This is a genomic window from Duganella phyllosphaerae (assembly GCF_001758785.1).
Lineage (GTDB): Bacteria > Pseudomonadota > Gammaproteobacteria > Burkholderiales > Burkholderiaceae_D > Rugamonas > Rugamonas phyllosphaerae.
Window position 1 is genome coordinate 1 of the sequence record NZ_LROM01000102.1, and the last position, 57671, is coordinate 57671.

A 57671-nucleotide genomic window follows, 5' to 3' on the forward strand; every position below is an offset into this window, starting at 1 on the left:
CCGTTGCCAGCGGCAGCAGCGCCCCGGCGCGCAGCCAGGCGCGCCGTTTGGCGTCGGGCGGCATCAGAACTTCACCGTGTAGTCGAGGTAGAGGCTGCGGCCATCGGTGTCGTACGGCGCGTTGCGCGAGTAGATCAGGCCTCGGCTGGCCTGGAAGACCGCTTCATCCGGATACCTGCCCAGCACATTGTCCACGCCGAAGCGCAAGGTCTGTTTTGACGTGACCTTGTAGCTGGCGGCCAGGTCGAGGAAGTGCATGGCGCCAAAGCGCTGGAAGATGTCGCCGGTGGCGTTGCCGGTGCTGTCGGTCCAGGCGCCATAGTGGCGCACGCGCGCCAGCAGGCCCCAGGCGGCGGTGTCGTAGGTGGCGCTCACGGTGGCCTTCTGACGTGGCAGGCGGTCTTCGAAAATGGTGCGCTGGCTGTCGTTGGTGGCCACGCCGGTGCTGCCGCCATCGACCCGGGTCTTGTTGTAATTGAAAGCGGCAGTCAGATTGAGCTTGCCGTCGCCCACGCGGCGAAGGTAGTTGGCCACCACGTCCACCCCGCGCGTGGTGGTGTCGAAGTCGTTGGTGAAATAGTTGATCGACGTGTAGCGCAGCGGATTGGCCACCCCTGCCGGCACCGCGAACGACGCCGAGGTGCTGAAGCGGTCGGTGAGCTTGATGTGGTACACGTCGAGGGAGCCGGACAGGCCCACGGCGGTTTTCCAGGTTACGCCCAGCGAGGCATTTTTCGATTCTTCCGGCTTGAGCGGTTTGGCGCCCAGCGCCACCGCCAGCGGATCGTTGTTGGCCAGGCGCCCGCTGGTAAATACCAGCAGCGTCTTGGTGTCGAGGCCCTGGCCGGTGCTGTTGGTGTTCAGCTGTGCCGGCGTGGGCGCGCGAAAGCCGGTCGAATACGAACCGCGCACGGCCACATCGGGCGTGACCGCAAAGCGCGCCGACAGCTTGCCGTTGACGGTGCTGCCGAATGCCGAAAAGTCTTCGTAGCGCACGGCTGCGCCCACGGTGAACTGCGCGGTGAGCGGCGCTTCCACGTCCAGGTAGGCGGCGTAGCTGTCCTGGTCCCATTTGCCGGCCTGGCGGTCGCTGAAGCCCGGCGCGCCGTTGGCGTTGGCATCGAGGCCGGCGGCAGCGCCCGGGCCTACCGCGTACGAGGCGGCGTCGCCGGCGCGCACCTTGTAGGTCTCGTTGCGCAACTCGGCGCCCATGGCCACGTTGACCGGCTGCGCCAGTGCGGCCACGTTCCATTCGTAATTGAGGCTGGCGTTGACCAGCTTTTCCTGCTGCGTCAGGCGGCCCAGGTAGAACGCGGTGGGGCTGGCGGGACCGAGCGACGCGTTGAGCGAGTGATGCAGGCCGTAGTCGATGGCGTTGCTGCCGTACGAGGCACTGACATCCCAGCCCAGCGCCGGGTTGAAGCGGCCACGCGCGCCGGCCAGCACCTGGAAGTCGTGCTGCCGGTTCGTGTACTGCGGGCTGAAACCGAGCGGGTACACGTTGCGCACGTCCCAGCCGGGAAAGATGGCGGCAGGCTTGTACACCGAGGTGCTGGTGTCGGGATTGCGCCAGTTGAAGTCCGAGGTGCCGTCGCTGTGCGAGTACAGGCCATAGCTGTACAGCTGGACGTCGCCACCCGGCTCGAAGGTGGCGTTGTAGCCGGCGCGCTGGCTTTGCAGCTCGGGCTGGCCCCAGCGCTGCACCGGGTTCGGCACATTGAGTTCCGGGTGCGCGGCCTGGAAGGCGATGGCGTCGGGCCGCTGGCGCGTGCGCGAGGTGGGGTCGGATTTGGCCGCTTCGGCAAACAGCACTATGCGCCCGCCGTCGCCCACTGCGAAGCCGTGTTTGGCGCGCAGCTCGTACGATTTGCCATCGCCCTCGCTGTACTGGCCGTAGCGGGCCGTCAGTTCGGTGCCGATGGTATCGTCGAGGATGATGTTGATCACGCCGGCGATGGCGTCGGAACCATACTGCGCCGAGGCGCCATCGCGCAGCACCTCGATGCGCTTGATGGCGCTGGTCGGTATTTGCGCCAGGTCCGGCGCCTGGGCGCCGCGCGCGCCCAGCAGCGCGCTGCGGTGGAAGCGGCGGCCGTTGACCAGCACCAGCGTCTGGTCCGGCGACAGGCCACGCAAGGTGGCGGGGCGCACGAACACCTGGCCATCGGCCATCGGCAGGCGCTGCACCACGTACGACGGCACCAGCTGCGCCAGCACGTCGTTGAGGTCATCGGACGCCACCGCCGCAATCTCTTCGCGGGTAAACACGTCCACCGGCGCCAGCGTGTCGAACTGGGTGCGGTTGCTGCTGCGGGTGCCGGTGACGATCACGGCCTGGGTGGCATCGGCGTCGGCGGCGGCATTGGCTGCGGTAATGCCCGGGTTGGCGTTTTGGGCATGGGCGCTGAACAGGGCCTGGCTGGCGCACAGCGCAACGGCGCTGGCGATCTGATTGCGTCGGAAGGTCATCTGGAGGTGCCGCTAGTTAAAGTGGCGACAGATTAGCGGCGCAGTGTGTCATGGGTATTACATTGCAAGCTACATTGCTGGTGCTGGCCCTTCTCAAAAATATTTCATGCTGAAAGCTGCCAGGATGGCAAACATTGCCGCAAACCAGCGACAATAGCGGCTTGCCTTCAGTTCGCTAGCGGAGTTCGCCCCGATGTTCGGTTTCCTCAAGTCCCCCACCCTGTCACCGCGGCTGTTGCAGCTCAAGGCGTCGCCGTTGTTCGACACGCTCACGCCGCTCGAACTGCAATCGATCGACGGCCTGATCCACGAGCGCCGCTACCTGGCCGATGAGATCATCTTCGACGAGGGCGAGGAAGGCCAGGCGCTGTACCTGGTGATCTCGGGGCGGGTGCTGATTAGCCGGCTGCACCACGGCGGCCGTGAACTGGTGGCCGAGCTGGAACCGGGCGACTTCTTCGGCGACCTGGCGCTGCTCGACAACGCCCCGCGCAACGCCCAGACCCGCGCCATCGACAACTGCGAGCTGGCCGTATTCTTCCGTGGCGACTTTTTAGGGCTGATGGAAACCGACGCCGTCATCGGCTACAAGATCGCGCTGGCGCTGGCGCGCCACCTGGGCGGGCGCCTGCGCGAATGGATGGTGGGCGCCTCGCGCACCGAGGTGTTATGAGCGTGCTGGCCACCCATCAGCGCGCCGGTCCGGTGGTGTGGATCGGCATCGTCGCCGCCACCTGCACGCTGCTGTTCCTGCTGCAGCAGATGCTGTTCCTGGCGATCCCCTTCCTGCTCGGCATCGTGCTGTACTACATTTTGCTGCCACCGATGCGCAAGCTGCTGCGCATGGGCTTTGGCCACAGCATGGCCGCCCTGCTGGTCGGACTGATGTTCGTGGTGGTGGTGGGGCTGGTGGTGTTCCTGGTCATGTTGTGGCGCTCGGCGCCGTCGGAGTCGTGGCAGCACACCTTGTCGGTGTACCTGGCCGGCGGCATCGATTTCGTGCGCCATACCACGCAGGCGCTCGAGCAGCAATTCCCGTTCCTCAAGCAGGTCAAGTTCGCGCGCAACATCAATAACCGCCTGGCGTCGTTTACCGGCGGCTTCGTGCAGAAGCACCTGACCGACATCCTGGTCTCGGTGGCGGCGTGGCTGCCGTCGCTGCTGCTGGCGCCATTCTTGACGTTCTTCTTCCTGCGCGACGGTGCGCGCTTCAAGAAATTTTTGGCGCGCGCGGTACCGAACGCGTTTTTTGAGCGCACCCTGTTCCTGCTGCACGAGGTGCACCAGACCGCGTACCGCTACTTCCAGGGCCTGCTCAAGCTCACCATCCTCGACACCGCCGTGCTGGCGCTCGGGCTGTGGGCGATCGGCGTGTCATCGCCGCTGCTGCTGGGCTTCATGGCGGCAGTGCTGGCGTGGGTGCCGTACGTGGGCTCCATCGTCGGCTGCATGCTGGTGGTGATGGTCGCCTCCACCGACGCCCCCAACGATCCGATGGTGGCCTACCTGGCGATCGGCGTGTTCATTTTCGTGCGCCTACTCGACGACTTCGTATTCATGCCGCTGACCCTTGGCCGCAGCCTGCACATGCACCCGTTGATCACGGTGCTGATGATCTTCATCGGCGGGTCGGTGGCCGGCGTGGCGGGCCTGATGCTGGTGCTGCCGCTGCTGGGCGTGGTGATGGTCGTCGGCGAAACCCTGGGCCGCCTGATCACCGACCCGCGCCTGCGCGCGCGCCACCGCAACGCCATCCATCTACGCACGCGGCAGGCCAGCGTGGACCTGGTCAACTAGCTGTCATACCCACAGCCGGTACATCCAGAACGATTCATCTTCGATAAAGCGCCGGGCGAATTCGCCGGGGGCGAAGCCGGTGATGCGTTTGACGGTGCGGTTCATGTGGGCCTGGTCGGCAAAGCCTTCAGCGAGCGCCAGCCCGGCCCAGTCGAATGGCTGGCCTGCTTCGTAACGCTCGCGCGCCGCAAAGAACAATCCTTCGGTGCGGGTGAGCGCCTGCCATTCGCGCAGCGAGCGGCCACTGAACGACTTGATGCGGCGCTCCACGTGGCGCGGGCTGTGCTGGTTACGCCAGCCGTGCGCGTGCCAGGCCAGGCGCTCGACCCAGTGGCGGCCCACCTGGCGCAGCGACGGCGCGGCCGATGCACGCCCTTGTAACGCCTGCCAGCGCGGCGCGAGGTGCCGCTCCAGCACCGCCAGCAGATCCTGGTCGCGGCTGGCCAGCAAGGCGTCCCACAGCGGTAAAAACTGCGCGCCGAGCACCTGTGCCGCTGGCACGAAACGGTTCTGGATCGTCGCCATCTCCACCTCGAACAGGGCTTGCGCGGCATCTGCGGTGAAGCACGCGATATAGCCACGTCCGGTGCCCGGCGACCAGCTCACCGTGGGCGCCGACCAGGTGCCAGAGATAACCACCTGCGCCCCGAACGGCTGCCAGCCGTCCTGCGTGACCTGCCCCACCTCCACGCCATCGAACCACGACAGCGTTACCATCGGCGAGGCGGGAAAATGCGTGAGGCGCTGGGCCCGGTCCAGGTTGAGGCGGGTATCGCGGGCAATCAGCGCAACCAGGGCGCCTTGCAAGGACGGCGGCCCCAGGCGCAATGCCGAAGCGTCAACCGTATCGGCCGGGTCGGCAGCGCAGCTTGCGCGCGGCGCCCGCGCCAGCGGGTCGGGGCAATCGGAACAGGTGTCGTAGGTCTTCATGGCTTGCCAGTATAACCAGCTGCCGGGGGCCGCGGCATGTCGGTTCGGTTCAAGACGCCGCGCCGCTGGTGGCGCAGGATCGGCACCATGACCACGCCAACCACCAGCGCCTGCCCCTTCCACGCCGATCGCGCCGGCGTTCCATTAGCTCCGGCCGCGCAGCCGGCATTACAGCCAGCATTACAGCCAGCGGGCAGTTGGCCACCCGGGCCGCCATCGGGCATCACCGGCTGGGGCCTGCTGCGGCGCATGTCGAAAGACCTGCTCGCAACCTTGGCGGACTGGCGCGCCACCTACGGCAACCTGGTACACCTGCGCATCTGGCCCGAGCACCAGGTCATCGTCACCGATCCGCACCTGGTGCGCGAGCTGCTGCTCACCCACCACGACAAGCTGGTGCGCTGGGAACGCGGCATTGCAGTAATGTCCCAATTACACGGCAACAGCGTGCTGACGGCGGAAGGGCCGGCCTGGCAAAGCAGACGGCGCGCCTTGCAGCCGAGCTTTTCTCCCAAAGGGGTACAAGCTTACGTGCCGCCGATCGCCGCCGCCACGCACACCGCGCTGGCGCAGTGGCCGGCCGAAGACGGCGACTGGCCGATCGAAAGCGCCATGACCTCGCTGGCGATGGACGTCATCATGGGTTTTCTGTTTTCCAGCCCGGCCGATGCCGACGCGCGCCGCATCGAGGAGGCCGTGCACTGCATGAGCGTGGCAGCCAATGCCGAATTCTATTGGCCGGCAAGCGCGCCGGACTGGGTGCCGTGGAAACGCGCCAAGCGCGCAGCGAAACAGGTACTGGACCAACTGATCAAGCGCCAGATCGACACCCGGCTGGCACTGGACCGCGCGGCCTGGCCCGACGATCTGCTGAGCAAGCTGCTGGCCCTGCATGCAGCGGATCCCGCCGCCTGGCCGCGCCAGGCCGTGCGCGACGAATGCATGACCGCCTTCCTGGCCGGCCACGAGACCACGGCCGCCACCCTGACCTGGTGGGCCTGGTGCATGGCCGCCAATCCTGCCGCCCAGCAGACCGCGCAACAGGAAGTGGCGGCAGTGCTGCAAGGCCGCACCCCGACGGCGGCCGACCTGCCGGCGCTGGCCGGCATCACGCGCACGCTGCAGGAAACCCTGCGCCTGTACCCGGCCGCTCCCGTGCTGCTGAGCCGGCGCGCAGTGGCACCGCTCACGCTCGGCGGCTGGCAACTACCGGCTGGCACCATGTTCATGGTCCCGGTCCAGCTGATGCAGCAAGATCCGGCCTGGTTCGCCGATCCCCTCGCCTTCCAGCCCGAACGCTTCGCCGCTGCAACCGACAACGCCCCGCGTGGCGCCTACATGCCACTGGGCGCCGGTCCGCGTGTCTGCCTGGGCCAGCACCTGGCCATGACCGAGATGACGGTGATTGCGACGATGCTGCTGCAGCGTTTTGAGCTGGCGGTACCGGATGGGATGGTGATACCAGAACCAGCGCTTCATGTCACGCTGAGGCCGACGCATTCTTTGCATTTAAAGCTAAGGCAGCGGCAAAGGTTTTAGCATCATGCTAGCCATTTGTCGTAGCTGGTTCATGTATCACGGTTGAGCTATTTCAGCCGAGGTCATCGCGAGCATTGCATTGCCCAGCTTGCAACTGCGCCCGTTCTGCTGCTTGTTGCAACCTGGCTTCCAGCACCGCACGTGGCGGTAGGGTCGTCAAATACTCGGCAACGTGAATGCCAGACTTGTCCAATTCCAGCAGTTCAATTTGCTCTGATTTCTTGCCTGTACAAAGAATGATACCCAAGGGCGAATCTTCCCCAGGTTCCCGCTCGAATTTGTCGAGCCAGCGCAAGTAAAGCTCCATCTGTCCCTTGTAAGCAGCCTTAAAGTCGCCGACCTTGAGTTCCACAGCAACCAAGCGGCGCAGCTTGCGGTTGTAAAACAGCAAATCAAGGTGGAAATCATCATCGTCAATCTGGATACGCTTTTGCCGAGCAACGAAAGTGAACCCGGCGCCCAATTCCAGCAGAAACGATTCCATTTCGCGGATGATGGCGGTCTCCAGGTCGCTTTCCTGCCAAGTATCTTGCAAACCGAGGAAATCCAGGATGTAAGGATCGCGCATGATCGACGTGGGCGAAATCGGCTGATTGTTGCGCATGGCGGCTAGCTCTACTGCAATCAGTGCATCGGGCTTCCTGGACAATGCCGTGCGCTCGTACAGCATGGAATCAATACGTACCCGTAAGGTCCGTACGCTCCAGCGCTCAATACTGGCCATTTGTGTGTAGTAGTCACGCTGCATCGGCTCTTTAAGAGCCAGCAACATGACAAAATGGGACCAGCTCAATTGTCGCGACAGTGTCGCGACAATTGGCTCCTCCGGATAAGTGATCGCGAATTTAACCATTCTGCGCAGATTCTTCTCGCCAAATCCGCGACCATATTGAAGCGTCAACTGCTTGGCAAGGGAAGATAAAATCTCCTCGCCATATTCCGCTCGCCTGCCGGCCAACAGCTCAGCATGTATCCGCTGACCGATATGCCAGAACAGCAGTGTAAGCTCCGCATTGACGGCTACGACAGAACGTTGGCGCGATGTCTCGATCAGCGTTTGTATATCGCCCAGCAAGGCCGGCGGATCAAGGGGTACAGGGAAACTCATGGCCATCTCCGTCGTTCAAACGGATTAGACAGCACTTCGTAAGCAAGGTTCTGTCCTTACCCTCGTTTGGCATGACGACGCATAAAAAAACCCGGTCAGCGAACTGAACCGGGCTTTCCGTGATGCGGGTAAGAATTACGCGGTCATCGCGTGCTTCTCGGCCGATTCTTCCACAACTTCCATGTCCGAACGGATCAGGTGGTCGAAGGCCGACAGGGCCGCTTTGGCGCCTTCGCCGGTGGCGATGATGATCTGCTTGTACGGCACCGTGGTGACGTCGCCGGCAGCGAATACGCCGGGGATCGAGGTCTGGCCACGCGCATCGACTTCGATCTCGCCGTGGCGCGACAAGGCCACCGTGCCCTTGAGCCATTCGGTGTTCGGCACCAGGCCAATCTGGACAAATACACCTTCCAGGTCGATCTTCTTCGCTTCGCCCGACACGCGGTCGTTGTACGACAGACCGTTGACGATCTTGCCGTCGCCGTGCACTTCGGTGGTTTGCGCCGAGACGATCACCGTCACGTTCGGCAGGCTGCGCAGCTTGCGTTGCAGCACCGCGTCGGCGCGCAGTTCTGCGCCGTATTCGATCAGCGTGACGTGCTTGACCAGGCCGGCCAGGTCGATCGCCGCTTCCACGCCCGAGTTGCCGCCGCCGATGACTGCAACACGCTTGCCCTTGAACAGCGGACCGTCGCAGTGCGGGCAGTACGCCACGCCCTTGTTGCGGTATTCCTTCTCGCCGGGCACGTTGATTTCCCTCCAGCGTGCGCCAGTGGCCAGGATCACGGTTTTGGCTTTCAGCACGGCACCGCTGGCGGTCTGCACTTCGATCAGCTTGGCGCCCGGCACCAATTTTGCGGCGCGCTGGGTGTTCATGATGTCGACGTCGTAGGCCTTGACGTGCTGTTCGAGCGCCATGGCAAATTTAGGGCCGTCGGTTTCCTTGACCGAGATAAAGTTCTCGATGGCCATGGTATCGAGGGTCTGGCCGCCGAAGCGCTCGGCCAATACACCGGTGTTGATGCCTTTGCGGGCAGCGTAGATTGCTGCAGCTGCGCCGGCAGGACCGCCGCCGACGATCAGCACGTCGAACACGTCTTTCTTGCTCAAGGCCGCTGCCTGGCGCACGCCGGCATTGGTGTCGAGCTTGGCGAGGATTTCCTCGACATTGGTGCGGCCCTGGCCGAAGTGCTGGCCGTTGAGGAACATCATCGGCACGGCCATGATCTGGCGCTCTTCGACTTCTTTCGGGAACACGCCGCCGTCAATCGTGGTGACCTTGATGCGCGGGTTGATCACCGACATGGCGTTCAGTGCCTGCACCACTTCCGGGCAGTTGTGGCACGAGAGCGAAATAAAGGTTTCGAACTCGAAGTCGCCGTCGAGGTTGCGGATTTGTTCGATGACAGCGTCATCGAACTTGATGGTGTGGCCGCCCACTTGCAGCAGCGCCAGCACCAGGGAAGTGAATTCGTGGCCCATCGGCACACCGGCGAAACGCACGCCGATGTCGGAGCCGGCACGGTTGATACTGAACGACGGGGCGCGTACACCAGCGTCGCTGCGCTCGACCAGCGTGATCTTGTCGCTCAACAGGATGATTTCCTGGAGCAGTTCTTTCATCTCGCGGGCTTTGGCGCTGTCATCGAGAGATGCGACCAGCTCAAGCGGATACACCACTTTTTCCAGGTAGGATTTCAGTTGGGTTTTGAGGGTTGCGTCTAACATGATTCTTTTTCCTTTTACAAATATTTAGGCGTATGCCGGGCCGGACGCCCGGGCCGGCATCGCGGTAACTACTTGTTTGCTGCGGTGTCGCTCAAGAGTTGACTCTTGATTTAGATCTTGCCGACCAGGTCCAGCGATGGGGTCAGCGTAGCGGCACCTTCGGTCCACTTGGCTGGGCACACTTCACCTGGGTGCTCTGCAACGTACTTGGCTGCTTTGACTTTGCGCAGCAGTTCCGATGCATCGCGGCCGATACCGTTGTCGTGCACTTCCATGATCTTGATCTGGCCTTCTGGGTTGATCACGAAGGTGCCACGCAGTGCCAGGCCTTCTTCTTCGATCATCACTTCGAAGTTACGCGACAGCTTGCCGGTTGGGTCGCCGATCAGTGGGTAGTTCACTTTCTTGATCGCGTCCGAGGTGTCGTGCCATGCTTTGTGAGCGAAGTGGGTGTCGGTCGATACGCCGTACACGTTCACGCCCAGGGCGGCGAATTCAGGCTGTTTGTCGGCCAAGTCTTCCAGTTCGGTTGGGCACACGAAGGTGAAGTCGGCTGGGTAGAACATCAGGACGGCCCACTTGCCCTTCAGGGATTCGTCGCTGACGTCGATAAATTTACCGTCAACATAAGCGGTGGCATTGAATGGCTTGATTTGGGTATTGATCAGGGACATAGTCGTTTCCTCGTTGGGTTGTGAATCATTGAGACGCCAGTGTATCGCCTTTTCGGCGATTTGCAAAATTGATTGTTCCAATAGAATCGATTTGTTTTGACTATGGATGGCGTAACAACGCGTCAAACTCTGCCGCAGGGATGGGCCTGGCAAACAGGTAGCCCTGGCCGTAGTCGCAGCCGGCGCGCGCCAGCAGGTCGCGCTGCTCGGGCGTTTCCACGCCCTCGGCAATCACCTTCAGGCCCAGCTTGTGCGCCATGACGATGATCGCTTCCGACAGGGCCATGTCGCTCGACTCCGGCGCCAGGTTGCGCGTAAACGACCGGTCGATCTTCAGGTAATCGATATCGAACTTCTTCAGGTACGACAGCGAGGAGTAACCGGTGCCGAAGTCGTCGAGCGCGACCTGGATGCCGGCATCGCGCAATTGCAGCAGCTTGTCGCTGACGGTGGCCGTGGCGTCGAGCAGCAAGCCCTCGGTGATTTCCACCACCAGCGCCTGCCCCGGCAAACCCAGCTCGCGCAAGTGGCGCAGCCAGTCTTCATAGCCAACGCCATCGCCGCCGTCGTGCTGGAACTCCAGCGGCGACTGGTTGATGCTGATCTGGAACGCCGGATCGACTTCGGCGCGCCAGCGCTGGGCCCAGTCGGCAGCCTCGTGGAAGACCCATTGGCCGATCTCCAGGATCAGGCCGCTCGACTCGGCCAGCGGGATGAATTCGCACGGGCTGACCATGCCGCGCTGCGGATGCTGCCAGCGTACCAGCGCCTCGGCCTTGTGGATGCGGCCGGTCGCCAGGTGGACGATCGGCTGGAAATACAGCGCCAGCTGGTCGCCCTTGAGTGCGCCGCGCAGGTCGTTGGTCAGGCGCATGCGGTTCAGCGCGGCCACCTGCAATGCCGGCGTGAAATAGGCGTAGCGGTTGCGGCCGGCATTCTTGGCCGCGTACATGGCCTGGTCGGCGTGCTTGAGCAGGTCGTCGATGTCGAGCGCATCGTCCGGGTACAGGGTGATGCCGATGCTGGCCGACACGAACGCCTGCTCCTGGCCCAGCGCAAACGGCGCGCGCAGGCTGTCGATGATTTGCTGGGCGATGTGGGCCACCCGGTCGGTGCTGTCGAGCTCGGTGAGCACCACCGTGAATTCATCGCCGCCCAGGCGCGCCACCGTGTCCGACTTGCGCACGCAGTCGCCGATGCGGCGCGCGGCGTCCACCAGCAGGATGTCGCCGTGCTGGTGGCCCAGCGTGTCGTTCACTTCCTTGAAGTGGTCGAGGTCGATGAACAGGATGGCCAGCCGCGAACGGTCGCGCTGGGCGCGAACGACGTCGGTCTTGAGGCGGTCGAGCAGCATGCGGCGGTTGGGCAATTGCGTCAGCGGGTCGAAGTTGGCCTGTTGCCAGATCAGCGCTTCGCGCTGCTTGTCGGCCGTCACATCCTCGATCATGCACAGGTGGTGCGGGTGGCCGCCGGCATCGGCAGCCGTATCGATGGCGGTGATCGACATGTCGATCCAGGCCAGCACACCGTCGGGCCGGAACACCCTTATCGTGGATTTGAAGGCGCCGATGCGTCCGGCCGTCAGTTGCCCCATCTGCGATTTGCACTCGGCAATGTCGTCGGGGTGGGTCAGGTCGAGCCACTTCTGGCTGCGCAGCTCGGCCAGCGGCCGCCCCAGGATCTCGAGGTAGCGGGCGTTGACGTCGCGGTAGGCATAGGTGCCCGAATCGACCAGCGCCATGCCCAGCGGCGAGGCTTCGAACATGGTGCGAAAGCGCTGTTCGCCCTGGCGAATGGCCGCGTTCGAGCGGCGCCGTTCGCGCGCCAGCAAACTGAAGTGCACTGCGCCCGCCACCACCAGCAGCACCACCGCCACACCCAACACGCGGTACAGCCATAGCGTCGTCTTGCGGTTGTCGGGGTCGTACAAAAAGCCATCGAATTTCACGTCGGGCGGCAGCACGCCCAGGCTGGCATACGCGTCGGCGATATGGCGCCAGCGCTCGGGGTTCATGTAGCCGATCTCGACCAGCACTGGTTGTACCAGCGCCACCATCTGGCGCGCCTCGTACAACAGGTGTTCGCGGTCGTTGCGGCGCGAATACTTGTTGAGAATCAGGTCGACGGTTTCTTCATGGTGACTCATCGCCCATTGCCAGCCACGCAGACTGGCGGCACGGAACGCCCGCGCCCGCGCCGGGTTGGTGGCCAGTTCGCGCTCGCTGGTAAACAGGTTGTCGCCGTAGAAATCGATGCCCGCCGCGCGCGGCGAGTGCAGGTCGTAGGCAAAGCCGGCGCGGTCGAAGGCGTCCGGTTCGTTGGTGGTGTACACGCCCATGGCGGCCACCTTGCCGTCGATCAGCTCGTGTGGATCGAAGCTGGGCGCCAGCCGCTCGTAGCTGTCGGCCGGCACGCCCTGCCTGACCAGGTAGGCCAGCAGTTCGTCGGCGTTGCCCATGCCGCTGGCCTGGCTGCCCAGCATCACGCGCTGGCCGCGCAGCCGCTGCAGGTCGGGCGGCTGGCCCGGTACTTGCGGTGTGGCCAGCGCAAACGCGGAATGCTGGAAAATCACGCCCAGCACCACCACCGGTTGCCCCGACAGGCGCGCCAGCAACAGGCTGCTGCTGCCCACGCCATATTCCGCCTTGCCAGACACCACGTCGCGCTCGGCCTGGCTGCTGTCGGCCGCGTCCAGGATGCGCACGTCGAGCCCGGCCTCGCGGTAATAGCCCTGCTCGAGCGCCGCGTAATAGCCGGCAAACTGGAACTGGTGGGTATGCTTGAGCTGGAGCGTGACGCGCTCCAGCGCCGTTGCCGGCGCGCCGGCCAGCGCCAGCAACAGCAATGCCGCCAGCCGCAGGTAAAGAGAGCTCAACAAACGTAATCCAACCGGCGTCCCCTAGTAGGCAATCGATACCGGCGCCGGGGCGTTGGCATTGTTGCCGTTGCCAAGCTGGCCGTCGGTGTTCAGGCCCCAGGTCCACAGGCTCAGGTTGTTGCCGTCGGTTTGCAGGGCGGCGCTGTGATTGGCGCCGGCGGCCACGGCTTTCCAGGTTCTCAGGCTACCCACCTGCAACGGCATCAGGCTGCCGGCCACGGTCTGGCCCAGCTGGCCCTCGACACCCCGGCCCCAGGTCCACAGCGTGCCATCGTTGCGCACGCCGATGGAGTGGCTGACACCGCCCGCCACCTGGGTCCAGCGCGCGCTGGCGTCGCTGATCTGGGTGGGCGACGATTGCAAATTGGTGCTGTTGTTGCCGACCTGGCCGCTCTCGCCGGCGCCCCAGGCAAACAGCACGCCGTCGTCGTTGCGGATCGCCAGCGAGTGGCGGCTGCCGGCGGCGACCGCCGACCAGTTGGCGGTGCCGACCTGGGTGGGCACGCCCACCTTGGCGCCGGTGGTGCCGTTACCCAGCTGGCCATAGGTGTTGTCGCCCCAGGTCCACAAGCTCTGGTCGCTGCGCTTGATGGCAATGGTATGGGCGTCGCCCGCCGCCACCGCCAGCCAGCTGTCGGTGCCGAGGCGGGTAGGTACCAGCAGGTCGACGGTCTTGCCATCGCCCAGCTGGCTGGCGTAGTTGTTACCCCATACCCACAGCGAGACGACCGCCGGGCCGGTGGTGGCGGCGGTCGTGCTCAAGGCCACCACGTGCGACTTGCCCACGGCGACATAAGTCCAGTTCTTGGCCACGCCCACCTGGGTCGGTACCGTGCGCGGCAACTGGTCGCCCTGGCCCAGCTGGCCGAACAGGTTGTTACCCCACGACCACAGGGTGCCATCGGTGCGAATGGCCACGGCAAAACTGTCGCCCACGGCCACCTGCTTCCAGATGGTGCTGTTGCCAGCCACCGTCACCGGGGTATTGCGCTGCGTATTGGTGCCGTCGCCGAGCTGGCCCTGGATGTTCAGGCCCCAGCTGTAGAGCTTGCCATCAGTCTTGAGGGCGATGGTCTGGTTGCCGCCGGCCGCCACCTGGGTCCACGGCGCGATCGAGGTGACGTCGACGGAGCCGGACACGGACGCCACAGTGCCGGCCGCAGGCTGGGTGGCGATCACGCTCTCGGTGCCGATCGACCGGCCGCTGACGATGCCGGCGCTGGTCACCTGCACCACGGTCGAACCACCGGACTTGGTGGTCCAGGTCAGACCGGTGAGCGCCTTGGTGCTGCCGTCGGTATAGGTGCCGGTGGCGGTGTAGGTTTGCGTGGCGCCGCCCACGATCAGCGTGGTCGATGGCGCGGTGATGGCAATGCTGCGCAAGGTGACCGCCACTGGCGTGGTGGGAGTGGTGGTGCCGCTGTCACCCCCGCCGCCGCCACCGCAGGCAGACAGCAGCACGGCGAACAGGGCAAACAACGGCGCCAGCCACAGCGCGGGGAAGGTGAAGTTTTTCATGTTAGTCCTGGGAAAGGTTTGCACCAGTGTAGCCCGTACCAGGGGGGTGGCATCAACCGAGCAGGACGCTTTTCACTGCGTAATTGGGCTATTGGCGCAATTACGCAACACATAAAAAAACAGGCACCGGTAAGGGTGCCTGCTTTCGATTTACTTCGGTTTGGCTAGTTACTTGCGCCCGCGTGGCGCCGGTGCTGGTCCGCGCGCCGGCTTGCCGCCCTTGGCTGGCGGCGGGGCGGCCTTCTTGACCTTGATGGTGTCGAGAATCGACGCGCGCACCTTGGTTTCCACGGTCTGGCGCGCAGTAAGCGAGCCGGTCAGCGCATTGGCGCGCTGGCCCGGTTGCTGTGGCGCACCGCCTGCCACGATGCCGGACTTGGCGCCACGGGCGCCCTTGGCGGTGCCGGGTATCGGCAGCGCCGATGCCGGGCCACGGCGGCCATCGGTATTCGGCTTGCTGTTGGCTTCGCCCGCCGACCAGGCCGGAATCAGGTGCTTCTCGCCATTGCCGATCAGGTCGGCGCGACCGAGCGCGACCAGCGCTTCGCGCAGGATCGGCCAGTTCTCCGGGTCCTGGTAGCGCAGGAAGGCCTTGTGGGTGCGGCGGATCTTGCCGCTGCGGGCCGTCTCGACCACTTCCGAGTCTTCCGTCACCTTGCGCAGCGGATTCTTGCGCGAGTGGTACATGGTGGTGGCCATGGCCATCGGCGTCGGCATGAAGGTCTGTACCTGGTCGAGCTTGAAGTTGTTCTTCTTCAGCCACAGCGCCAGGTTCAGCATGTCGAGGTCAGTCGTGCCCGGGTGAGCGGCGATGAAGTACGGGATCAGGTATTGCTTCTTGCCGGCTTCCAGCGAGAAGCGCTCGAACATTTCCTTGAACTCGTCGTAGGCGCCGATGCCCGGCTTCATCATCTTCGACAGCGTGTTTTCTTCCGTGTGCTCGGGCGCGATCTTGAGCAGGCCACCGACGTGGTGCGTGACCAGTTCTTTCACGTATTCCGGCGAACGCACGGCGATGTCGTAGCGCAGGCCCGAGCTGATCAGGATTTTCTTTACGCCCGGAATCGCGCGCGCCTTGCGGTACAGCGAGATCAGCTTGCTGTGGTCGGTGCCGAGATTGACGCAGATCGACGGGTACACGCACGACAGGCGGCGGCAGGTTTCCTCGATCTTCGGATCCTTGCAGGCCAGCCGGTACATATTGGCGGTCGGGCCGCCAAGGTCGGAAATGGTGCCGGTAAAGCCCTTGGTCTTGTCGCGGATGTGCTCGATCTCGCGCAGGATCGACGGCTCCGAACGGCTCTGGATGATGCGGCCTTCGTGCTCGGTGATCGAGCAGAAGGTGCAGCCGCCGAAGCAGCCGCGCATGATGTTGACCGAGAAGCGGATCATTTCCCAGGCCGGGATGCGGGCCTTGCCGTAGAACGGGTGCGGGGCGCGCGCATAGTTCATGTCGTACACGCCGTCCATCTCGTCCATGCGCAGCGGCAGCGGCGGCGGATTGATCCATACGTCGCGCTCGCCGTGGGCCTGCACCATGGCGCGGGCGTTGCCGGGGTTCGATTCCAGGTGGAACACGCGCGAGGCGTGCGCATACATCACGGGATCGGCGGCAACAGTCTCGAACGAGGGCAACCGCACCACGGTCTTGGTGTGCTTTTCCTTTTCCATGGCCAGGCGGTCTTCGCGGCTCATGAAGCGGATGGTCTTGACCACGCCGCCGGCGGGCGCGGCCGCAGGGGCCGGCGCTGGCGCGGCTTCCACCACCGCCTTCGGCTCGACCATGGCTTCGTTCACTTCCGCGCCATCGGCCTTCGGCGCGTTCTCGGTCGCGCACGACGACGTGTTCTGTTGCACCATCATGTATGGGTCGATCGGCGGATCGATCTTGCCTGGCGTATCCATGCGGGTGCTGTTGTGCACGCCCCACTCTTCGCTCGGCAGCCAGCCGCCCGGCACCAGGAAAGCGGTGCCGCGCAGGTCGCGGATGGTCTTGATGTCTTCGCCGGCGGCCATGCGGTGGGTCAGGTCCACCAGCGCGCGCTCGGCGTTGCCGAAGATCAGGATGTCGGCCTTGGAGTCGGTCAGCACCGAGCGGCGCACCTTGTCGGACCAGTAATCGTAGTGGGCGATGCGGCGCAGCGATGCTTCGATCGAACCGATCACCACCGGCGTACCCGGATACGCTTCGCGCGAGCGCTGGGCGTACACGGTGACCGCGCGGTCGGGGCGTTTATTCGGTTCGCCGTTGGCGGTGTAGGCGTCGTCGGAGCGGATCTTGCGGTCGGCCGTATAGCGGTTGACCATCGAGTCCATATTGCCGGCGGTAACGCCAAAGTACAGGCGCGGCTTGCCGAGCGCGCGGAAGGCGTCGGCCGAGTGCCAGTCGGGCTGGGCGATGATACCCACCCGGAAGCCTTGCGCTTCGAGCAGGCGGCCCACCAGGGCCATGCCGAAGCTCGGATGGTCGATGTAGGCGTCGCCGGTGATCAGGATGACGTCGCACTCATCCCAGCCGAGCGCGTCCATCTCCGCGCGGGACATCGGCAGGAAAGGCGCAACGGCAGCGCGGGCAGACCGCTTGGGAACGGTCGCAAATAAATTGGTAGGGGAGATCATATCGGACGGCATTGTACCGGAAATGCCTGTCCCCCGCTCACCGCGCCATGAAAAATTCTTTTACTATTCAATCACTTGTAGAGAAACATGCACCGTTATCTCTACATCAATAATCAAATCCCCATGTTCGACAGGATGCGTCCCAGCTCGCGCAGGGCCGGCTCCAGGGTCGGATGCTGGGCCGCGAACCTGGCCGAAATTTCCTGGGTACGCTCGGCCAGGCCGTACGTGGTGCTCTCTTCCACGTTCGGCACCGGGTTGATGGCGGCCGGCACCGTGGCCACGCCAGCGACCGCCGGCGACGCAGCTGCCATGCCCAGGCCCTGGCGGCGCGCCAGCAGCGACTGGATGTCGCCATCGAGGCGCAGCAGCAGGCTTTTCAGTTCTTCGTCCACGGGGCCGGCCACGGCCAGCTTGCCTTGCAGGTCTTGCAGCGATGCTTTGAGATGGTTGTCCATGTCTATATCCTTGTTATTCAATCGGCAAACTTGGTGGCTTGATACAGTTCTTCCACCTGGGTTCTTGCCCACGGCGTGCGGCGCAGGAACTTCAGGCTGGACTTGATGCTCGGATCGCTGATAAAGCAGTTGATGTCGATCTTGCGACCCAGCTGGTCCCAACCATAATGCTCCTGCAAGCGCGTGACCATCGCCTCGAGCGTGACGCCGTGTAAATCGTTACTCATAATTATTCCAAAAAACTTGGGGCTGGGACGATTCTGACATAGATCGCGCCCAGCCCCGGTACGGTCGATAACCTTGGTTACTTCTCGGTCAGACCACGCCGTTCGAGCAGCGGCTCCACCTTCGGATCATGCCCGCGGAACTCGCGGAACATCTGCATCGCATCCATGGTGCCGCCCTTGGACAGCAGCATCTTGCGGAAGTAGTCGCCGTTCTTGCGCAGCATGCCGCCGTTTTCGTTGAACCACAACACCGTTTCGGCATCGAGACGTTCGGCCCACAGGTAGCCATAGTAGCCGGCCGAATAGCCGCCCGAGAACACGTGCGAGAAGTACGTGGTGCGGTAGCGCGGGGGCACCGGCGCGTAATCGACACCGGCCGCTTTCAGCGACGCCGCCTCGAAGCCCAGCACGTCGGTCGGGATTTGCGATACGCCCAGCTGGTGCCATTTCTGGTCCAGCATGGCCGCGCCCAGGTACTCGGTGGTGCGGAAGCCTTCGTTGAATTTCTTCGACGCGATCACCTTGTCGAGCAACTCCTGCGGCATCGGCGCACCGGTCTGGTAGTGCTTGGCGTAGTTGGCCAGCACCTTCGGCTCGGTGGACCACATCTCGTTGACCTGCGACGGGAATTCGACGAAGTCGCGCGGCACGCTGGTGCCCGAGAACCGTGGGTACTTGACGTTGGAGAACATGCCGTGCAGCGCATGGCCGAATTCGTGGAACAGCGTGCGCAGTTCGTCGTACGTCAGCAGGGTCGGCTCGCCGTCGGCAGGCTTGGGAATGTTGAGGTGATTGGCCACCACCGGGTGCGTGCCCATCAGCGACGACTGCGACACGTAGGCATTCATCCAGGCGCCGCCGCGCTTGTTGCCGCGCGCGTAAAAGTCGGCGATGAAGATGGCCAGCTGCTTGCCGTCGGCGTCGAACACGTCGAAGGTGCGCACGTCCGGGTTGTACACCGGCAGATCCTTGCGTTCCTTGAACGTCAGGCCGTAGACCTGGTTGGCGGCAAAAAACACGCCGTTGACCAGCACGCTGTTGAGCTCGAAGTACGGTTTGAGCTGGTTCTGGTCGAAGTTGAAGCGCTCGGCGCGCACCTTGTCGCTGTAGAACGACCAGTCGTGCGCGGCCAGCTCGAAGCTATTACCCTTGCCGCCGTTTTCTTTATCGATCACCTGCTGGATCTCGGCGCCTTCCTTCCTGGCGTTGGCCACGGCCGGGCGGGCAAACGCCGACAGCAGATCGTTGACAGCTTCCGGCGTGCGCGCGGTCTGGTCTTCCAGCGAGTACGCGGCAAAGCTCGGGTAGCCGAGCAGCGCGGCTTTTTCGGCGCGCAGCTTGGCCAGTTGCAGCACCACGGCGGTGTTGTCGAACTTGCCGCCGTGGCTGCCGCGGGCCAGCGACGCGGCCATCAGGCGCTCGCGCACGGCGCGGTTGGTCAGCACGGCCAGGTTGGCCTGGCCGGTGGTGTTGACCACGGGAATGGCGAACTTGCCTCCCAAGCCGCGTGCGGCTGCCACCTTGGCGGCCGCGTCGATGGCCTTGTCGGTCATGCCGGCGAGCTCCTCGCGGGTATCGACGATCAGGGCCGAGGCGTTGGCTTCTTCCAGCACGTTCTGCGCGAACGTGGTTTGCAGCTCGGCCAGTTGCGAGTTCATGGCCTTGAGCTTGTCCTTGTCGGCGGCGGACAGCCTGGCGCCGGCACGGACGAAGTCGGTGTGGTAACGCTCGAGCAGGTACTTCGATTCGGCGTCCAGTTTCAGGGTGTCGCGCCGGTCGTACAGCGACTTGATGCGGGCGTACAGTTCAGGATTGAGGCGGATGGCGTCGCCGTGCGCGGAGCGCTTGGGCGAGAGGTCGCGTTCCAGCGCCTTGAAGGTGTCGTTGGTGTTGGCGCCGGACAGGTTGCCGAACACGCTCGACACGCGCGCCAGCAGGCGACCCGATTTTTCCATGGCCACGATGGTGTTGTCGAACGTGGCGGGCGCCTTGTTGTTGGCGATTTTCTCGATCTCGGCCGCTTGCTGGCGCATGCCTTCGGCAAACGCCGGCGCGTAGTCCGTGTCCTTGATCTTGTCGAATTGCGGATAGCCGTATTGCAGCGGGCTGACCTTGGCGAACGGATTGCTCGCCGCAAGCATCGATGCCGGTTCCGGTATAGCGGCGTTGGCAACACTGCAGATGGCAGCGATGCTGGCGGCGATGATCAGGTTATGTCGAATCATGGTGTCCCTTCGATACAAAAAAATATTACCCCGCACCGCGCCGGGGTCGGACCCCGCACGGGGTCCGACCCCATCGATTGGTGGGGTAATGGTCAAATTACTTGCCGGTCAAACCACGGCGCTCCAGCAACGGCTCGATGATCGGATCGCGGCCACGGAAGTTGCGGAACAGGTTCATGGCGTCGTCGGTGCCGCCGCGCGAGAGCAGCTTGCTGCGGAACCAGTCGCCGTTTTCGCGTTTCAGGCCGCCCTTCTCCTTGAACCATTCGACGGTGTCAGCATCGAGCTTTTCCGACCACAGGTAGGCGTAGTAACCGGCCGAATAGCCGCCCGAGAAGCTGTGCGAAAAGTACGTGGTGCGGTAGCGCGGCGGCACCGGCGCAAAATCGACGCCCATGTCCTTGAGCGACTTCGCTTCAAAGGCCAGCACGTCGGTCGGGATTTGCGCCGGCGTCAGCTGGTGCCAGCGCTGGTCCAGCAGCGAGGCCGACAGGTATTCGGTGGTCTTGAAGCCCTGGTTGAATTTCTTCGAGGCGATCACCTTGTCGAGCAGTTCCTTCGGCATCGGCGCGCCGGTCTTGTAGTGCTTGGCGTAGTTGGCCAGCACTTCCGGCCAGATCGCCCACATCTCGTTGACCTGCGACGGATACTCGACGAAGTCGCGCGGCACGCTGGTGCCCGAGAAGCGCGGGTATTTTACGTTGGAGAACATGCCGTGCAGCGCGTGGCCGAACTCGTGGAAGGCGGTGGTCACTTCGTCGTAGGTCAGCAGGGTCGGTTCGCCGGCTGGCGGTTTCGGAATGTTGAGGTGGTTGGCCACCACCGACTTGGTGCCCAGCAGCGACGACTGCGAAATGTATTCGTTCATCCAGGCGCCGCCCTGCTTGTTGCCGCGTGCGTACATGTCGGCCAGGAAGATTGCCAGTTGCTTGCCATCGGCATCGAACACGTCGAACACGCGCACGTCCGGGTTGTACACCGGCAGGTCCTTGCGCTCCTTGAAGGTGATGCCGTAGAGCTTGGTCGCGGCAAAGAACACGCCGTTGATCAGCACGTTGTCGAGTTCGAAGTACGGCTTGAGCTGGCTCTCGTCGAAGGCGAAGCGCTGGGCGCGCACCTTGTCGGTGTAATAGGCCCAGTCGCCGGCGCTGATCTTGAAGTTCTGCTTGTCGGCATCGACCACGGCTTGCAGGTCGGCTGCTTCCTTCCTGGCGTTGTTGACCGCTGGCGTGGCCAGTTCGGTCAGCAGCTTGTTGACGGCAGCGGTGTCGTGCGCGGTCTGGTCTTCCAGCGAGTAGGCGGCGAAGTTTTCGTAGCCGAGCAAGGTGGCTTTTTCGGCGCGCGCCTTGGCAATTTGCAGCACCAGCTGGCGGTTGTCGAACTGGCTGCCGTGGCTGCCGCGCTCGAGCGAGACGGCCATCAGCTTCTCGCGCACCTTGCGCTTGGTCAGCACGGCCAGCGGCGGCTGGCCGGTGGTGTTGACCAGTGCGACGACGAACTTGCCGTCCTTGCCCTGCGCCTTGGCCGCTGCAGCGGCAGCGTCGATCTCGGCCGCGCTCATGCCGTCGAGTTCTTCGCGGGTATCGACCACCAGCGCCGAGGCGTTGATTTCCTTGAGCACGTTCTGGGTGAAATTGGTTTGCAGCGTGGCCAGCTTGCCGTTGAGCTCCTTGAGCTTTTCCTTGTCGGCAGCGGACAGCTTGGCGCCGGCGCGCACGAAGTCGGTGTTGTAGCGCTCGAGCAAATGCTTCGATTCGGCATCGAGTTTCAAGGTATCGCGCTTGTCATACAGCGCTTTGACGCGTGCATACAGTTTTGGATTCAGGTAGATGGCGTCCTGGTGGGCGGCCAGCTTGGGCGACATTTCGCTGTCGATCGCGTCGAGCTTGTCGTTGGTATTGGCGCCTTGCAAGTTGCCGAACGTGGTTTGCACGCGGGTAAGCAGCGCACCCGATTTTTCCATCGCCACGATGGTGTTGTCGAACGTGGCGGGCGCCTTGTTGTTGGCGATCGCGGTGATTTCCTTCAGGTGAATCTTCATGCCCTCGGCATACGCCGGCAGGAAGTGCTCATCCTTGATCTTGTCGAAGGCCGGGTACTGGAACGGCAAGGTGCTGGCGGTGGCAAGCGGATTGCCTGCCAGTGGCGCGGTAGCAGGAGCAGCTGCCAGGACGGGTTGCGCAAAGGCGATGCCAAGCGCGGCGGCAACAAGCAACAGGTGAGGACGGGCCATGTCGGTTTCTTTCATTAAACGCCAAGGGAATGCCGGCACGGTGGGGATCGCCCACCAATGCGCAGCGCACAAGCGTTCGATCATAGCAGGGCGGCAAGGAGAACGTCACGGTCAAAAATTGCTGCAGTGCAGTTGATCGGAACGCGAAGCAAATTCCCGAATAAAGATTAGCGCATGAAAAGTTTTTTCAAACAAAGCTGACGCGCTGACGCAACACGGATGTGAAAAAGTCGGCGTGGGTAGCGCTCCCATGCGGCGACTTGGCAGACGGCTCCGAAATTGAATTTAGTTTTGGGTATGGCTCGTGGTTTCTTCGTATCGGCCCTTGCACTTGGTGACGAGGAGGACATTGCGACAAACAATATTCACTTCCATTCTCCTTATTAATTTATTCCGGCAACGCCGACATAGCACAGAGGAGCGCAGTGCACAGGGCTCAACAGTTGAGGTACCTCATGCGTGTGTTATTGACCATCGGATCTTTAAAAATCACCATGAATTGCTACTTCTCTGATTTTGCTTAGGAGGTTACGCCGTGAATGATTTACTCGAAGACATAAAACCCAGCGGTTATTTCTGCAAACACCGCCGACATGGCCAGGCAATATTGGATCACCTGGTGATCGTCGCAATGACAGCAGTGGCTGCGCTCGCGCTCTACACAGTAACGACACAAGTCGTCCCTCATCAGCCATCCGACCTGAGACACGGCGCCGTTAGCCCCATGGGCGACAAGACGACATGCAGGCCTGATGAATTGCTGTCGTCAATACCAGCCGCCACCCCGAGTTGCACCAACTGAGCGAACAGCTCGGCATTCCCGTGCGCCTGCATGGCGCTGTTCTCAACCCTCACCAGGAGTAAGACATGTTTGGATTTCTGAAAAAAGCCAAGTCTGCCAACACGGCGCCCGCGCTGCCGCCGCTCACCGCTCTCCAGCTGCGACCGCGCATCAAGCATGTCAACTACATCAAGACCCTGCGCGAGGCGGGCGTGCCGCCGGACCAGATTCCCGACCATGCGCCGCTGTGCGGCGACCTGCTCGTCACTTATGCTTTCGATTTGCCCGACAGCTTCATCATGGCCACGGCCCCGCTGCTCAAGAGTGCCGGCATCGCGCGTGAAGACGCGCCGCGGCTGGCGCGCGAGAACCTGGGCAGCACCTTGCCAAGGGTGTCGTTCCAGACCAGCGACGGTTACGGGATGGCCATGACCGGTGGCGAGCTGGAGGCGTCGCTGCTGGTGCTCAACGGATTGTGGAAAGTGGTGCAGGAAGATATCAGCGGCGAATTGCTGGTGACCGTGCCGCGCCGTAACCGCCTGCTGATGTGCGACAGCGCCCATGGCCACGCGGTCGATGCGCTGCGCGCGCAGACGCTGAAATTTTCGCGCGAAACCCAGGACCAGCATTGCCTGTCCAACCAGGTCATGGTGCGGCGTGACGGTTCATGGTCGCTGTTCGATGCTCATTAGGGTGGACGGCCGGTTGTCGAAATTTTCGATAGTAGGGCGCAAATTTTTCCGCTTTGGTTTTCAATCACATTCGAACATACTTCGTTTCAGCAGCGCAGAACACAGCGCAGTCCAGCAAACTAACCCATCGAATTTATTGAATATCTTAGGAGAATATACTATGCCAACCGCCATCGCCCAACCAGGTCAAACGCTGCTGAATCCAACCAACCACGCCCTGATCATGATCGATCACCAGTCGCAGATGGCGTTTGCCACCAAGTCGATCGACATGGTTCAGTTGCGCAACAACGTGGCGCTGGTGGCCAAGGCGGCCAAGGAATTCAAGGTGCCGACGATCCTGACCACGGTGGCGGAAAAATCGTTCTCCGGTCCGATCTTCAACGAAATCAAGGCAGTGTTCCCCGATGAAGTGGCGATCGACCGCACCAGCATGAACACCTGGGAAGACCCGCGCATCGCCGACCGCGTCAACGCCATCGGCAAATCGAAAATCGTGCTGGCCGGTCTGTGGACCTCGGTGTGCATCGTCGGCCCGGCACTGTCGGCGCTGGACCAGGGTTTCGACGTGTACGTGATCACCGATGCGTCGGGCGACGTCTCCGACGAAGCGCACGAGCGCGCTGTCGAACGCATGGTGCAGCTCGGTGCCCGTCCGATGACGTCGCTGCAGTACCTGCTGGAACTGCAACGCGACTGGGCTCGCGGCGAGACCTACGACGAAACCGTCAAAACCTCGATCGCCAACGGCGGCGCGTACGGCCTGGGCCTGATCTACGCCAAGACCATGTTCAACGCCTCCGAAGGCCACTGATCGGGTGAGCCGGCCGCCGCACTCAGGAGCGCATCTGCGCCTCGATGCGGCGGTCCGGCAGAAACCAGACCCCGGCGCAGATGATGTACAACGCGTAGGCCGCGTACACATGCACGTAGGCCAGCGGAATGGCCAGCAGGTACAGCACCACCGATACCGCGCCCTTGTATTCCTTGCCAACCGCGTTGGCAAGGATATGGTCGCTGGGATTGCAGGAAATCAGGCATTTTTCAAGGATGTAGTAGGCCACCGCCGCAAACGACAGCACCACGCCATACAGCGCGACCGGCAACGGCGCCATCACGTTCTCGCCCACCCAGGTAGTGGTAAACGGAATCAGCGACAGCCAGAACAGCAAATGCAGATTGGCCCACAACACCTTGCCGTTGACGCGCGCCGAGGCGTGGAGCATGTGGTGGTGGTTGTTCCAATAAATTCCCACGTACACAAAACTGAGCACGTAGCCGAGGAACACCGGCGTCAGTTCCACCAACGCCGCCAGGCTGGCCCCGTGCGGCACCTTCAGCTCGAGCACCATGATGGTGATGATGATGGCGATCACGCCATCGCTGAACGCTTCCAGTCGATTCTTGCCCATGTATTTACCTTTAAGCCACGATGCCGCATTCTAGCGCCGAAAGTAGCGGGCGATCCTCTGTGTAAAGGCAGAGCTTTTGCCTCGATGAGCGATCGGCAAGGTTATTGCTGTCTATCGGGCGCCAGGGTCATGCCACGCCCCTGCTGCTTGGCCTGGTACATGGCGCCATCGGCGCGTTGCAGCATGGCTTCGATGGTGTCGGCGTCGGACAGGCGCATGGCGATACCAGCGCTGTACGATAACTCGAAACCGAGCTTGCTGGGCGCGTGCTGGCGCAGCCAGTCGCGCAGGCGCTGGTCATAGGCCTGCACTGCTGCGATATCGGCGCGGTTGAGCAACACGCAGAATTCCTCGCCGCCATAGCGACAACACAGGTCGCCGGCGCGGCTGACGGCGAGCATGGCCTTGGAAAATTTTTGCAGCGCCAGGTCGCCCACGGCATGGCCACGGGTGTCGTTGATCTGCTTGAAATAATCGAGGTCGAGCATCAGTACGCCCATCGGCTGGCGGTAGCGCACGCTCATGGCGCGGTCGATGCCGGCCTGCTCCAGCCAGGCGCGGCGGTTGAGGGCGCCGGTGAGTCCATCGACGGTGGCCAGGCGCTCGAGCTCACGGGCGGTCTCGTCGCGGTGGGCCAGCAGCACCGCCGCCAGCGACAACATCACCGTGATGTTGGACACCAGCGAAAACACCATGTTGACCATGTGCGGCGCAAAAAAATGGGGAAACTGCTCGGTATAGAACGCGCCCAGCACGCCACGCCAGCCGGTCACGATCATCTGCGCCAGCAGCGAAATCACCAGCAGCCAGCGCCAGCGGCCCACGCGCACTTGCGGGCGCCGGCACAGCGACACCACTACCATGGCGATCTGCAGCGCCAGCAGACCATTGGCCCAGCCCACCCGGAACGGATAATTGTTATAGCCGATGCAGTACCCTACCGTGAGCAGCGCCGCCACGGCCACCGACGCGCGCACCCGGGCCACGCGGCCGCACCACAAATCGAAGGCGGCCGCGTTAAAGACCATGCCGCCGGCGATGGCGGCCATCGACAAGGTGGACAGGGTGCGGTCGAGCAGGCTGAACGGGGTGACCACGCAAGCGATCAACAACAGGTTCCAGCCGGCCGTGTGCAAGCCCATCCCGGCCTGGGCATAGCGGGCGGCCCGGTTCACCTGCCCCATAAAATAGGGCAATGCGATCGCCATGATTGTCAAATTGAGTGTCATGGCGACGAGCAATGAAGAGATGTCTAACTGCATCGAGTCGGGCGGAGAAGGGGGCTGGGTGCGGGATTCGGCCCGCAGTATACCGTACCCAGGCGGCCTGAAGATCGTCGCGTGGACAATTACAACGTTTCGCCCTATGCTGGAAACTTGAACTTTTGTGACATGAGGGCAACATCGATGGAAAATTTCGCGGAACAGCTGGAAACCCTGACGCGCCAGGAACAGGAACTGCAATTTACCGCTTTCACCAGCGATACCGCGCTGGCGCTGGGCCTGAAAGTGATCGAGATCGTGCGCCAGCGCGGCAAGGTCGTCACCGTCAACATCACGGTCAACGGCAAGGTGGTGTTCCACCACGCCATGCAGGGCGCGGCAGCCGACCAGGCCGACTGGATCCGCAGGAAAAACAACGTGGTGGAACGGTTCGGCCGCTCGTCCTTCTTTGTCGGCATCGACCACAAGCACCGTGGCGTGGCCTTCGATGAAATCAAGTACCTGCCACCGCAGGATTACGCCGCCCACGGCGGCGCGTTCCCGATCGTGATCAAGAACGTGGGCCTGATCGGCACGGTCACGGTCTCCGGCCTGCGCCAGGCCGACGACCACGCGATCGCCGTCGAAGCGCTGCGCGCAGTCCTGGCGTAGTTCGGACCTGAGTTCGGGGTCAGTGCCGACATTCGGACACGAGCTCAAGGATTAAAGGCAGAGGTCGTGTCCAAATGTCGGCACTGACCCTAATGCCGCTGCTAATGCCGCAAATGTCGGCACTGACCCTAATGCCGCTGCTGACCCTAATGCCGCTAATGCCGCTAATGCCGTTAAGTTAAGCGGAAAGTCTTAATTTTGTTAGTCTGAAACGTCGTCCCCGCGCAGGCGGGGATCGTTGGCAATTCGACGAATTTCACAGAACTTGGATACCCGCCTTCGCAGCGGTCCGCCGATGCGGTATGACGGGTACGCAGAGCTTGACTTAACGGCATTAGGCACTGACCCCGAAGTTTTTTAGTAGTGCGGGGGCGGTTCGTGCGGCAGTTGGCCGCCGCCGTTTTGCGGTTGGGTGCGCACGTGCTGGATCAGGGCGGCGCATAGCTGTTCGAGCTTGTCGAGCTGCTGTTGTTGCTCGTAAATGCGCTCACCCAGCGATTCCACCAGGTGCTCCTGGTGGGCGATCTTGGTCTCGAGGTCGATGAAGCGGTCTTCGGTATTGCTCACGGCGGTACTCCAGTCTGGGAAGCGGGCATTCTACAGGCAACCGCTACGCGGCTGGCGGCGGCTTGGGGGTCGATAACAGTTCCTTCATGCGCGCCAGCCGTTCCTTCGGCGTGATCACTTCCGACTCCTGCGGCGCGGCCGTGCCTTCGTCGAGCGCCATTTCCTTGATGAACCGCGACGGGTCGCAGTGCACCTGCTCGCCGGCGCGCTTGCGCTTTTTGCACCAGGTAATTTGCAGCGTGCGCTGGGCGCGAGTGATGCCCACGTACATCAGGCGCCGTTCTTCCTGCACCCGCGCGGCAATCGTTTCGGCCGGCGCGTCCGGGTCGCCCTTGTGCGGCAGGATGCCCTCTTCCACACCGACCAGGAACACGTGCGGATATTCCAAGCCCTTGGAGGCGTGCAGGGTGGACATGCGCACTGCGTCCGGGTCTTCGTCCTGCCCTTCGAGCATCGACATCAGCGCGACCATCTGCGTCAGTTCCAGCACGTTCTTTTCTTCGCCGTCGCGGTCCTTGCCACCGCGGCCGCGTTCCTTGAGCCAGTTGACGAATTCCATCACGTTCTGCCACTTCGACTGCGCGGCGCGCTCGTCGAACATGTCGTACAGGAAGGACTCGTAGTTGATTGCCTCGAGCATGTCGTCGAGCACTTGCGCGGCGTTGTCGCCGCTGCCGCTCGGGCCCGGGCGGCTGGCGCGCGCTTCGAGATTGTTGATGAAGTTGCAGAAGTCGCGCAAGGGTTTCAATTGCTTATCGGCCAGCAAGCCCTCGATGCCGCCCTTGAACACGGCTTCGAACAGCGAACACTGCCACTGGCCCGAGAACGTGCCCAGGGTTTCCAGCGTGGTCTGGCCCACGCCCCGACGCGGCGTGGTCACGGCGCGGATGAAGGCCGGGTCATCGTCGGTATTGGCCAGCAGGCGCAGGTAGCTGATGATGTCCTTGATTTCAGCCTTGTCGAAAAAGCTCTGGCCGCCCGAGATCGTGTACGGAATGCGCTCCTTGCGCAGCGCCTGCTCGATCACGCGCGCCTGGTGATTGCCGCGGTACAAAATCGCGTAGTCGGACCACTTGTTTTTGCGCTGGAAATGGTCGGCCGAAATCATCATGGTGATCTGGTCGGCTTCCTGGTCGTCGTTGGCCATGCCCAGCACGTTGATCGGCTCACCCAGGCCGTGCTCGGACCATAACGATTTTTCGAACAGCTTCGGGTTGTTGCCGATCACCGAGTTGGCTGCCTGCAAGATGCGCGTGGTGGAGCGGTAATTCTGCTCGAGCTTGATCACCTCCAGGTCCGGGAAATCGGTCTGCAGGGTTTTCAGGTTTTCCACCGACGCCCCGCGCCAGGCGTAAATGGCCTGGTCGTCGTCGCCCACGGCGGTAAACATCGGCTTCTTGTTGATGCCGGTGACCAGCAACTTGACCAGCTCGTACTGGCAGGTGTTGGTGTCCTGGTATTCGTCCATCAACAGGTAGCGCAGGCGGCGCTGCCACTTGTCACGGATCGGTTCGTTGTTGCGGAACAGTTCCACCGGCAGCCGGATCAGATCGTCGAAATCGACCGCCTGGTACGCCGACAGCGTGGCGACGTAACTGGCATAAATGCGCGCCGACTGCGCCTCGTCTTCGTCCTTGGCGTTTTGCAGCGCCGCCATCGGCTCGATCAGGCCATTCTTCCACAGCGAGATATCGGTCTGGATGCGGCGCACGATCTGCTTGTCGGTGGTAATGGCCAGGTCCTGCACCAGCGAGCCGCAGTCGTCGCTGTCCATGATGGAAAAGCGGTCTTTCAGTCCCACGCCGTTGGCTTCCTGGCGCAGGATTTTCACGCCCAGCGAGTGGAAGGTCGAGACCGTCAGCTGCTTGGCCTGCTTGGGCTGCTTGAGCAGCTTGGCGATGCGCTCCTGCATCTCGAGCGCGGCCTTGTTGGTAAAAGTCAGCGCGGCGATGGTGCGCGGGTCGTAGCCGCGGTCCTCGATCAGGTGGGCGATTTTCTGGGTGATCACCCGGGTCTTGCCCGAACCGGCGCCGGCCAGCACCAGGCAGGGGCCGTCCAGATAGGCAACGGCCGCACTTTGCGGGACGTTGAGACCGAATGAGGGTTTGGACATGAACGCTAACAGGAGGGGACGGAAGAGCCGCCTATTGTAGCAGCGCCTGCCTCTGACGATCGGCAGAGCGGTTGAAATTGCCGATTGCGTTACCATCTGGGCCTGAACGCGCACTGGCGCCAACTGCTACAGGCTTAGCCATGAAATTTGAACACCTTATCGAAATCAACGACCCGCTCAACCCGCTGCTCGACGCCTTGACGATCGAACAGCTGTGGAGCGGCCTGGTGCTGCGCGCCGAAGCGCCCAAGCTGTTCGTGCCGCAACTGGACGAAGCCATCATCGACGAGCGTACCGACGACAGTTTCCGCCGCCGCCTGCGCTACGGCCAGCTGGTGATCGAAGACCGCGTGCGCCTGGAGCCAATGCAGCGCGTGGTGTACGACGTGCCGGCGCAAAACGAGATCACCGCGTCCACGCTCACCATGAGCATCGAGCAGCCGACTGCGGACACGCTGTACGTGCGCTTCCAGTACGACGACGGTCACGACGCCGAAACCGATGCGGCCAACGCCATGTACGACGAGTTCAAGCGCTCGGCGTACAAGGAAGCAGATATCGATACCGTCGGCATGATCCGCGAGCTGGCGACCCAAGGCCGCCTCGGCGCCACGCTCAATTAAGAGCGCCGAACGGAACCTCCAGAGCCGCGTTGCGGCGCCTTGCCGTACAGTCGTGCTGTCTTCGGCGCTGCACCATGCTCTGAAGGCCCGTTAGGCCCTCTGGATCACGGCGCCGGCGTGCAGTCCACGCACGGATCGTCGTGCTTGGGCTCATTGGCCAGCTCGTGCGCCAGGTGGCGCAGCGCCGTGCGCACACCCTCTTCCACCACCGGATGGTAAAACGGCATGTCCAGCATCGCTGACACGCTCAGGCCCGCCTGGGCGGCCCAGGCCAGCAAGTGGCCGATGTGTTCGCCGCGCGGAGCGATCATCTCGGCGCCCAGGAAGCGGCCGCTGCGGTACTCCGCGTACACGCGCAATAAACCCTTGTTCTGCAACATTACCCGGCTGCGGCCCTGGTTCTCGAACGACACCTGCGCCACGGCAAAGCGCCCCGGGTGCGATTCGCACAATTCTTTGTAGCTGGCGCCGGCCGTGGCGATCTGCGGATCGGTAAACGCGATGCCCAGCGGCGTGCGGCGCAGGCCCGGACGCACGTCCGGGTAGCGCGCCGCGTTGTCGCCGGCGATGCGGCCCTGGTCGGCCGCCTCGGGCAGCAGCGGGCGCTCGTCGTCGGCGTCGCCGCCGATGAAAATCGCGCTGTCGCCGCACTGCATGGTGTACTTGTTAAACACCGGCACGCCGTGGTGGTCGCGCACCAGGCCCGTGTGCTCCAGGCCCAGCTGGTCGAGGTTGGGTTTGCGGCCGATGGCCGACAGCAGGAAGTCGAAGTGTTCGGTACGGCTTTCACCGTTCTTGTGCTCGCTGGTGACGGTGACCTGTTCGCCGTGCTGCTCCACCTTGACGACCTTGGTATCGAAGCGCAGGTCGAGCTCATCCTTGAGCACCTTGCGCGCCACGGTCAGCACTTCCGGGTCGCCCAATTGCGCCACGCTGCCGCCGCGCCCGAAAATCGTCACGCGCACGCCCAGCCGGTGCAGCGCCTGGCCCAGTTCCAGGCCAATCACGCCGGCGCCGGCAATGGCGATCGACGTCGGCAGGTCGTCCCAGTAAAACACGTCGTCACTGGTGATCACGCGCGAACCGGCGCGCCACTCCTCGGGCACGATCGGGCTCGAGCCGGTGGCGATGACCACCCGCTCGGTCTCGACGATGGTGTGCTCGTCGACCTGCAGCCTGGTCGGGCTGAGGAAACGGGCGTAGCCATGCAGCTTGTCCTCGGCCGGATAGTCGTCCACCGCTTCGGTGACGAAACCGACAAACCGGTCGCGCTCGCTGCGTACGCGCGCCATCACGGCGCGGCCGTCAATCTTCAATTCGCCCGCCTGCACGCCAAACGGCGCCGCCTCGCGCACTGCATGAGCGGCGTCGGCAGCCGAGATCAATAATTTGCTGGGCATGCAACCCACCCGGGCGCACGTGGTGCCGAACTGGTTACCTTCGATGAGCACGGTTTTCTTGCCGCCGCTGGACGCGGCGCGGTAGGCGGTCATGCCAGCGGTACCGCCGCCGATCACTGCAACTTCTGTCTTGATAGTTTTCATTATGTGGTTTGCCTTGGGGCTGTTCCGATTGAAACACGGAAAGTTTGCTTCATGGAAAAATCAATTAGTATTGCTTATCGTTTTAAAATTTTATAAGTACAGCTTATGGGCAACCTCGATTATCGTGCATTGGCCGTCCTGGACGCTGTCGTCAGCCAGGGTAGCTTTGAAAAAGCCGCCTTGGCGCTGGGCATCAGCCAGTCGGCCGTGTCGCAACGCATCAAGGCGCTGGAAGACGCGGCCGGTCGGCTGCTGGTCGTGCGCGGCCAGCCAGCCGTGGCCACCGGCCTCGGCCAGCGGCTGGTGTCGCACCACCGCAACGTCAAACTGATGGAAGCGGCGCTCGATATCGATCTCGGCAACAAGATTAGCATGCCAGAGGTGGGATTGGCGGTCGATGCGGCCAGCCTGGCCACCTGGTTGCCGCTCGGTTTGCAGCCGTTGCTGTCGCCGCCCCGTTGCCAGCTCAACATCGAACAGGCCGATCGTGCCAGGGCCCTGCATCTGGTGCGGGAAGGTAGCGTATTTGGCGCCGTTGCGGAGGCAGGCGCCGACGACCAGCCGGTGGGCGGCGGCGCTGCCCCCAGCGTCACGCCGCTGGGCGTGATGCGCTACGTGTGCGTGGCCACGCCGGTATTTGCCGGCCACTGGTTCGGCGACGGCTTCGGACTCGAAGCAGCCCAACTGGCGCCAGCCATGACTTTCGATGCCGACATGACCGCAGGCTTCCTGCGCGACGTGCTCGATTTGAAGGGCCCGTACCCGCACCACACCATGCCGCCCTCGGCCGCCAGCCTCGAATGCATTTACGGCAGCCTGGCCTACGGCCTGATGCCGCTGCCGCAAGTGGCGCGCGCGCTGGCCGAGGACCGACTGGTGGACCTGGCGCCGGGCCGCCACGTGGACGTGATGCTCAACTGGCATGCGTGGAAGCTCGACACACCGTTTACCCGCATTCTGAGCGAGCATTTAGTGGCCACGGCGCGGCGGGTGCTGCTGCAAGCTTAAATATCGAGCGGATCGACTTCCAGCGACCACTTCACCCGGCTGGTCTTCATCTCGCGCAGCATTTTCATCCACTCCTTCAAAAATGCCTGCAACTGCGGGCGTGACGGCGATTCGATCAGCAGCTGCGCGCGGTCGACGTTGTGCACGCGCGTCATCGTCATCGGGATCGGGTCGTTGATGGTGATGTTGGGGTGGGCCAGGCAATCGCGCGCGATGGTCAGAAATTCCAGCGCGGTGGCCAGTTCGCGCGCTTCAGCGCGCAGCAGCGCCTGGAACAGGTACGGTGGCAGCGCCGCCTGTTCGCGCTCTTCCAGCAGCGCGGTGGCGAAATGGTCGTAGTCATGGTTGACCACCGCGCCATACAACGGGTGCTGCGGATAGCGGGTCTGGATCAGCACCTCGCTCTCGCTGCCGCCCTCGGTGCGGCCGGCGCGCCCGGCCCGTCCCGCCACCTGCATCAGCTGCGCGAACAGCCGTTCGCTGGCGCGGTAATCCTGCGAGAACAAGGCGGTGTCCGGGTTGAGGATGCCGACCAGTGTCAGTTTTTTGAAGTCGTGGCCCTTGGCCACCATCTGCGTGCCGATCAGGATATCGACCTCGCCCCGGTGCACGGTGTCGAATGCTTCCTGCGCGCTGCCCTTCTTGCGGGTGGAGTCGGCGTCGATGCGCAGCACCCGCGCCTCCGGGAACAGCGCCTGCAAGCCCTCTTCCACGCGCTGGGTGCCGCGCCCCAGCGGTTGCAGGTCGACGTTGCCGCAGGTGGGGCAGTGGCGCGGGATGCGCAGCTCCAGGCTGCAATGGTGGCAGCGCAGCCGGTGCTCGGGCCGGTGCAGCACCATGAACGACGTGCAGCGCGTGCACTCGCTGATCCAGCCGCACGACTCGCAGCAGATCACCGGCGCATAGCCGCGGCGGTTGAGGAACAACAGCGACTGTTCGCCGCGCTCCATGCGCAGCTTGAGCGCGGCGATCAGCTGCGACGTCAGGCCGTCTTTCGGCTTGTCGCGCTCCATGTCCAGCAGTTTTACCTGGGGCAGCACGGCGTTTTTCACGGCCCGCTCGCGCAGCTCGAGCTTGCGGTAGCGGCCCGACTGCGCGTGGTGCCAGCTTTCCAGCGACGGCGTGGCCGAGCCCAGCACGATCGGGATCTGCAACTGCCACGCGCGCCACACGGCCAGGTCGCGCGCCGAGTAACGCAAGCCTTCCTGCTGCTTGTACGACGGGTCGTGCTCCTCGTCGATGACGATCAGTTTTAAATTGGGCAGCGAGGCCAGGATCGCCAGCCGGGTACCGAGCACGATGCGCGCGCGGCCCTGGTGGGCAGCGAGCCAGTGCAGCATGCGTTCGCCCTCCGACAGGCTGCTGTGCAGCGTGGCCAGCATCACGCCCGGGAACCGCGCGCGGATATTGCCTTCCAGCTGGGGCGTGAGGTTGATCTCGGGGACCAGGATCAGGATTTGCGCATCCGGCTCGCGCGTGAGCACCTGGTCGCAAGACTGCAGATACACCTCGGTCTTGCCGCTGCCGGTCACGCCGTACAGCAGCGTGGGCGTAAAACCGCTGGCGCCGCCGATGGCGTCGGCCGCGGCTTGCTGCTGGGCGTTGAGCGGCGGCGGATTGGCGGGCGTGGCGTCGTGCGGCGCCTCGTTCTTGGCCAGCTTCCTGATCGCGCGGTCGAGCGCCACCGTGGTGCCCACGCGCAGGTTCTTGGGCAGGCCCGGCAGCGCCACCTCGCCGAGCGGGCGCTGGTAGTAGTCGGCGGCAAAGCCAGCCAGCGCCAGCCATTGCGGCGACAACGGCGAGAGCTGGCTGCGCACCGCCAGCGCATCCTTGAGCTTGGCTTCTGGCACATCGGTCTCGTCGAGCACTTCCACGATCAGCCCGGTCACCTCGCGGGAACCGAATTGCACCAGCGCCAATTGCCCGACCAGCGGCCGCGCCTCGGGCTCGCAATGCCAGCGATAGTCGAAAACTGTGTTGAGCGGCGTATCGAGCGCGATGCGCAAAATGCAATGTGGAAAGAGTGCAGTCATGGAGCCGGATTTTATGTGGATAACTTTGTGGACAAGGGAATCTTAACCTACAGAAAGTGGTGACATCACCCATGCAAGCGTGCGAAAACAGGTGAGATCGCTAATTTATTTCCCTTTAAAATCAATCACTTGTAAAATCCGTCATAGAGAGGACTTTAAAACCACTATTTATGCGCCGCTGTGCATAAGTAAAGTAATTAGCACGGAAAGCGCAGCATAAACACGCCCGGCTAGTGAGATTAGCCCCAACCATGCGCTAAGTCGCGGTTTACTAAGGCCTTTTATTTTTTATCCACAGTTTATGTGGATAACTTTGTGGAGAATGGCAAAATAACGTGGTCAGCGATTGTGTGCAACCTGAGCTATATGGTCAACCATGCCTTTCATGACACATATTTTCTGGTTATAAATCAATGACTTGCAATCGACTCCCCAGAGAGGCAAATGGCGGTGCCCGTTATTTTTGCAGTGAAAAAAATTGTGCATAAGTCGGTTTGCTTGCTCGGATGCACCAAGCAAAAAGGGCACGTCCCCAGAGGAAACGTGCCCTTCCCGGGAGAGAACCGTTAGCTGGCGCGCTGGGCCCGGCTATAGCTGTGCACAGCTTCCACCATCACCGACACGCTTTCCGGCGGGGTGAATTGTGAAATACCATGGCCGAGGTTGAAGACGTGGCCATGGCCGTTCTGCGGCTTGCCGAAGGCATCGAGCACTTTGTGCACTTCGGCAACAATCTGCTCCGGGTTGGCGAACAGGATGGCCGGGTCGAGGTTGCCCTGCAACGCTACCTTGTGGCCCACCGCAGCGCGCGCACGGGTGAGGTTGGCGGTCCAGTCCAGGCCCAGGGCATCGGCGCCGATGTCGGCGATCTGCTCGATCCAGTGGCCGCCACCCTTGGTGAAGACGATGGCCGGAATCTTGACGCCGTCCTTTTCGCGCTGAAGCAAGGACACTACCTGGCGCATGTAATCGAGCGAGAAAGTCTGGTAGGCACCGTCAGCCAATGCGCCGCCCCACGAATCGAAGATCATCACGGCCTGGGCGCCGGCGTCGATCTGGGCGTTCAGATAGGCCGCCACCGCCCGGGCGTTGGTGGACAGGATGTGGTGCATCAGGTCCGGACGGCTGTAGAGCATCTTTTTAATGGTGTGGAACTCGCGCGAGCCCTGGCCTTCGACCATGTAGCACGCCAGCGTCCACGGGCTGCCCGAGAAGCCGATCAGCGGCACCCGGCCATTCAATTCGGTGCGGATCTGCGTAACGGCCTTGAACACGTAGTCGAGCGAGTCGAGTTCCGGCGCGCGCAGCGCCAGCACTTCGGCCTCGGTCTTGAGCGGACGCTCGAACTTCGGGCCCTCGCCTTCCACGAAGTACAGTCCCAGGCCCATCGCATCCGGCACGGTCAGGATGTCCGAGAACAGGATCGCCGCGTCCAGCGGGAACCGGTCCAGGGGCTGCAACGTCACTTCGGTGGCATAGTCGGGATTGGTGGCCAGGCCCATGAACGAGCCGGCCTTCTGGCGCGTGGCGCGGTATTCCGGCAGGTAGCGCCCCGCCTGGCGCATCAGCCACACGGGGGTGTGGTCCGTCGGCTGGCGCAGCAGCGCGCGCAGGAAAGTATCGTTCTGGAGCGGGGCGAATTGTGGCATGGAGGTCATCAAATGGCGGCGAAAGGATTATTATCGCACTCCGGGTGCGCTTTCGCTGGAAGCTTGCCTCTTTGTTCACCCTTTTTGGAGAAGCCATGACCACCATCGCCCCCGTCGCACCCCATGGAACCTGGACCTCGACGATTACCGCCGAACGCGTGGCGGCCGGCGCCACGCCCATGTCCGGCCTGCAGGTGGGCGGCGCGGACGGCAACGACATCTTCTGGCTGGCCGGCCGCGCGGCAGAAAGCGGCCGCAACGCCCTGCTGCGCCACCACGGCGCCGAAACGCAGGAACTGACGCCAGCACCGTTCAACGTGCGCACCCGCGTGCACGAATACGGCGGCGGCGCGTACCTGGTCGCCGGCAGCACCGTGTATTTTTCGCATTTTGTCGATAACCGCCTGTACCGCCTGGCCATCGAAGAAGACAACGCCGCGCCGGTGGCGCTGTCGCAGGGCGGCAAGCACCGCTTTGCCGACTTCGTGCTCGATGCCGCCCATGAGCGCCTGATCGGCGTGCGCGAACTGCATGGCGACGACGAACACGCGCAGCCGGTCAACACCCTCTGCGCGGTGGGCTTCGACGGCGTTGAAACAGTATTGGTGGAAGGCGCCGACTTCTACTCGTCGCCGCGCCTCTCGCCCGATGGCCGCACGCTGGCATGGCTGAGTTGGGACCACCCGCGCATGCCGTGGCAGGGCACCACGCTGTGGCGCGCCGACGTCCAGCAGGACGGCACCCTGTCCGCGCCGGTAGAAGTGGCCGGCGGCGCCGAGGAATCGATCTGCCAGCCCGAATGGTCGCCGGACGGCCTGCTGCACTTCGTGTCGGACCGCAGCGGCTGGTGGAACCTGTACCGCCAGCGCGCCAGCGGCGAAAAAATCGAGGCGCTGTGCCCGATGGAGGCCGAATTCGGCGGTCCGCACTGGACCTTCGGTAACGCGATGTACGGTTTCCGCTCGGCCGGCGAAATCATCTGCACCTATATCGACAAGGGCGTCAGCCGCCTGGCGCGCCTGCTGCCGGCCAGCGGCAAGCTGGAGCCGATCGCCAATCCGTATCAGGAAATCCGCGAACTGCGGGTGGCGCCCGGCTACGTGGCCATGCTGGCCGGCAGCCCGACCATCGCGCTGGAGCTGGCGCGCATCGACTTTACCGAAGAGGGCGTGGAAATCCTGGCGCAGTCGATCGACGACCTGCCCGACGAAGCCAACCTGTCGGTGCCGATCAACCTCGAATTCCCGAGCAACGGCCGCACCGCCTACGCCTTCTTCTACCCGCCGCGCAACGCCGACGTTGCCGCGCCCGACGGTGAAAAACCGCCGGTGATCGTGATCAGCCACGGCGGCCCCACCGGCATGGCCGTCAATACCCTGAAACTGGCGACGCAGTTCTGGACCAGCCGCGGCTTCGGCGTACTCGATGTGAACTACGGCGGCAGCACCGGCTTTGGCCGCGCCTACCGCGACCTGCTGCGCGGCCAGTGGGGCATCGTGGACGTGCAAGACTGCGTGGCCGGCGCCCGCGCGCTGGTCGAACGCGGCCTGGCCGACAACGACCGCCTGATCATCCGGGGCGGCAGCGCCGGCGGCTTGACCACGCTGTGTGCGCTGACGTTCCACGACGTGTTCAAGGTCGGCGCCAGTTATTACGGCGTGTCGGACCTGAAAGGGCTGGACCAGGACTCGCACAAGTTCGAATCGCACTACAATGCCTACCTGGTCGCGCCGCAGCCGCAGGCCGAGGTGTTGTACCAGGCCCGCTCGCCGATCAACCACACCGATAAACTCAAGCGCCCGATGATCTTCTTCCAGGGGCTGGACGACAAGGTGGTGCCGCCGCAGCAGTCCGAGATGATGGTGGACGCGCTGCGCGCGCGCGGCGTGCCGGTGGCGTACGTGCCGCTCGAAGGCGAAGGCCATGGCTTCCGCAAGGGCGAGAACATCGTGCGCACCCTGGCTGCGGAACTGTATTTTTACCAGCGCATGTTCGGCCTGCACGACGCAGCCGCGCCGGCGCCGGTTCACATCGATAATTTGCCCGACTGAGAGTCAATGACGTCAATCACCGACACCACCTTGCAGAGTGAATTCGATGCACTGGAATTCAATGAAAAAATGATCCTGGCGCTGCTGGCGCTGATCGGCGAGCCGGTGGGACGCACCGCCATCCTCGACCTGCTCAAGCACGCCCGCATCGAAAACGCCGACGGCAAGCGCTACACCGTGCTCACCCTCGACGACGCCATGCAAAAGCTCGACCGCCTGGCGTTCGTCAGCGTGGTGGTGGGACGCGGCCATATATGCAATCCCAAGCTGCGCTGGCCGGCCATTCGCGCGGCCATCGGCACCCATGCACTCGACGACCTGTGCACGGCCTACGTGGAACTGGTGCCGCTGCGCCAGACCTGGGGCGGCTACGAGCCGCGCAGCTACCGCGCCGGCATGGCGCTGCTGCGCATGGGCCTGCTGCGCGGTCACACGCCGCAGCAGATCGCTCCCACCCTGGCGTTTTGCCTGAACAGCTACGAAGCGGCGCAACTGCATCCGATCGTGGAAATCTTCGGCCGTCCGTTCGAGCCGGGCATGCTGGCGCGCGTGCACCCGTTGATTCAGGACGATATCCTGGCCATGATGCTGCACAACGCCCAGTACGAACCGCACAGCGCCCCGAACATCCGCGAATTTTGCGCACTGCACCTGCAACGCCGGCTGGCGGCAAACGACGATATTGCACCCGAACTGCGCCTGGCGCTGGCTGCCGATGCCATCCTCGGCGGCCGCATCGACGACGCCAAGCGCCACCTCGAGCGCACCGGCGGCGCCACCAGCCAATACCTGGCCAGCACCGTGGTGCTGTTGCAGGGAGCGGGCAGCGCGGCACTGGCCGGTTTTGACGCGGCTCTGAAAGCGGTGCGCCGCGAGACCGGCAAGCGCAAGCAGCTGTTCGACGGCTTCGGCAGCTACCTGTACCTGGCCGCGCTGCTGCGCAGTCCCGACCCCAAGCACCAGAAAAGCGCGCAAACCTACCTCGAGATCGCGGTACGCATGCCACAAAACCGGGGCAGCGCGATCTTCCAGCAACTCGACATGCTGCGCCAGGTCCGTGCCGGCACCATGACCGCCGACGCCATCGGCAGCCTGGCGTGGGACCCGGACCTGCAAACCCAATTGTTCCAGTGCCTGCTGTTCTACTGGCTGTCGGCGCCGCAGCTCGGCGAGCGCAAGCTGCAGTTGCAGGAACTGTTCGAGCAGTCCGACCGCGCCGGCTTCCATTTCATTGCGGCGCAGGCAGCCACCCTGCTCGGCCACCTGGGCAACGTGGCGATGGCCGAGCGTGGCGCGGCCCTGCGTACGCGCCTGGCGCTGCCCGACCTGTCCACCTGGTTCGAGCGGCAGGAAGGCTGGCAGCGCCAGCTCACGGCGTTGATCAACCTGCAGCAGCCCGAGGGTGCAGCAGTCGCTGGGGCCGGCAAGGCCTCGCGCCTGGTGTGGCTGCTCGAGTACCAGCCACGCTGGGGCGTGACGGAAGTGACACCGGTCGAACAAAAGCGCGACGCCCGTGGCATCTGGAGCAAGGGCCGCGCGGCCAGCCTCAAGCGGCTGCGCTTCGAGACCGAGGCGTTCGACTTCCTCACGCCGCAGGACGTGCGCGCCACCGAGTCGATCACGGTCTCGCATCGCGGCTATACGTCGAGCGGCATGGCGTATGAAGTCAACCCGCAGCGCGCAGTGGCCGCGCTGGTGGGCCACCCGCTGCTGTACTGGGCCGATGCACCCGACATGCGGGTGGAAATGCTGGCCGGCGAACCGGAACTGCTGATCCGCAAGAGCGCGGGCAACCTGGAAATCCGCCTGCATCCGCCGATTCCCGACGACAGCGCCACCGTGATCGTCACCAAGGAGACGCCCACGCGCCTGCGCGTGGTGACGATCCAGGACGAGCACCGCCGCATCGGCGCCATCGTCGGCGATGCCCTGAACGTGCCGGCCCACGCCGAAGAACAGGTGCTGCACGCGATCCGCTCGATTTCGTCGCTGGTGACGGTGCAGTCGGACATCGGCGGCGCCGCGCCCGACATGGAGCAGGTGGAAGCGGACATGCGCCTGCACGTGCACCTGCTGCCGTACCAGCACGGCCTCAAGATGCAGATCCTGGTGCGCCCTCTCCCCAACGGCGCCTATTACGCCCCCGGCGACGGCGCCGACAGCGTGATTGCGGACGCCGGCGGCAGACCGATGCAGGCGCGGCGCCAGCTGGTCGACGAACGCGACGCCGAACGTGCACTGATCGCCAAGTGCCCGATACTGGAATCGGCCGAACAGGAACACGGCGAATGGCTGCTGGGGCAACCGGCCCTGTGTTTGCAACTGCTGACCGAATTGCAGGAACTGCCGCCGGACTCCATCGTGATCGCCTGGCCCGAGGGCGAAAAATTCCGCGTCACGGCCAAGGTGGAGACCAAGCAGGTGCGCCTGGCCATCAAGAGCAACAAGGACTGGTTTGCCGCCAGCGGCCAGGTGCAGATCGACGAAGACAAGGTGATGGACTTGCGCACCCTGCTCGAACTGGTCCAGAAAAGCAAAAGCCGCTTCGTGGAGCTGGGCGAGAACCGCTTCCTGGCGCTGGCCGACGAACTGCACCGGCGCCTGCGCGAAGTCTCGGCCTACGGTGAGCTGACCGAAGACGGCGTGCGGCTGCACCCGCTGGCGTCGTTCGCGCTGGAAGAACTGGCCGATGACGTGGGCGGCGTGAAGGCCGACAAGCTGTGGAAAGAGCACCTGGCGCGCATGGCCGAGCAGACCACGTTCGAGCCGGTGCTGCCCACCACCTTGCAGGCCGACCTGCGCGACTACCAGGTCGACGGCTTCAACTGGCTGGCGCGCCTGGCCCACTGGGGCGTGGGCGCCTGCCTGGCCGACGACATGGGCCTCGGCAAAACCCTGCAGGCGCTGGCGCTGATCCTCTCGCGCGCGCCGGACGGCCCCACCCTGGTGATCGCGCCCACGTCCGTGTGCCTGAACTGGGTGAGCGAGGCCGCGCGCTTCGCGCCCACGCTCAACGTCAAGATGTTCGGTGCCGGCGACCGCGCCGACACGCTGGCCACCTTGCAGCCGTACGACCTGGTCGTGGCCAGCTATGGCCTGCTGCAACTGGAGGCGGCGCTGTTTGCGGGCGTCAAGTGGCGCACCATCGTGCTCGACGAAGCGCAGGCGATCAAGAACGGCGCCACCAAGCGCTCGCAGGCGGTGATGGCGCTGAACGGCGAGTTCCGCATGGCGTGCACCGGCACGCCGCTGGAAAACCACCTGGGCGAGTTGTGGAACCTGTTCCGCTTCATCAACCCGGGCCTCTTGGGCAGCATCGAGCAGTTCAACCTGCGCTTTGCCGCGCCGATCGAAAAGCCGCAGGACCACCGCGCCGAAGTGGGCGCGCGCAACCGCCTGCGCCGGCTGATCCAGCCGTTCATGCTGCGCCGGACCAAGTCGCAGGTACTGACCGAACTGCCGCCGCGCACGGAGATCACCTTGGAAGTGGACCTGTCGGCGGAAGAGACGGCGCTGTACGAGTCGCTGCGCCGCACGGCGCTGGAAACGCTGGCAGCGGTCGAGGGGCCGGCCGAGAAAAAATCGATCCAGATCCTGGCCGAGATCATGAAGCTGCGCCGCGCCTGCTGCAATCCCAATTTGGTGTCACCGGAACTGGGCATCGCCAGCAGCAAGCTGGCCGCCTTCGCGCACCTGTTGCAAGGCTTGCTCGAGAACCGCCACAAGGTGCTGGTGTTCAGCCAGTTCGTCGATCACCTGGCGCTGATCCGCGCCCACCTGGACGCCAACCAGATCGGCTACCAGTACCTGGACGGTTCCACGCCGATGAACGAGCGCAAGAAGCGGGTGGACGCGTTCCAGGCCGGCATCGGCGACGTGTTCCTCATCAGCCTGAAAGCCGGCGGCGTGGGCATCAACCTCACCGCCGCCGATTACGTGATCCACATGGACCCGTGGTGGAACCCGGCAGTGGAAGACCAGGCCTCGGACCGGGCCCACCGCATGGGCCAGCTGCGGCCGGTGACGATTTACCGGCTGGTGGCGCGCCACACCATCGAGGAAGGCATCGTCGATCTGCACCAGCACAAGCGCGACCTGGCCGACAGCCTGCTCGAAGGCAGCGATGTCTCGGGCCGCATGTCGGCCGGCGAGATGCTGAGCATGCTGCACGAGGGTCTGCAACGATAGTGCACTAAAGCCGAGAACTTCCGGCAGCGGGTATCGTCAAACCGGGAACGGCGCCGCCGGCGCCGCTCACCAGGAGATCGATATGAGCACGATTGCAGAAGTCATGAGCCGCGATGTGACCAGCGTGGCGCCCGATAGCACCATCCGCGAAGCGGCCGAACTGATGGACGACCTCGACGTGGGCGCCCTGCCCGTCACCGAGGGCAGGCGCCTGGTCGGCATGGTCACCGACCGCGACATCACCGTGCGCGCCACGGCCGCCGGCCTGGGGCCGGAGGAAACCGCCGTCAGCGAAGTGATGACCGAAGATATTTGCCACTGCTTCGAGGACCAGGACGTGGAAGACGTGATGCAGGACATGCGCGACATCCAGATCCGCCGGGTGCCGGTGGTCAGTCGGGACGACCACTCCCTGATCGGCATCGTCGCGCTGGCCGACCTGGCCGACATCGGCGCCGACACCGATCCGGAGGAAACCGCAGCCACGCTACGCGACATTTCCTCGCCCGAGCCGCTCAGCGACGGCGGTGCGCGCACCTGAGGGGCCATCATCATCACCAGCGGCCAGCCCATGCAGTTGCTCCTGCGGGGCAGGTCGCGGAATATGTCGTCTTGTAACGAACGCTCTCAAGCGGGCGGATTAATGATAATCTCCCACGCTTCGACTCGGCTCGCGTGCGGGCCTTGTCACTTTCACACAAGGCTGCATACGATGATCAAGACAAAACTCGCGCTGGCGATGGTAATGGCGGCACTCGCCTTTGCACCGGCCAGTGCCGCGACCCAGAAAAAGTCCGCAAAAACTACCAAAAACACCAAGAAAAGCACCGCCAAGAACACCGCCAAAACGGCTGCCAAGGCCGCCCCCGCAGCGGTGCTGGCCGAGCGCTGGCCGGACCGCCAGTTCGATTCGTTGAGCAACCAGTTCCTTAACGCGCAGTGGCGCATCGATTCGGAAAGCGCGATCTACGCCGGCAAGTACGATACCGCCGCCACCCTGTTCGTGCCTGACCAGGCCGGCATTGCCAGCGAACTGGCCTTTATCGATGAATGGCTCGAGCGCTTCGGCAAGGTCAACGTCAAGCAATTGTCCGCCAAGCAGCGCACCGACCTGCAACTGCTGCAAAACAAGCTCGAAGGCGACCGCTGGCGGCTGACCACGCTGCGCGAATACGAGTGGAACCCGGCCAGCTACAACGTGGCCGGCCCGCTCGACCTGATCCTCAACACCGAATACGCGGCCCGGCCGCAGCGCCTGCGCACCCTGCTCAAGCGCATCACCAGCATTCCCGCCTACTACGACGCGGCACGCGCCAACATCGTCAACCCCACGCGCGAGCACACGCGCCTGGCGATCAAGCAGGCGCCCGGCGTGATGGCCGTGCTGGTGGAAGTGAACAAGGCGGCGCAGGCGTCGATCCTGAACGCGGCCGAGAAGCAGCAATTCACGCTGCGCGTGGATGCGGCGCTGGCGGCGGTGAATAACTACGTCACCTACCTGACCGAGCGCGAAAAGCTGATGGATACCAAGGGCCGGCGCAGCTTCCGCATCGGCAAGGAGCTGTACGAGAAAAAATTCGCCTACGATATCCAGTCGGGCAGCACCGCCGAGCAAACCTATCAAAAAGCGCTGGCCGCGCGGGAAGACCTGCTGGCCAATATGGACCGCCTGTCCGACGCGATGTGGGACAAGTATCTGCCCGGCGTGGCCAGGCCGGCCGACCGCTATGCCAAGATCGGCATGATGATCGACAAACTGTCCGAGCGCCACGTCGCGCGCGAGAATTTCGTCACCGAAATCAAGCGCCAGATTCCCGAGTTGCAGGCCTGGGTGATCAAGCACGACCTGCTCACGCTCGACCCGAACAAGCAGCTCGAAGTACGCGCCACCCCGGCCTACCAGGCCGGCGTGGCAGGCGCCAGCATCGACGCGCCAGGCCCGTACCGGCCGCAGGATCGCACCTACTACAACGTCACCCCGCTCGACGGCGCCACGCCCGAAGCGGCCGAGAGCAGCCTGCGCGAGTACAACCACTGGATCCTGCAGATCCTCAATATCCACGAAGCGATTCCCGGCCATTACGCCCAGCTCATCTACGCCAACAAGTCGCCGTCGATCGTCAAGTCGATCTTCGGCAACGGCGCGATGGTGGAAGGGTGGGCCGTGTACGGCGAGCGCATGATGCTCGAATCGGGCTACGGCGACAATGCGCCGGAGATGTGGCTGATGTACTCGAAGTGGAACCTGCGCAGCGTGACCAACACCATCCTCGACTACAGCGTGCACGTGCTGGGCATGACCGAGGAACAGGCAATCGACCTGCTCACGCGCCAGGCCTTCCAGACCCGCACCGAGGCCACCGAGAAGTGGCACCGGGTACAGGTGTCGTCGGTGCAGCTGACCAGCTACTTCAGCGGCTACAGCGAGATCATGGCGCTGCGCGAGGAGCGCAAGCAGGCGCTGGGCGGCAACTTCAATCTGAAACAGTTCCACGAACAGTTCCTCAGCTACGGCAGCGCGCCGGTGCGGGTGATCCGCGAGTTGATGATCAATAAATAAGTGTCGGCGAACAATAAAAACGGCTTGAATGGCCGGATTCGGCCAGGAGCGGACCCTGAACATAATAGGGTTTATAAATGTGGATACGACCAATGATTAGTTTGGAAGTGCAGATAGAGCGCGTTGTTGACGACCACTTTCCGATGTGGGTAGGATGCGTGCTTACCGATGCTGGCGGCGTACGAGATGAATTCGTCGAAAAAGAACCCGTTATAAGAACTGGGGAACAAATGTCCGGGAGCCATTACCACCACCTGGGGCACATCCGCTGCGTCGTTGAAGAGGAATGGGTTGATGAACTGGGACGAAGCCTGGTACGGGTGAGCACTGAGAAGCCTTGGTCCATAGAGTCGGTAGCTGGAGAGACCAAGTTCACGGTTTTTAAAGAACAAATCTTTTCGGGTTAAGTTTGGGCCGCGAACGGCCATTCTCGGACATTCAGTAAGCGTTTTTTTCTATTTTTTTGGGAATTGGATAATGGGATTGCTCCAAGCACTGGTACTGACGTCCTACTTGGCATTCGGCACAGCCGTTGGCGCGAGCAATGAACAAACCGATTCCGTCGCACTACCAAGCATCCCGCCAGGTGTGCTCGAAGCACTCGGCAAGGCAGGATTAGCAGCGAAATTTTCTATCTCTACGCACCTAAATCCGTTCTACATTCAAGGTGATTTTAACGGTAATGGAAAACTGGACTGCGCGATACTTGTCAGGAATAGAGCTTCAGGGAAACTTGGAGTTGCTATTGTTCATATGGGCAAGGGGTACGTAAGCATAATTGGCGCGGGGACTGCTTTTGGAAGTGGCGGCGATGATTTGGCGTGGATGGACGCGTGGTACGCCTATCCACGGGGTAAGGTATCTCACGGTGCTGACGAGGACTCGCCGCCGACGCTGAAAGGTGACGCTCTCATGCTGATAAAGACGCAATCCGCAAGCGGCCTAGCGTATTGGGGTGGTACACATTATAAGTGGTATCAACAGGGCGACTAACGGCCAAGAACTGCCGTTCACTAGGAAATCGCCTACTGGGCCATGAAGCTCAAAAAATTTTATCGGTGGGTTCTTGGCACTGCAGGAGTAGTGGCTTTGTTGTCGCGAGGCATTAGCTAATACATCGAACTGATGTTGCAGTCGGTTCTTGAAACCGCCCTGAATTTCAGATGCAGAATGTGCTGATACGTATGCGACTAAAAAAATTAATGGAGGAAAGAAATGATAAGGTTCAGCGCCAAGAGTCTTTATCTGGCCGCATTTTTATTTCTGTCTTTTAACTCTCATGCTGAAGATTTGATAACGGTGCATCTGGTATCCGGCGTCACACTAAGACATGCTGTGGCGGCATCATCGATTGTGGCGAAAATACAGATTACCTCAGTTTCTCCTGTTCTGGATGAGTCTTTGAAGGAGAAGCCTGCTTGCGGATTTCTGTATGGCGCAAAAGTTATTCAGTCATTCAAGGGTGGTTCTGATAGTTTTAATTTTTTCATGCCATCACGAGTTAGTTTATTTTCTCGCGGGAAGGATTATCTGGCTATTGTCAAATATCGAACGAACGATGAGGAAACTCTTATTTTTTCAAACTTTGATGATGTAATGAGTGAATCTGATAGCTACTCGGCCAAGTGCAGGTTCAGAAGCGGTTTTTATGTATCGGCAAATTCTCCTTTTGTTATGCCTTTTGATATGGATGCAGGAAAAGAGTTTGGTGGACAGTGGCTAGTGACCACGCCTGGACTATTTCTTTGTGAATACAAAGAGGAAGATCCGTTTGAGAATGACAGTTTTTCCAGAAAAACCAAGTCTGGAAAATCTGTTCACAGCTGGGTGGAGGTGAAACGTCTGATCAAAAAATCCAACAGGTGGTTTGATTTATTCCGAAAAAATAAACTTGATTCGTGTATCGAGTAAATATTTTTCTTTAAGTGGTGGCGAGATTTTTGATAAAGACGAAATATCAATTGGTGTCTGAAAAGCGACATGAGGCACTTATTTTTCAGGCTCCTCAATCTTCGCGGATTTGCATGTTGCTGGTCTATAATAAAGTACTGATATTGATGTCATGCGAGTAGGGGGCAAGCTCAATTTGAGGGCGCTCCCATAAAAAGGGGTGAAGGTCCGCTTCGGGGCGAAAGCAGCCATTTGTATAACACGAAAATCTTGGCCCCTTACGTTATCCCATACTGACTCATGGCCATAACACCCATGCAAAAGCCCCGCAGTGGCGACACTGCGGGGCTTTATTTTATCCGGTGATATTACGATTGCTTTTCTTCGGGGGCGGTAGACATCTTGACGAACATCGGCGCGACCAGCAGACCCAGTTCGAACAGCAGCCACATCGGAATAGCCAGCGAGAACATCGACATCGCGTCCGGTGGGGTGACCACGGCAGCGATGACGAAGGCGCCCACGATGGCGTACGGACGGATTTCCTTGAGCTTGGCCACCGACACCAGTCCGGTGCGCACCAGGATCACCACCACCACCGGCACCTCGAAGGTGGCGCCGAAGGCCAGGCACATCGACATCACGAAGTCGAGGTAGTTCTCGATATCGGGCGTGACCGCGATCGAGGTGGGAGAGAATTGGGCAATGAAGTGGAACACGCGGCCGAACACGAAGAAATAGCAGAACGCCACGCCGGCCATGAACAGCAGCGACGACGAAATGACCAGCGGCGCCACCAGGCGCTTTTCGTGCATGTACAGGCCGGGCGCGACGAACGCCCACATCTGGTACAACACCCACGGCAGCGCGATGATGATACCGAGCACGATGGTCACCTTCATCGGCACCAGGAACGGCGAGGTCACGCCGGTGGCGATCATCTTGGAACCGACCGGCAGCGAGTTGATCATCGGCTGGGCGATGAAGTCGTAGATTTGCGCGGGGCCGGGCCAGAACATCAGTGCGGCAACTACTACCACCACGCCGATGGCAGCCTTGACCAGCCGGTTGCGCAGTTCGACCAGATGGGAGATGAAGGTCTCTTCGCCTGTGTTTGGGGTAGTCATCAGTAAAACGAGTTCTGGATGTTGCCGCGTGGGCGGAACCGGGCAACGCGCGCGGCGCCGGACGTGACGTGCAGCTTGCCGCCGTGGCGTTGCTTGTACCAGCCCGGCACGGCCGAGTTGCGCACCAGCTTCTTGCGGCGGAACTCGCGCGCCTTGCGCGCCAGGTCATCGCTGCTCACGGTGGAAAACGAGGTAGAGGCCGAGGAAATGTCTTCCATGGCGGGCGTGTCATGCCAGGCGTTTTGCACCTCGCTGAGGTTTTCCGCGATGGAGTTTTCGACGTCGCTCTTGATGCTGTGCGCGGCGTCCTGCACTTCCTTTTGCAGGTTGCGCAGCTCTTCGAGCTCGATTTCGCGCGTGACTTCGGACTTGACGTTGTTGAGGTAACGCTGGGCGCGACCATACAGGTTGCCGGCCATGCGCGCCACCTTGGGCAGCTTTTCAGGGCCGATGACGATCAGCGCAATCACGCCGATCACCGCCATTTTGGTAAGACCGAGATCGATCATAGGACAGAAGCGTCAGCTCGCGCGGCCCCGCTGGGGGCCGCTGCGGCTTACAGCTTGTTTTTCTCTTTGACGTCGACGTCGATGGTGCTCGGGGTGGCCGGCGGTGCAGGCGGGGCGACCGGCTTGTCCTCGTCGCTACCCTTGACGCCATCCTTGAAGCCTTTGACGGCCTTGCCGATGTCACCACCCATATTGCCCAGCTTTTTAGTGCCGAAGATCAAAATCACCACCACCAGAACAATCGCCCAGTGTATCCAGCTCATCGAACCCATCTTATTCCCCTTGGCGGCGCAGTGCGCCGGTTAACCTGTTGATCCAAAATGCAGCGACAGTATACGTCAAGCTTCGCGTGTCATGTGTATGTCATGCAGCAAGCCTTGTGACCAGTTATCAAGCTGACAGGTGTTAGCGTTCGCCACGCCATGGGTGGGCGCCGCCGATCACGTGCATATGCAGATGGTACACCTCTTGTCCACCGTCAGGCCCACTGTTGATGACGGTCTTGAAGCCGGCCACCGGCTGACCTTGCTCATCATAACTGACCGCGCAACCGAATTCCCCTGCAAGACGGGGGGCAAGCGCCAGCATTTTGCCCAGCAGTGGCGCATCGTCCACGGTGCAGTCGGACAAGGTGGAAAAATGCTTTTTCGGGATCACCAGCAAGTGCACCGGTGCGTGTGGGTTGATGTCCTTGAACGCGTACAGGTCGTCGTCTTCGTAGACGGCGGTAGAAGGAATTTTCTTTTCAGCGATCTTGCAGAACAGGCAGTTTTCCACGGGGGCTCCAGTTTCAATGACTTATCCAACGTCATTCCGCATCGGCGGACCGCCGCGCAGGTGGGGATCCAATGTGCGTGAGCAAACGTGACGCGGCGAAATTGGATTCCCGCCTTCGCGGGAATGACGGATTTTCAGGTTAATGGCGCTAATCTTTGCGCGAATTCTTTTCTTCGATACCCGAAACACCTTCACGGCGCGCCAGTTCGTCCAGCACTTGCTGCGGCTTCAGGTCGAATTGCGCCAGCAACACCAGCGTATGGAACCACAGGTCGGCCACCTCGTACAACACCTTGTCAGCTTCGCCAGAGACGCGCGCGTCCTTGGCTGCCATCACGGTCTCGGTGGCTTCTTCGCCGATTTTTTTCAGGATGGCGTCGTCGCCCTTGGCATACAGCTTGGAGACGTACGACGTGGCGGGGTCGCCGCCGTTGGCCAGCTTGCGCGATTCCATCAGCTCGGCCAGGCGGTCCAGGATAGTGCTCATAAACTTAACTCGTTTTCGGTTTGGTATAGATGTCGCCCGGATCTTTTAATACCGGCTCGGCGTTGTGCCAGTCGCCGCCCTCGGCGTCGCCCTCGAATTTTTGATAAAAGCACGAATGGCGGCCGGTATGACAGGCGATGCCGCCGGCCTGCTCGATCTTGAGCAGCACCACGTCTTCGTCGCAATCGAGGCGAATTTCCAGCACCTTTTGCGTGTGGCCGGACTCTTCACCCTTGTGCCACAACTTCTTGCGCGAGCGGCTCCAGTACACGGCTTCGCCGAGCTCGACCGTTTTGGCCAGCGCGTCGCGGTTCATCCAGGCGAACATCAATACGTCGTTGGTGCCAGCCTCCTGGGCGATGACCGGTACCAGGCCGTTTTCGTCCCAGTGGATTTTTTTCAGCCATTTGGCCTTGGCAAGGCTGTTCGGGGGGGTGGACATGTGGTTTCCGCTATTTGCTTAATCGAGGCGCATCGGAATGCCCTGCTCTGCCATGAAGCGCTTGGCTTCCTGCACCGTGTGCTGGCCGTAGTGGAAAATGCTCGCTGCCAGCACCGCGTCGGCCTTGCCGAGCTTGACGCCGTCGGCCAGGTCTTGCAGGCCGCCCACGCCGCCCGAGGCGATCACCGGAATGCCGATGGCGTCGGACACGCCGCGCGTCAGGCCCAGGTCGAAACCGGACTTGGTGCCGTCACGGTCCATGCTGGTGAGCAGGATTTCGCCGGCGCCCAGTTTTTCCATCTTGACCGCCCACTCGATGGCATCGATGCCGGTGGCCTTGCGCCCGCCGTGGGTAAATACTTCCCACTTGCCGGGCAAGACCTGCTTGGCGTCGATGGCCACCACGATGCATTGCGAGCCGTGCTTTTGCGAGGCGTCGAACACCAGCTGCGGATTCGACACGGCCGACGAGTTCATGCTGACCTTGTCCGCGCCGGCGTTGAGCAGGCGCCGTACATCGGCCACCTCGCGCACGCCGCCACCGACGGTGAGCGGAATGAATACCTGCGAGGCCACGGCCTCGATGATGTGCAAAATCAGGCCACGGTTGTCGCTGGTAGCGGTGATGTCGAGGAAGGTCAATTCGTCGGCGCCCTGCTCGTCGTAGCGACGGGCGATTTCCACCGGGTCGCCGGCGTCGCGCAGCTCGGTGAAGTTGACGCCCTTGACCACGCGGCCATCGGTCACGTCCAGGCAGGGAATGATGCGTTTGGCAAGCATGTAATCAGTCTTCCGGGTAATCCGGCAGGTCGCCGCTGAGCTCGTCGGCACGCAGTTGCGCCGAGGCCAGGTCGATCGTGCCTTCGTAAATCGAGCGGCCGCAGATCACGCCTTCGATGCCTTCGTCCTGCACCGCGCACAGGGCTTCGACGTCGCCGATATTGTGCAGGCCGCCCGAAGCGATGACCGGGATCTTGACCGCTTGCGCCAGCTTGACGGTGGCTTCGATATTGACGCCGCCCATCATGCCGTCACGGCCGATGTCGGTGTAGATGATCGATTCGACGCCATAGGCTTCGAATTTCTTGGCCAGGTCGATCACTTCGTGGCCGCTCATCTTGCTCCAGCCGTCGGTCGCGACCTTGCCATCCTTGGCGTCGAGGCCGACGATGATGTGGCCCGGGAAGGCGCCGCAGGCGTCGTGCAGGAAGCCCGGCTCTTTGACCGCAGCGGTACCGATGATGACGTAGGTGATGCCGGCGTCGAGGTAGCGCTCGATGGTGTCGAGGTCGCGGATGCCGCCGCCCAGTTGCACCGGGATTTCGTCGAGGTCGTTTTCTTCGGCGAATTCCTGCACCACTTTCAGGATGGCCTTGACCGCGCCTTCATTCTTCGGCTTGCCGGCAAAGGCGCCATTCAGGTCCACCAGGTGCAGGCGGCGCGCGCCTTGCTTGAGCCAGTGCAGGGCCATGTCGGCCGGGTTGTCCGAGAAAACGGTGGCAAGTTCCATATCGCCTTGCTTGAGGCGAACGCAGTGACCGTCTTTGAGGTCGATGGCAGGAATGAGCAGCATGATAGGTCTGGGATCTAGGGAAGTTGGGGTTAAGGGTTCCAGCGGACGAAATTACGGTACAGCTGCAGACCCGCCGCGGCGCTCTTCTCCGGGTGGAACTGCGTGGCAAAAATATTATCACGGGCGACCGCGCAGCTGAACGGCGCGCCATACGTGGTCAGGCCCACGGTATGCTCGCTTTGCTCGGGCCGGGCGTAGTAGCTGTGGACAAAGTAAAAATAGCTATTGTCCGCAATGCCATCCCACATAGCGTGAGACGCGTTTTGCTGCACTTGGTTCCAGCCCATTTGCGGCACCTTGAAGCGCGAACCGTCCTGCTGCAGCTGGCCGTCGAGCTGGAAGCGCACGACCTTGCCGGGCAACAGGCCGAGGCCAGCGGCGTCTCCTTCTTCGCTGCCGTCGAACAACATCTGCTCGCCGATGCACACGCCCATCAAAGGCTTGCTGCGCGCCGCTTCCAGCAATGCGTCCTGGACGCCGGACTCGCGCAGGCTGCGCATGCAGTCGGGCATGGCGCCCTGGCCAGGCAGCACGATGCGGTCCGCGCTCTCGATATCGGCCACTTCGCCCGAGATCAGCACGTTGGCGTCCGGGGCAACCGCGCGCAGCGCCTGCGCGACCGAACGCAGATTACCCATGCCGTAATCAACTACTACGATTTTTTTCATGATAGTTCTTACAGAGTGCCCTTGGTCGACGGGATGGTGCCGGCGGCGCGTGGATCGAGTTCGGACGCCATGCGCAGCGCGCGGCCGAAAGCCTTGAACACGGTCTCGCACTGGTGGTGGGCGTTGGTGCCGCGCAGATTATCGATGTGCAGGGTGACCAGCGCATGGTTGACAAAGCCGCGGAAAAATTCCAGCGTCAGGTCGACGTCGAAGGTGCCGATCATGGCGCGCGTAAACGGGATGTGGTACTCGATGCCTGGCCGGCCGGAAAAATCCAGCACCACGCGTGACAGCGCTTCGTCGAGCGGCACGTACGAGTGGCCGTAGCGGACGATGCCCTTGCGGTCGCCAATGGCCTTGGCCACGGCCATGCCCAGCGTGATGCCCACGTCTTCCACCGTGTGGTGGTTGTCGATGTGGATGTCGCCGGTCGCTTCCACTTCCAGGTCGAACAGGCCATGGCGGGCGATCTGGTCGAGCATGTGGTCGAGGAAGGGCACGCCGGTATTGAGCTTTTGCTGGCCGGTGCCGTCGAGGTTGATGGAGACGCGGACTTGCGTCTCGTTGGTATTGCGGGTGATTTCTGCGGTGCGGTTCATGAGGGGGCTCGCGAGGTTACTCAGGCTGCCAGCGATGCGGCGAAGGCATCGAGGAAGGTGGCGTTTTCTGCCGGGGTACTGACCGTGATGCGCAAACAATTGGTCAGCACAGGATGCATTTTACTCACATTTTTAATTAATACCTTGTGAGACAGTAGTTTCACGTTGGCATCGTCGGCATTGGGCACCCGGATCAAGATAAAATTCGCCGCCGACGGGAAAACCTCCACGCCGGGAAATTTTGCCAATGCAGCCATCAGATCGGCGCGTGCGGCGCGCAACGCGGTCGCTTGCTGGTTCAGCACCTCCACGTGGTCGAGCGCGAATTCGGCCGCCGTCTGCGTCAATACGTTGATGTTGTAAGGAGGCCGCACTTTGTCGAACTGCGCGAGCAGCTTGGGCGCCGCCGACATGTAGCCGAGGCGAATGCCGGCCAGTCCCAGCTTCGATACGGTGCGCATCACCACCAGGTTGTCGAACTGCGGCAGACGGTCCATGAAGGTCTGTTGGGCAAACGGCTCGTACGCCTCATCGACCACGGCCAGGCCAAAACCGTCGAGCGCCTTGATGATGGCGACGATGTCGCTCTCGGCGAACAGGTTGCCGGTGGGGTTGTTCGGGTACGACAGGAACACCAGCGCCGGCTTGTGCTGTTCGATGGCCGCCAGCATGGCCGGCAGGTCGAGCGTGAGGTCGGCTTTCACCGGCACGCCCACGTAGTCCATGCCCGCGTACTGCGCCGAGCGTGCGTACATCACGAACGACGGCGTGGGCGACAGCACCACCGCGCGGCGCTCCTGCTGCGCGCAGGCCATGCACAGGATAGCGATCAGTTCATCGGAACCGTTACCGAGCATGACGTCGTAGCCGGCCGGTACGCCCAGCGTGTCGCGCACCTTTTGCCTGGTCGTGGCGTAGGAAGCCACCGGGTAGCGGTTCAGGGTGGCGACGGCCAGGCGCGCGCCCAGTTCCTGCAGCAGGTGCTCGGGCAGGTGGTACGGGTTTTCCATCGCATCGAGCTTGATGAAGCCACTCGCGTCGGCCACGTGGTAGCCATGCATGGCTGCCACGTCCGGGCGGATGGTATTGGCTACGAGGGTGTCGATGGCGGACATCTGGATGGGGCTCCTGTCTAGACTGCGGTTGAAAGTCGTTTGGCGGCCGGCTTGGGTTTGGCGGCGGCGATTTTTTTGGGTGTGGCTTTGGTTGGTGCTTCGGGTGTCGCTTTGGGTGCGGCCTTGGCGGCGGGCTTTCTCGGCGCCGGCTTTTTCTTCACCACCGGCGGCAAGTCGAGCGCGGCCAGGCGTTCATCGATGATGGCGCAGTAATCGGGATTGAGTTCGAAGCCGACGAAGCTGCGCCCGCAGCGCTTGGCGGCGATTGCCGTCGTGCCGCTGCCCATGAACAGGTCGAGCACCACGCCGTCGGGCGGGCACGAAGCCTTGACCATGCGCTCGATGATTTCCAGCGGCTTCTGGGTCGGGTGGTCGGCGCGCTCGGGATGCTCGCGGTGCAGGCGCGACACACTCCACAAATCCTTGGGGTTGTAGCCCACTTCGAGCCACTTGGCGCCGATGAAGATCGAGCGCGAACGCGCCTTCTTGGTTTCGGCGTCGTAGGCGATGCGCACGGCGTCGAGGTCGAAATAATAATCCTTGCGGCGCACGAAGAAGCCGATGGTGTCGTGCACCGAGGAGAAGCTGCGCACGCTACCGCCCATCGACGGCACCCGGCGGTCCCAGATAATCTCGTTCATCATCGTCATGCGCTTTTTCAGCAGCACGAAGATCTCGGGCGAGAAGCGCCACGTCAAAAAGATGTACAGGCTGCCGTTGGGCTTGAGCTTGGGCAGCGCGGCGTCGATCCACTGCTCGGTCCAGCGCAGGTAGTCGTCGACCGTCTGCTGGTCGGAGGCATTGCCGTAGTCCTTGCCCAGATTGTACGGCGGGTCGGTCAGAATCAGGTCGATGGAACCGTCGGGGATGCGCGTCAGCCCGGACAGCGCATCCTCGCAGAAGACCTGGTTGAGCCACTGGTCGGTCATTGGGCTTTCAACCTCAACTCGGCGCTGCGGGCGTGCGCCTGCAAGCCTTCGCCATAGGCCAGTTCGGCCGCGATCCTGCCCAGGGTCTGGGCGCCCGCTTCGCTCACGTGGATGATCGACGAGCGCTTCTGGAAGTCGTACACGCCCAGCGGCGACGAGAAGCGCGCGGTGCGCGACGTGGGCAGCACGTGGTTCGGGCCGCAGCAGTAGTCGCCCAGCGACTCGGACGAGAAGCGGCCCAGGAACATGGCGCCCGCGTGGCGGATTTTATCGGCCCACTGCTGCGGGTCTTCGGCCGAGATTTCCAGGTGCTCGGCCGCGATGCTGTTGGCGATCGCGCACGCTTCCTCCATGTCGCGCACCTTGACCAGCGCACCACGGTCGGTGAGCGAGGTGCGAATCGTGTCCTGGCGCGGCATGGTCGGCAGCAGTTTTTCGATGCTCGCTGCCACCCGGGCGATGTAGTCGGCGTCCGGGCACAGCATGATGGCCTGCGCCAGTTCGTCGTGCTCGGCCTGCGAGAACAGGTCCATCGCCACCCAGTCCGGGTCGGTGGTGCCGTCGCAGATCACCAGGATTTCCGACGGACCGGCAATCATGTCGATGCCGACGATGCCGAACACGCGGCGCTTGGCGGCAGCGACATACGCATTGCCAGGGCCGACGATCTTGTCGACCGGCTGTATCGTCTCGGTGCCGTGCGCCAGGGCAGCCACCGCCTGCGCGCCGCCGATGGTAATCACGCGCGTCACGCCGGCAATGGCGGCGGCGGCGAGCACCATCTGGTTCTTCACGCCATCCGGCGTGGGCACGACCATGATGATTTCCTGCACGCCCGCGACGTGGGCGGGAATGGCGTTCATCAGCACCGACGACGGGTACGCCGCCTTGCCGCCCGGGACGTAGATGCCCACGCGGTCCAGTGGCGTGACTTTCTGGCCGAGGACGGTGCCGTCAGGCTCGGTGTAGGTAAAGCCGTTGAGTTCCTGCTTTTGCCGTTCGTGGAACACGCGGATGCGCTGCGCAGCCACGTTCAGGGCGTCGCGCTGGGCGGCAGGGATCGACGCCAGCGCTGCCTGCAGTTCGTCCTGGCCGATGTCGAAGGCGGCCATGCTGGCGGCGCCGCCGTTGGGAATGCGGTCGAAGCGGTTGGTGTATTCGAGCACGGCGGCGTCGCCGCGCGCCTTGACGTCGGCCAGGATGCCGGCGACGGCGCGCTCGATCGCCTCATCGGTGCCTGCTTCAAATGCCAGCAAGGTGTCCAGGGACTTTTTGAAATCGGCTTGGGTGGAATCGAGCTTGGTAATTTGAATCGACATGATGGCTTCCAGATTGTTATTTTTTGGCCGCGCGCTCGAACGCTTCGAGGATCGGCTGCAAACGCTGTCGCTTGAGCTTTAACGCCGCCTGGTTGACGATCAGGCGCGACGAGATATCCATGATCGCTTCCACTTCCACCAGGTCGTTGGCGCGCAGCGTGTTGCCGGTGCTGACCACGTCCACGATGGCGTCGGACAGGCCGACCAGCGGCGCCAGTTCCATCGAACCATACAGCTTGATCAGATCGACGTGCACGCCCTTCTTGGCGAAGTGCTCGCGCGCGGTCTGCACGAACTTGGTGGCCACGCGCAGGCGCGCGCCCTGGCGCACGGCGGTCTCGTAGTCGAAACCGTTTTTCACCGCCACCGACATGCGGCAGGCGGCGATATTGAGGTCGATCGGCTGGTACAGGCCTTCGCCGCCATGCTCGAGCAGCACATCCTTGCCGGCCACGCCGAAGTCCGCCGCGCCATGCTGGACATAGGTCGGCACGTCGGTGGCGCGCACGATCAGCACGCGCACGCCGGGGTCGTTGGTGGCCAAAATCAGCTTGCGCGAGGTTTCCGGATTTTCGGTGACGGTAATGCCGGCCGCTTCCAGCAGTGGCAGGGTGTCGTCGAAAATGCGGCCCTTGGACAGGGCGAGGATCAGTTGCTGGTTGTCTTGAAATGCACTCATGGTACTTCCAGAATTAGTTATCATCCGATCCGTCATTCCCGCGTAAGCGGGAATCC

48 protein-coding genes are annotated in these 57671 nt (G+C 62.7%); 15 read left to right on the forward strand and 33 right to left on the reverse strand.

The features are described 5' to 3' along the window. Positions 1-63: 63 nt before the first annotated feature. On the reverse strand, positions 64-2469 hold the full coding sequence (locus DUPY_RS18215) for a TonB-dependent receptor plug domain-containing protein (RefSeq protein ID WP_070249809.1): 2406 nt from the start codon (positions 2467-2469) through the stop codon (positions 64-66). A gap of 193 nt (positions 2470-2662) precedes the next feature. Between DUPY_RS18215 and DUPY_RS18220 the strand changes: the two genes are divergently transcribed. After that, entirely contained in the window at positions 2663-3142 is a 480-nt protein-coding gene (locus tag DUPY_RS18220; protein ID WP_070249810.1) for a cyclic nucleotide-binding domain-containing protein, read from the forward strand. Beyond that, complete coding sequence (locus tag DUPY_RS18225) at positions 3139-4266, forward strand: AI-2E family transporter (RefSeq protein ID WP_070249811.1); 1128 nt, start codon at positions 3139-3141, stop codon at positions 4264-4266. Before DUPY_RS18220 ends, DUPY_RS18225 begins: the two co-directional genes overlap by 4 nt. A gap of 3 nt (positions 4267-4269) precedes the next feature. Here DUPY_RS18225 and DUPY_RS18230 read toward each other — a convergent pair whose 3' ends face one another. After that, entirely contained in the window at positions 4270-5196 is a 927-nt protein-coding gene (locus DUPY_RS18230; RefSeq protein ID WP_070249812.1) for a helix-turn-helix domain-containing protein, read from the reverse strand. A gap of 36 nt (positions 5197-5232) precedes the next feature. Here DUPY_RS18230 and DUPY_RS18235 point away from each other — a divergent pair, with 36 nt between their 5' ends. Further along, complete coding sequence (locus tag DUPY_RS18235; RefSeq protein WP_267875824.1) at positions 5233-6735, forward strand: cytochrome P450; 1503 nt, start codon at positions 5233-5235, stop codon at positions 6733-6735. A gap of 52 nt (positions 6736-6787) precedes the next feature. Here DUPY_RS18235 and DUPY_RS18240 read toward each other — a convergent pair whose 3' ends face one another. The 10 genes from DUPY_RS18240 to DUPY_RS18285 form a co-directional block, all read right to left on the reverse strand. Beyond that, positions 6788-7843: a PDDEXK nuclease domain-containing protein gene (locus DUPY_RS18240; protein ID WP_229255420.1), complete on the reverse strand. Its 1056-nt coding sequence runs from the start codon at positions 7841-7843 to the stop codon at positions 6788-6790. A 135-nt stretch (positions 7844-7978) separates the two neighbouring features. Further along, a complete protein-coding gene (gene ahpF, locus DUPY_RS18245) occupies positions 7979-9574 on the reverse strand; it encodes an alkyl hydroperoxide reductase subunit F (RefSeq protein WP_070249814.1) in 1596 nt (531 codons plus the stop codon). A gap of 110 nt (positions 9575-9684) precedes the next feature. Then, the gene (gene ahpC / locus DUPY_RS18250; RefSeq protein ID WP_070249815.1) at positions 9685-10248 is read right to left on the reverse strand and encodes an alkyl hydroperoxide reductase subunit C; all 564 of its coding nucleotides are present in this window, start codon (positions 10246-10248) and stop codon (positions 9685-9687) included. A 100-nt stretch (positions 10249-10348) separates the two neighbouring features. Next, complete coding sequence (locus DUPY_RS18255; protein ID WP_307188200.1) at positions 10349-13123, reverse strand: EAL domain-containing protein; 2775 nt, start codon at positions 13121-13123, stop codon at positions 10349-10351. A 24-nt stretch (positions 13124-13147) separates the two neighbouring features. After that, entirely contained in the window at positions 13148-14644 is a 1497-nt protein-coding gene (locus DUPY_RS18260) for an RCC1 domain-containing protein (RefSeq protein WP_070249817.1), read from the reverse strand. 168 nt (positions 14645-14812) lie between these two features. Next, positions 14813-17263, reverse strand: coding sequence for a YgiQ family radical SAM protein (locus DUPY_RS18265; RefSeq protein WP_071651671.1), 2451 nt, complete (start codon positions 17261-17263; stop codon positions 14813-14815). Positions 17264-17376: 113 nt separating this feature from the next. Next, the gene (locus tag DUPY_RS18270) at positions 17377-17721 is read right to left on the reverse strand and encodes a DUF4404 family protein (protein ID WP_070249819.1); all 345 of its coding nucleotides are present in this window, start codon (positions 17719-17721) and stop codon (positions 17377-17379) included. A 17-nt stretch (positions 17722-17738) separates the two neighbouring features. Continuing rightward, positions 17739-17948 (reverse strand): VF530 family protein, encoded by a 210-nt coding sequence (locus tag DUPY_RS18275; protein WP_070249820.1) that lies wholly within the window; start codon positions 17946-17948, stop codon positions 17739-17741. A 77-nt stretch (positions 17949-18025) separates the two neighbouring features. Continuing rightward, complete coding sequence (locus DUPY_RS18280) at positions 18026-20173, reverse strand: M3 family metallopeptidase (RefSeq protein ID WP_070249821.1); 2148 nt, start codon at positions 20171-20173, stop codon at positions 18026-18028. A gap of 97 nt (positions 20174-20270) precedes the next feature. Next, positions 20271-22406, reverse strand: coding sequence for a M3 family metallopeptidase (locus tag DUPY_RS18285; RefSeq protein WP_070249953.1), 2136 nt, complete (start codon positions 22404-22406; stop codon positions 20271-20273). A gap of 867 nt (positions 22407-23273) precedes the next feature. Here DUPY_RS18285 and DUPY_RS18290 point away from each other — a divergent pair. Continuing rightward, the gene (locus DUPY_RS18290) at positions 23274-23879 is read left to right on the forward strand and encodes a DUF1444 domain-containing protein (RefSeq protein WP_070249822.1); all 606 of its coding nucleotides are present in this window, start codon (positions 23274-23276) and stop codon (positions 23877-23879) included. A 160-nt stretch (positions 23880-24039) separates the two neighbouring features. Beyond that, positions 24040-24693: a hydrolase gene (locus tag DUPY_RS18295; RefSeq protein WP_070249823.1), complete on the forward strand. Its 654-nt coding sequence runs from the start codon at positions 24040-24042 to the stop codon at positions 24691-24693. A 22-nt stretch (positions 24694-24715) separates the two neighbouring features. On the opposite strand, the gene DUPY_RS18300 is transcribed toward DUPY_RS18295, so the two are convergent. Both DUPY_RS18300 and DUPY_RS18305 read right to left on the reverse strand, forming a co-directional pair. Then, entirely contained in the window at positions 24716-25291 is a 576-nt protein-coding gene (locus DUPY_RS18300) for a TMEM175 family protein (RefSeq protein WP_070249825.1), read from the reverse strand. A 101-nt stretch (positions 25292-25392) separates the two neighbouring features. Beyond that, the gene (locus DUPY_RS18305; RefSeq protein ID WP_229255421.1) at positions 25393-26499 is read right to left on the reverse strand and encodes a GGDEF domain-containing protein; all 1107 of its coding nucleotides are present in this window, start codon (positions 26497-26499) and stop codon (positions 25393-25395) included. Between the two features lie 198 nt (positions 26500-26697). Between DUPY_RS18305 and DUPY_RS18310 the strand changes: the two genes are divergently transcribed. Continuing rightward, on the forward strand, positions 26698-27165 hold the full coding sequence (locus DUPY_RS18310; RefSeq protein ID WP_070249829.1) for a heme-degrading domain-containing protein: 468 nt from the start codon (positions 26698-26700) through the stop codon (positions 27163-27165). 357 nt (positions 27166-27522) lie between these two features. Here the strand turns inward: DUPY_RS18310 and DUPY_RS18315 are convergent, their stop codons facing one another. Together DUPY_RS18315 and DUPY_RS18320 are read right to left on the reverse strand one after the other, a co-directional pair. Continuing rightward, positions 27523-27732, reverse strand: coding sequence for a SlyX family protein (locus DUPY_RS18315; RefSeq protein WP_070249831.1), 210 nt, complete (start codon positions 27730-27732; stop codon positions 27523-27525). Between the two features lie 43 nt (positions 27733-27775). Beyond that, the gene (locus tag DUPY_RS18320; protein ID WP_070249833.1) at positions 27776-29845 is read right to left on the reverse strand and encodes a UvrD-helicase domain-containing protein; all 2070 of its coding nucleotides are present in this window, start codon (positions 29843-29845) and stop codon (positions 27776-27778) included. A gap of 140 nt (positions 29846-29985) precedes the next feature. Between DUPY_RS18320 and DUPY_RS18325 the strand changes: the two genes are divergently transcribed. Next, the gene (locus tag DUPY_RS18325; RefSeq protein ID WP_070249835.1) at positions 29986-30468 is read left to right on the forward strand and encodes an SRPBCC family protein; all 483 of its coding nucleotides are present in this window, start codon (positions 29986-29988) and stop codon (positions 30466-30468) included. A gap of 104 nt (positions 30469-30572) precedes the next feature. Here DUPY_RS18325 and DUPY_RS18330 read toward each other — a convergent pair whose 3' ends face one another. Continuing rightward, positions 30573-32012, reverse strand: coding sequence for a dihydrolipoyl dehydrogenase (locus DUPY_RS18330; protein ID WP_070249837.1), 1440 nt, complete (start codon positions 32010-32012; stop codon positions 30573-30575). Between the two features lie 105 nt (positions 32013-32117). Here DUPY_RS18330 and DUPY_RS18335 point away from each other — a divergent pair, with 105 nt between their 5' ends. Next, entirely contained in the window at positions 32118-33020 is a 903-nt protein-coding gene (locus DUPY_RS18335) for an ArgP/LysG family DNA-binding transcriptional regulator (protein ID WP_070249839.1), read from the forward strand. Here the strand turns inward: DUPY_RS18335 and DUPY_RS18340 are convergent. Continuing rightward, the gene (locus DUPY_RS18340) at positions 33017-35053 is read right to left on the reverse strand and encodes a primosomal protein N' (protein ID WP_070249841.1); all 2037 of its coding nucleotides are present in this window, start codon (positions 35051-35053) and stop codon (positions 33017-33019) included. The genes DUPY_RS18335 and DUPY_RS18340 overlap by 4 nt on opposite strands. Before the next feature lie 566 nt (positions 35054-35619). After that, entirely contained in the window at positions 35620-36702 is a 1083-nt protein-coding gene (gene hemE / locus DUPY_RS18345; protein ID WP_070249962.1) for a uroporphyrinogen decarboxylase, read from the reverse strand. A 95-nt stretch (positions 36703-36797) separates the two neighbouring features. Between hemE and DUPY_RS18350 the strand changes: the two genes are divergently transcribed. The 7 genes from DUPY_RS18350 to DUPY_RS28020 all read left to right on the forward strand — a co-directional run bounded on the left by DUPY_RS18350 (position 36798) and on the right by DUPY_RS28020 (position 47412). Next, positions 36798-38753: a dipeptidyl-peptidase 5 gene (locus DUPY_RS18350; RefSeq protein ID WP_070249843.1), complete on the forward strand. Its 1956-nt coding sequence runs from the start codon at positions 36798-36800 to the stop codon at positions 38751-38753. A gap of 6 nt (positions 38754-38759) precedes the next feature. After that, complete coding sequence (locus tag DUPY_RS18355) at positions 38760-42941, forward strand: DEAD/DEAH box helicase (RefSeq protein WP_371851801.1); 4182 nt, start codon at positions 38760-38762, stop codon at positions 42939-42941. Between the two features lie 82 nt (positions 42942-43023). Then, on the forward strand, positions 43024-43482 hold the full coding sequence (locus DUPY_RS18360) for a CBS domain-containing protein (protein WP_070249845.1): 459 nt from the start codon (positions 43024-43026) through the stop codon (positions 43480-43482). Between the two features lie 171 nt (positions 43483-43653). Beyond that, positions 43654-45501, forward strand: a complete 1848-nt coding sequence (locus tag DUPY_RS18365; RefSeq protein WP_070249847.1) for a DUF885 domain-containing protein — start codon at positions 43654-43656, stop codon at positions 45499-45501. A 92-nt stretch (positions 45502-45593) separates the two neighbouring features. Then, positions 45594-45908: a hypothetical protein gene (locus DUPY_RS18370; RefSeq protein WP_070249849.1), complete on the forward strand. Its 315-nt coding sequence runs from the start codon at positions 45594-45596 to the stop codon at positions 45906-45908. A gap of 70 nt (positions 45909-45978) precedes the next feature. Continuing rightward, entirely contained in the window at positions 45979-46494 is a 516-nt protein-coding gene (locus tag DUPY_RS28015) for a hypothetical protein (RefSeq protein WP_141749600.1), read from the forward strand. Positions 46495-46716: 222 nt separating this feature from the next. Beyond that, positions 46717-47412: a hypothetical protein gene (locus tag DUPY_RS28020; RefSeq protein ID WP_141749601.1), complete on the forward strand. Its 696-nt coding sequence runs from the start codon at positions 46717-46719 to the stop codon at positions 47410-47412. Positions 47413-47759: 347 nt separating this feature from the next. Here the strand turns inward: DUPY_RS28020 and tatC are convergent, their stop codons facing one another. The 14 genes from tatC to hisG form a co-directional block, all read right to left on the reverse strand. Next, a complete protein-coding gene (gene tatC, locus DUPY_RS18380) occupies positions 47760-48518 on the reverse strand; it encodes a twin-arginine translocase subunit TatC (protein ID WP_070249853.1) in 759 nt (252 codons plus the stop codon). Beyond that, positions 48518-49027: a Sec-independent protein translocase protein TatB gene (gene tatB / locus DUPY_RS18385; RefSeq protein ID WP_070249855.1), complete on the reverse strand. Its 510-nt coding sequence runs from the start codon at positions 49025-49027 to the stop codon at positions 48518-48520. The genes tatC and tatB overlap by 1 nt, the downstream gene beginning before the upstream one ends. A gap of 47 nt (positions 49028-49074) precedes the next feature. Then, positions 49075-49299 (reverse strand): Sec-independent protein translocase subunit TatA, encoded by a 225-nt coding sequence (gene tatA, locus DUPY_RS18390; protein WP_070249857.1) that lies wholly within the window; start codon positions 49297-49299, stop codon positions 49075-49077. Positions 49300-49432: 133 nt separating this feature from the next. Beyond that, entirely contained in the window at positions 49433-49804 is a 372-nt protein-coding gene (locus DUPY_RS18395) for a histidine triad nucleotide-binding protein (protein ID WP_070249859.1), read from the reverse strand. A 148-nt stretch (positions 49805-49952) separates the two neighbouring features. Further along, positions 49953-50291: a phosphoribosyl-ATP diphosphatase gene (locus DUPY_RS18400; protein WP_070249861.1), complete on the reverse strand. Its 339-nt coding sequence runs from the start codon at positions 50289-50291 to the stop codon at positions 49953-49955. 4 nt (positions 50292-50295) lie between these two features. Beyond that, the gene (gene hisI, locus DUPY_RS18405; protein ID WP_070249863.1) at positions 50296-50733 is read right to left on the reverse strand and encodes a phosphoribosyl-AMP cyclohydrolase; all 438 of its coding nucleotides are present in this window, start codon (positions 50731-50733) and stop codon (positions 50296-50298) included. A gap of 18 nt (positions 50734-50751) precedes the next feature. Then, positions 50752-51513 (reverse strand): imidazole glycerol phosphate synthase subunit HisF, encoded by a 762-nt coding sequence (gene hisF, locus DUPY_RS18410; protein WP_070249865.1) that lies wholly within the window; start codon positions 51511-51513, stop codon positions 50752-50754. Positions 51514-51517: 4 nt separating this feature from the next. After that, on the reverse strand, positions 51518-52306 hold the full coding sequence (gene hisA / locus DUPY_RS18415; RefSeq protein ID WP_070249866.1) for a 1-(5-phosphoribosyl)-5-[(5-phosphoribosylamino)methylideneamino]imidazole-4-carboxamide isomerase: 789 nt from the start codon (positions 52304-52306) through the stop codon (positions 51518-51520). Between the two features lie 29 nt (positions 52307-52335). Beyond that, on the reverse strand, positions 52336-52974 hold the full coding sequence (hisH, locus tag DUPY_RS18420) for an imidazole glycerol phosphate synthase subunit HisH (RefSeq protein WP_071651669.1): 639 nt from the start codon (positions 52972-52974) through the stop codon (positions 52336-52338). An 8-nt stretch (positions 52975-52982) separates the two neighbouring features. Then, positions 52983-53573 carry an imidazoleglycerol-phosphate dehydratase HisB gene (gene hisB, locus DUPY_RS18425; RefSeq protein ID WP_019924123.1) on the reverse strand — a complete coding sequence of 197 codons (591 nt, stop codon included), beginning with the start codon at positions 53571-53573 and terminating at the stop codon, positions 52983-52985. Between the two features lie 20 nt (positions 53574-53593). Beyond that, a complete protein-coding gene (hisC, locus tag DUPY_RS18430) occupies positions 53594-54688 on the reverse strand; it encodes a histidinol-phosphate transaminase (RefSeq protein ID WP_070249869.1) in 1095 nt (364 codons plus the stop codon). A gap of 17 nt (positions 54689-54705) precedes the next feature. After that, positions 54706-55617 (reverse strand): DNA-methyltransferase, encoded by a 912-nt coding sequence (locus tag DUPY_RS18435; RefSeq protein WP_070249871.1) that lies wholly within the window; start codon positions 55615-55617, stop codon positions 54706-54708. Further along, positions 55614-56936 carry a histidinol dehydrogenase gene (gene hisD / locus DUPY_RS18440; RefSeq protein WP_070249873.1) on the reverse strand — a complete coding sequence of 441 codons (1323 nt, stop codon included), beginning with the start codon at positions 56934-56936 and terminating at the stop codon, positions 55614-55616. The genes DUPY_RS18435 and hisD overlap by 4 nt, the downstream gene beginning before the upstream one ends. Before the next feature lie 16 nt (positions 56937-56952). After that, complete coding sequence (gene hisG / locus DUPY_RS18445; protein WP_070249875.1) at positions 56953-57615, reverse strand: ATP phosphoribosyltransferase; 663 nt, start codon at positions 57613-57615, stop codon at positions 56953-56955. Between the last annotated feature and the right edge of the window lie 56 nt (positions 57616-57671).

Coding starts and splice junctions, on each gene's coding strand:
- DUPY_RS18215 (WP_070249809.1), bottom strand. CDS start 2,469: ATGACCTTCCGACGCAATCAGATCGCCAGCGCCGTTGCGCTGTGCGCC.
- DUPY_RS18220 (WP_070249810.1), top strand. CDS start 2,663: ATGTTCGGTTTCCTCAAGTCCCCCACCCTGTCACCGCGGCTGTTGCAG.
- DUPY_RS18225 (WP_070249811.1), top strand. CDS start 3,139: ATGAGCGTGCTGGCCACCCATCAGCGCGCCGGTCCGGTGGTGTGGATC.
- DUPY_RS18230 (WP_070249812.1), bottom strand. CDS start 5,196: ATGAAGACCTACGACACCTGTTCCGATTGCCCCGACCCGCTGGCGCGG.
- DUPY_RS18235 (WP_267875824.1), top strand. CDS start 5,233: ATGTCGGTTCGGTTCAAGACGCCGCGCCGCTGGTGGCGCAGGATCGGC.
- DUPY_RS18240 (WP_229255420.1), bottom strand. CDS start 7,843: ATGAGTTTCCCTGTACCCCTTGATCCGCCGGCCTTGCTGGGCGATATA.
- ahpF (WP_070249814.1), bottom strand. CDS start 9,574: ATGTTAGACGCAACCCTCAAAACCCAACTGAAATCCTACCTGGAAAAA.
- ahpC (WP_070249815.1), bottom strand. CDS start 10,248: ATGTCCCTGATCAATACCCAAATCAAGCCATTCAATGCCACCGCTTAT.
- DUPY_RS18260 (WP_070249817.1), bottom strand. CDS start 14,644: ATGAAAAACTTCACCTTCCCCGCGCTGTGGCTGGCGCCGTTGTTTGCC.
- DUPY_RS18265 (WP_071651671.1), bottom strand. CDS start 17,263: ATGATCTCCCCTACCAATTTATTTGCGACCGTTCCCAAGCGGTCTGCC.
- DUPY_RS18270 (WP_070249819.1), bottom strand. CDS start 17,721: ATGGACAACCATCTCAAAGCATCGCTGCAAGACCTGCAAGGCAAGCTG.
- DUPY_RS18275 (WP_070249820.1), bottom strand. CDS start 17,948: ATGAGTAACGATTTACACGGCGTCACGCTCGAGGCGATGGTCACGCGC.
- DUPY_RS18280 (WP_070249821.1), bottom strand. CDS start 20,173: ATGATTCGACATAACCTGATCATCGCCGCCAGCATCGCTGCCATCTGC.
- DUPY_RS18285 (WP_070249953.1), bottom strand. CDS start 22,406: ATGGCCCGTCCTCACCTGTTGCTTGTTGCCGCCGCGCTTGGCATCGCC.
- DUPY_RS18290 (WP_070249822.1), top strand. CDS start 23,274: ATGTTTGGATTTCTGAAAAAAGCCAAGTCTGCCAACACGGCGCCCGCG.
- DUPY_RS18295 (WP_070249823.1), top strand. CDS start 24,040: ATGCCAACCGCCATCGCCCAACCAGGTCAAACGCTGCTGAATCCAACC.
- DUPY_RS18300 (WP_070249825.1), bottom strand. CDS start 25,291: ATGGGCAAGAATCGACTGGAAGCGTTCAGCGATGGCGTGATCGCCATC.
- DUPY_RS18305 (WP_229255421.1), bottom strand. CDS start 26,499: ATGGCGATCGCATTGCCCTATTTTATGGGGCAGGTGAACCGGGCCGCC.
- DUPY_RS18310 (WP_070249829.1), top strand. CDS start 26,698: ATGGAAAATTTCGCGGAACAGCTGGAAACCCTGACGCGCCAGGAACAG.
- DUPY_RS18320 (WP_070249833.1), bottom strand. CDS start 29,845: ATGTCCAAACCCTCATTCGGTCTCAACGTCCCGCAAAGTGCGGCCGTT.
- DUPY_RS18325 (WP_070249835.1), top strand. CDS start 29,986: ATGAAATTTGAACACCTTATCGAAATCAACGACCCGCTCAACCCGCTG.
- DUPY_RS18330 (WP_070249837.1), bottom strand. CDS start 32,012: ATGAAAACTATCAAGACAGAAGTTGCAGTGATCGGCGGCGGTACCGCT.
- DUPY_RS18335 (WP_070249839.1), top strand. CDS start 32,118: ATGGGCAACCTCGATTATCGTGCATTGGCCGTCCTGGACGCTGTCGTC.
- DUPY_RS18340 (WP_070249841.1), bottom strand. CDS start 35,053: ATGACTGCACTCTTTCCACATTGCATTTTGCGCATCGCGCTCGATACG.
- hemE (WP_070249962.1), bottom strand. CDS start 36,702: ATGCCACAATTCGCCCCGCTCCAGAACGATACTTTCCTGCGCGCGCTG.
- DUPY_RS18350 (WP_070249843.1), top strand. CDS start 36,798: ATGACCACCATCGCCCCCGTCGCACCCCATGGAACCTGGACCTCGACG.
- DUPY_RS18355 (WP_371851801.1), top strand. CDS start 38,760: ATGACGTCAATCACCGACACCACCTTGCAGAGTGAATTCGATGCACTG.
- DUPY_RS18360 (WP_070249845.1), top strand. CDS start 43,024: ATGAGCACGATTGCAGAAGTCATGAGCCGCGATGTGACCAGCGTGGCG.
- DUPY_RS18365 (WP_070249847.1), top strand. CDS start 43,654: ATGATCAAGACAAAACTCGCGCTGGCGATGGTAATGGCGGCACTCGCC.
- DUPY_RS18370 (WP_070249849.1), top strand. CDS start 45,594: ATGATTAGTTTGGAAGTGCAGATAGAGCGCGTTGTTGACGACCACTTT.
- DUPY_RS28015 (WP_141749600.1), top strand. CDS start 45,979: ATGGGATTGCTCCAAGCACTGGTACTGACGTCCTACTTGGCATTCGGC.
- DUPY_RS28020 (WP_141749601.1), top strand. CDS start 46,717: ATGATAAGGTTCAGCGCCAAGAGTCTTTATCTGGCCGCATTTTTATTT.
- tatC (WP_070249853.1), bottom strand. CDS start 48,518: ATGACTACCCCAAACACAGGCGAAGAGACCTTCATCTCCCATCTGGTC.
- tatB (WP_070249855.1), bottom strand. CDS start 49,027: ATGATCGATCTCGGTCTTACCAAAATGGCGGTGATCGGCGTGATTGCG.
- tatA (WP_070249857.1), bottom strand. CDS start 49,299: ATGGGTTCGATGAGCTGGATACACTGGGCGATTGTTCTGGTGGTGGTG.
- DUPY_RS18400 (WP_070249861.1), bottom strand. CDS start 50,291: ATGAGCACTATCCTGGACCGCCTGGCCGAGCTGATGGAATCGCGCAAG.
- hisI (WP_070249863.1), bottom strand. CDS start 50,733: ATGTCCACCCCCCCGAACAGCCTTGCCAAGGCCAAATGGCTGAAAAAA.
- hisF (WP_070249865.1), bottom strand. CDS start 51,513: ATGCTTGCCAAACGCATCATTCCCTGCCTGGACGTGACCGATGGCCGC.
- hisA (WP_070249866.1), bottom strand. CDS start 52,306: ATGCTGCTCATTCCTGCCATCGACCTCAAAGACGGTCACTGCGTTCGC.
- hisH (WP_071651669.1), bottom strand. CDS start 52,974: ATGAAAAAAATCGTAGTAGTTGATTACGGCATGGGTAATCTGCGTTCG.
- hisB (WP_019924123.1), bottom strand. CDS start 53,573: ATGAACCGCACCGCAGAAATCACCCGCAATACCAACGAGACGCAAGTC.
- hisC (WP_070249869.1), bottom strand. CDS start 54,688: ATGTCCGCCATCGACACCCTCGTAGCCAATACCATCCGCCCGGACGTG.
- DUPY_RS18435 (WP_070249871.1), bottom strand. CDS start 55,617: ATGACCGACCAGTGGCTCAACCAGGTCTTCTGCGAGGATGCGCTGTCC.
- hisD (WP_070249873.1), bottom strand. CDS start 56,936: ATGTCGATTCAAATTACCAAGCTCGATTCCACCCAAGCCGATTTCAAA.
- hisG (WP_070249875.1), bottom strand. CDS start 57,615: ATGAGTGCATTTCAAGACAACCAGCAACTGATCCTCGCCCTGTCCAAG.